This window comes from Agrobacterium sp. CMT1 (genome assembly GCF_037203725.1).
Classification (GTDB): Bacteria; Pseudomonadota; Alphaproteobacteria; order Rhizobiales; family Rhizobiaceae; genus Agrobacterium; species Agrobacterium pusense.
This window is the reverse complement of the sequence record NZ_JBBCAR010000007.1, coordinates 802,210-859,053: the sequence shown is the minus strand read 5'-3', so window position 1 is coordinate 859,053 and position 56,844 is coordinate 802,210. Positions and strand designations below refer to the sequence as shown.

Sequence of the window (56,844 nt, the reverse complement as noted above, 5' to 3'; positions counted from 1 at the left end):
GCTTCCGAGCATATGGCCCGCATCATCGCGTGCCGGCAGGATCGGCCAGGCTTTACGGCTCGAAGGGGCGCGCAGCACGGCTCCCTCGGCAAGATGGAAGGTCATGTTGCTTTTGAGGCGGACAGGGAAGGACGTCCAGAGACCGGCCCCGAGACGCAACGTGCCGCCATGCGGCACCGCAGCCACCGCCCTTTCCAGCGCCTCGGCATTGGCACGCGCGCCCTCTTCATCATCGAGCGCGACATCCGGCGTCAGGGAGAACGCCGCAGCCTCCACAAGCCCGGCGCAAGGGCTGGTTCTGAACTCCAGCGCTGCGAACCCCTCGGCCTCGAACAGATAGCAGGTATCCGGGAAGAGATCATGCAGCAGCGTCACCACGGTCGCAGTTTCGCCGCGCCGCTCGTCGCCTTCCGCCGACGACAAACGCCACTCCGTCCTCGCCGGAAGGAAATGGCGAGCGCCGGGTGCGGCGAGGCAAAGCGCTGCCGTTCGCGCTGAAGACGCGATGATAAGGGGTTCGTTCATGTTCATTTCCCGTCTTTCGTCCCTATCCGGCCAGGCCCTGGCGGACATGCCTCGCATGTTCCGGCAGCCGGTCAGTGAGCCCGCCGCCACGGACGCGGCGGCGGGAGATTGCCGTCAATCGAACTTCGCCAGAACATCATTGGTGGAATCGACGATCTGCTCGGCCGCCTCCTCCGCCGTCAGCTGGCCATAGGCATATTCTTCCAGCGTATCGATGAAGGCCGAGCGGATTTCCGGATGTTCGTTGAAGGGCGATACCACCGGCCCGGATGCGGCCATGACGATGGCATTGGCGGCTCGCACTTCCGGCTCGCCCTTGTCGCCCAGACGTGCAGCCCCAGCCTTGGATGCCGGCAACCCACGCGAGGTGCCGAGTGCGTCGATACCCTCAGGCTCGTTCAGCAGGCAGTTCAGTATCTGCGCCGCTGCTTCCGGGTTCTTCGAGTTTTTAGAGATCGAGAACACCATTGAAGGCTTGCGATAGACCCCCTCGGTCACCGCGTCTGCAAGCTTCAGCATCGGCACGGGTTTCAGAACCTGCCCCTGCTTCAGGGGATCGGCATATTTTGAATAGGTCGAATCCCATTCATAGGAGCCGGCAATGCGGCCTTCAGACCAGGACGGCTTTTCATAAAGATTGACATTGCCATCGGCCGCTTCCTCTTTCTGGGAGCGGATGGATCCGGTTTCGACCAGCTTGCCGACAAAGGAAATGCCCTCGGCCAGTTCCTCCGGCGTCCAGGCCACGCGGTTTGTCTTGGGATCGACCAGATCCTTGCCGGTTTTCTGCACAACGGCCAGCGTCACCAGAAGCTGGGCGGTCTCCTTGACGGCGTTGAAGGTATAATAGTCCTTGCCGAGCTTTTCCTTGATGGTCTTCGTCGCCGCGAAGAACTCATCCCAGGTCTTCGGAATTTCGACACCCGCCTTTTCGAAGGTCGTGGCATTGAAGAAGAAGACGCGGCCGGTGGTGGAAACGGAAAGCCCCTGCAACACGCCGTTCATCGACCCCGCCTCCAGATCGCTCTCGGCCCATTGGGAAAGATCGAGCGGCTTCAGCTGGCGCAGATCGGCAAAACCTTCGCCATTCTTGGAAAACAGCGGCAGCCACGGCCAGTTGACCTGAACGATATCAGCTTCCGTCTTGCCCGCCATCTGGGTGGTGAGTTTTTCGAGATAACCGTCGAAACCGGTGAACTCGCCCTTGATCGTGTGGCCGTATTTCTCGCCACAGGCGGCAATCGCTTTCTGGGTGGCGACATGGCGGCTCTCGCCGCCCCACCATGACATGCGCAGTTCCGCGGCACCTGCCGCAGGAGCGGTCGCCATCGCCACATAAGCGGCACCGGCAAGCATCGCCATCATTCTGGTCATCATCTTCATTGTTCTTCTCCTCCTCGAAAAATCAGGCACGCCCGTCCGCTCCTCACAGCGAAACGTTGCGCCCATCGGCCTTGTCGAAAATATGCAGCTTCTCCGGGTCCGGCTTCAGGCGCAGACGACCATCGCGGCCGAGCACCTCGAATTCCGCCGCGCCGACGACGCTGACGACCTTCTGGCCGCCGAGATCGGCGTGCAGATAGACCTCGTGGCCCATGAATTCCGCATTGGTGAGTTTCGCCTGCAGCGCCGGACCATCGGTCGCCTCCGCCAATGAGAGATGCTGCGGACGGATGCCGATGACGGCGTCCGTGGGTCTCGCCGATAGTCGCTGTTCCAGATGCGCGCCGATCGGCAGGCGCTGACCGGCGATCACGAATTCAGTACCCTCGATTGCCACATCCACGAGGTTCATTTCCGGCGTGCCGATGAAGCCGGCGACGAAGAGATTGGCCGGATGGTTGTAAAGCTCCTTCGGCGTCGCGACCTGCATGATGCGACCTGCCTGCATGACGCAGATGCGGTCACCCATGGTCATGGCCTCCGTCTGGTCATGGGTGACGTAGATAACAGTCGATGACAGGCCTTCCGCTTTCAACTGGCGGTGCAGATCGGTAATGCGAACCCGCATCGAAGCACGAAGCTTGGCGTCGAGATTGGACAGCGGCTCATCGAACAAAAACACACCCGGTTTCTTGATGAGCGCACGGCCGAGCGCCACACGCTGCGCCTGCCCGCCGGAAAGCTGCTTCGGCAGACGGTCGAGCAGCGGCTCGATCTCCAGAATGCGCGCGACATTGTCGATGGCCTTCTCGATCTCCGGCTTGGCGACACCGGCGATCTTCAGGCCGAAGGCGAGATTGCCGCGCACCTTCATATGTGGATAAAGCGCATAGTTCTGGAACACCATGGCAATGGAGCGCTTGCCGGGCGGCAGGTCGTTGACCCGCTGATCGCCGATCAGGATTTCACCGCCGGTGATTTCCTCCAGCCCCGCCACCATGCGCAACGTCGTGGATTTGGCGCAGCCCGAAGGGCCGACGAACACCATGAACTCGCCATCCTCGACGTCGAGATTGATGCCGTGCACCGCCTTGAAGCTGCCGCCATAGACTTTTTCGAGATTTTTAAGTTGAACGCTTGCCATTTTCAGCCCTTGACCCCGCCAGACGAGATCCCTTCAATGAAATACCGTTGCGCCGCGAAGAACACGATCAGCGCGGGCGCGATCGTCAGCACCGACATCGCCAGGATGCGGTTCCATTCAAAGGCTTCGGTGGTGTCGATGGAGAGTTTGAGCGCCAGGCTCACCGGATATTTGTCGACCGAGGACAGGTAGATCAGCGGCCCGAGAAAGTCGTTCATCGTCCACATGAACTGGAACAGGCAGACCGAGATCAGCGCCGGCGCCAGCATCGGTACGACGATGTAGACCAGTGTCTGCAGGCTGTTGGCGCCGTCCACCCGGGCGGCCTCTTCCATGTCCGAGGGCAGCGAGCGCAGGAACTGCACCAGCATGAAGACAAAGAAGGCATCACCGGCGAAAGCCGAGGGCACCCAGAGCGGCAGGAAACTGTCCAGCCAGCCGAGATCCCGAAACAGGATATATTGCGGAATGCGGGTGACGACATTGGGCAGCAGCAGAATGGCGATGACCGAGCCGAACAGGATCTTCTTCAGCGGAAAATCGAAGCGGGCAAAGGCATAGGCCGCCATGGTGCAGGAAATCGCCGTGCCGATGACCTTCGGCAGGATGATCAGGAACGAATTCCAGAAGAACCGGCCGAAGGTGTAGGGCGTCGAGGTTTCCCAGCCGCGGATATAGCCATCCAGCGTCGGGTTTTCCGGGATGAAACCGGCACCGGAGAAGATTTCCGAATTGGTCTTGAAGCTTGCGCCCACCAGCCAGATCAGCGGATAGAGCATGACGAGCCCGACCGCGAAGAGAAGCACGTAGCGGACCGAGGTGGAAAGCAGCCTGAGCCGCGCCCGGCGGGCCGCCTGCATGTCGTTTAGGGTTGCGATATCGGTCATGGCATCAGTTCCGCTTGTCGCCGGCGTAATAGACCCACTTCTTCGAGGACCAGAAGGCCACGAGGGTCAGCACGGTGATGATGGTGAAGAGCACCCAGGCGATTGCGGAGGCATAGCCCATGTTGAACTTCTTGAACGCCTCGTCGTAGATGTAAAGAGGCAGGAGATAGGTGGACTTCAGCGGCCCGCCCTGGGTGATGATGTAAGGACCGTTGAACTCCTGGAATGCCTGCACCATCTGCATGATGAGGTTGAAAAAGATCACCGGCGTCAGAAGCGGCAGGGTGATGAAGAAGAAGGTCCTCACCTTGCCGGCACCATCGATGGCGGCCGCTTCGTAAAGCGATTTGTCGATGGATTGCAGGGCCGCAAGGAAGATCACCATGGCCGAACCGAACTGCCAGCAGCGCAGCAGCGTGATGGTGAAAAGCGCATTGCCCGGATCTCCGAACCAGTCCACCGGCGACAGCCCCACGGCGGCAAGCGCCATATTGGCAAGGCCTTCGCTGGCGAAGATATAGCGCCACAGAACCGCAATCGCGATCGAGCCGCCGAGGATGGACGGCACGTAAAAGGCGGTGCGGAAAAAGTTGATGAATTGCAGCTTGTAATTGAGTATTGCCGCGATGAACAGCGCAAAGGCAAGCTTCAGCGGCACCGTCAGAAACACGTAGAATAGGGTGACGTTCAGGGATTTCATGAAGGTGCGGTCGCGGGTGAACAGCCGCTCGTAATTGGCAAGCCCTGCCCAGCTGGGATCGCTCATCAAGTCGTAACGGGTGAAACTGAGGTAGAGCGAGCCAAGGAACGGAATGGCCGTGAAGACCAAAAGCCCGATGATGTAAGGCGTCAGATATCCCAGCCCCAGGAAGCGCTGAGATTTCATGATGCTCCTCCCCGCGTCCCGGCGGAACGCGACTGACAGAATACAATTTCGTACAAGTGATTCTCCCGGAACGGCCAGCGGCAGGCGCAATAATGCGTATTTCCTAGCCGCGACCGATCTCCTCCCTCATTGATACGGCGCGTAAAAGCAATTTATGCGGTGACAAAACCAAATTTCAGCGCCAAGGTGAATTAACAAAGACGAGGAAAAAGATGGACGAAATCGAAGGTGGCATCCTGTCATCCGTTCCGCCTGCGGCGCTCAACCTCAACCTGACGCGCGCGACGATCAAAATGGAGCATTCGCGCACCTGGCAGATCGACAAATCCAATCCGGTGGACGATCTCATCATCTGCCTGGAGGGGCGCGGGCACTATCTCGTTGATGGCGAAGCAAGGGTACTGGAGCCCGGTGACGCCATGCTTATTTTCCGAGGGCAACGCTTTGTCGGGTGGAACGAGCAGGCAGTTACCTATCGCGGCGTGGCGCAGCATTTCACGCTCGATATTTACGGCCGCCACAACCTGATCGCGCAGATGGACCTGAAACCGAAACTGCGGCTGAGCCGCTGGTCGCTTCTGGAGCCGCTGGTGCGCCACTACCGGCAGAGCGCGCCTCCTTCCTCCGTCACTCTGGGCCAACATCATCTCTTCATGGTGCTTCTGATCGCCTTCATCGATGACGCGTTTCTGGGTTGGGTCGACCGCCCGAGTTTTCAGCCGGAGGGTACGGAAGGCCTCGACCTTGCGGTGATGAAGGCGATCACGATGATTTCCGCCAATCCGTTGGACCCCGACATTGCTGGGCGGGCCACCGATGCGGCGCCCTATAATCGCGATTATTTCCTGCGGGAATTCCAGAAGCGGGTGGGACGGACGCCGCGCAAATATCAGGAGTTCAAACGCATGGAACGCGCCATGCATTTTCTCGAGGCCGGACTTTCGGTCTCGGCAGCGGCGGCCGAGGTGGGTTATGGCGACCCCTATTATTTCTCGCGCATGTTCAAGCGGACATTGGGATTAAGCCCGCGTGACCATATGAACCGGATACGCCGCAGCCGGCACGGCAACCTGATGGCATTTGACGAGCATGAGCAGCAAAGGCTGCTTGCCGACGAAACGGAAAAGGCCCCGGCATAACGGGGCCTCCTCGTTTGAAAGCGCTGGAATTACCGGAACAGTGACGGCAACCACAGGGATAGCGACGGAATATAGGTGACAGCAAGCAGCACTGCGATGCTGGCGCCGAAGAACGGCCAGATCGTCCGCATTGCCTCCCGTATCGATATGCCGCCCACCGCGCAGCCGACGAAGAGCACCGTTCCGACCGGCGGCGTATTGAGACCGATGCCGGCGTTCAGGATCATCACCACGCCGAAATGCACGGGGTCGATGCCGAAGGCCTTTACGACAGGCAGAAGCACCGGCGTGGAAATGATGACCATCGGCGCCATGTCCATGAAGGTGCCGAGCAGCAGCAGGATGATGTTGATGACAAGCAGTACGATGATCGGGTTGTCCGAAATCGCGCTGATTGCGGCAATCATCAACGTCTGCACCTGCAGAAAGGCCATCAGCCAGCCGAAGGACGCCGCCGTGCCGATGACCAGCAGCACCATGGCCGTGGTGCGGACAGCACCCATCACCGCTTCCACGAAGCCGTCCCAGTTGAGTTCGCGATAGACCAGCATGGCGACGAGGAAGGCATAGAGCACGGCGATGCAGGAACTCTCCGTGGCGGTGAAGATGCCCGAACGCACGCCGCCGAAGATGATGCCGATCAGCAGGATGCCGGGAAACGAGGCCAGCAGATAATACATCAGCTTCGAGAAACCGGGGAAAGGCTCGGACGGATAGCCCTTGCGCCGGGCGACGATATAGGCCGTCACCATCAGCGCTGCTGCAAGCAACAGGCCCGGAATGATACCGGCGGTGAAGAGATCGGCCACAGAGACATTGCCGCCCGCCGCGATGGAATAGAGGATCATGTTGTGCGAGGGCGGGATCATCAGCGCAATGATGGCGGCGTTGACGGTGACATTGACGGCGTAATCCCTGTCGTAACCGCGTTTTGCCATCTGCGGTATCATCAGCCCGCCCACCGCAGAGGCATCGGCCACGGCCGAGCCGGAAATGCCGCCGAACAGTGTCGAAGCCACGATGTTGACCTGACCAAGACCGCCGCGCAGGTGTCCCACGAGGCCTGCCGCGAAGCGGATGAGGCGGTGGGCGATGCCGCCGCGCACCATCAGGTCACCGGCGAAGATGAAGAACGGTATCGCCATCATCGCGAAGACATTCATGCCGGAATTCATCTGCTGGAACACCACGATGGGCGGCAGGCCGAGATAAAGAACCGTGGCGAAGGACGCGATGCCGAGACAGAACGCGATCGGCGTTCCGATCAGCATCAGCAGGGTGAACACCCCGAAGAGAATGGTGTAAGCCATTTATGCGGCCTCCTGCACGATCACGTCTGCAGCGATTTCCTCGCCGATGGAAAGATCGACGAAACGTTCAGCAGCAAACAGCGCGATAAGGAAACCGCCGCCGATCAGCGGAAAGAAATCCGTCCCGCCCGGCCAGCCGAGAACAGGGATCGTCGCCGTCCATGTCCCCATGGCAAGCGAGGTGCCATACCAGGCCATGCCGGCACCGAAGAAGAAGATCAGCGCAAGGCTTGTCAGGTCCATGCCCTTCTGCACACGCGGCGGCATCATGTAGCGCAGAATATCGAGCCCCAGATGCACGCTCTCGCGCACGCCGACGGCGGCGCCAAGCATGATGAACCACGACATGAGATGCAGCGACAGCGGCTCAGACCAGCTGGGTGAATCGTTGAGAATATACCGCGCAAAGACCTGCCAGCCGACGATAAGCGTCATGGCGATCATGCCGATACCGGCAATATAAAGCGACGCGTGGCTGAGCGCGCCGAGAAAAGGGCGGATGGCCCGCATGAAGTGTCGCATTGTCTGTTCCTCCCGCATCAACGGCGACAAAAGAAAACCGGCCCTGTTTCCAAGGCCGGTTTCCCACGCGTTACTTGACCGCTTTCACCCGTTCCAGAAGGTCCTTCATCTTCGGATCGGTGACGAACTTGTCGTAGACCGGCCCCATCGCGGCAGCGAATTCCTCCTTGTTGACCTTGATGACATTGACCCCGCCAGCCCGGACCTTTTCTTCCGATGCCTTTTCGCGGGCGCTCCACAATTCGCGCATCTTGCCGACCGAATCCTTGGCCGCCTGGCGCAGCAGCTTCTGGTCTTCCGGGGAGAGCTTGTCCCAGGAGATCTTCGAAATGACGAGGATTTCCGGGTTCAGAGAATGTTCGGTCAGAGAATAGTTCTTTGCCACCTCATAATGACGGGCGGATTCGTAGGATGGCCAGTTGTTTTCGGCACCATCGACAACACCGGTTTCCAGTGAGGAATAGACCTCGCCCATCGGCATCGGCGTCGGGTTGGCGCCGAAGGCCTGCATCATCGAAATCCACAGGTCCGACTGCTGGACACGGATTTTGAGCCCCTTCAGATCCGCCAGCTTTTCGATGGGCTTTTTGGTGGTGTAGAAGGATCGGGCGCCGGAATCGTAAAAGGCGAGACCGACCAGACCGTGCGGTTCGAAAGCAGCCAGAACCTCATCACCAATCGGACCGTCGACCGTATTGTGCATGTGCTCCGTCGAGCGGAACAGGAAAGGCAGACCAAGAACGGTGGTTTCCTTGACCAGATTGTTGAAAGGCGCGGCATTGACGCGGTTCATGTCGATGACGCCGAAGCGGGTCTGCTCGATGGTGTCCTTTTCACCGCCAAGAACGGAATTGTTCATGACCTGTATCTTGATACGGCCATTGGTCCGCTCGGCCAGAAGCTCGCCCATATATTTCACGGCTTCGACCGTGGGATAACCGTCCGGATGAATATCGGCCGAACGCAGGGTGATTTCCTGCGCCATGGCGGAAACACCGGACAGCGCGATCCCCATCGCGACGCACATCATGCTTGCAATCTTTTTCATGCTTTCCTCCTCCATTGTTGAAACGGCCCAGCCCCTCCAAGGCTTGTCGGGCCGATTTTTTCACGCCCATCCGGGCCGGCATGCAAAGACCTTTCACTTGAAAAGGATGATGGGGCCTCCCTTCCCCAACCATCCCGGATGAAATTAGGCCGCCTTGACCGGCGACAGCTTGAACAGCTCTTCGGGGTTTTCGACCAGCGCCCGATGACGCGCCGCCTCATCCGGCAGCCAGCCGAGCGTCAGTTCCGCAAGGCGGGCATCATCAGGATAGGCAGCCGTCTCGCGCACGGAATTATGCGGCCAGTTGGTGCCCCAGACGATGCGTTCCGGCGCATGCGCCGCGATCACCCGCGAAAAGGCGGCGACATCCTCGTAGGGCCAGCTTTCGCGGGAGCTTTCATAAACGCCGGCGAATTTGAACCACAGATTGCCGCCGTCGATGAGTTTCAGAAGCGCCGCCATTTCCGGCCCGTCGGTTTTGATGCCCTTGAAGAACTTGCCATGATGATCGAACACCCAGCGCGAGCGGATTTTCTGAAGACGCGGCAGATGGTCGAGAAGACCGTTTCCGTCGAACTGCACCGCCACCATCCAGTCGGCCGCATGCGCCCGCTCGTCCACCGCTTCCAGTTCGGAAAGGTTCACAGCGCCACCCGGCAAATCCATGATACGCGCGCCGACCGCACCCGCGGCGGCAAGCTTCTCCATGTCCTTTTCGCTCGTGGTCGCATCGATGATGACGACCGCGCGCGCCGCCTCGCCCATCTCGGCAACACAGGTCAGCGTATTGTCATTGTCTCGCTGATGGGCATTGCCCTGCGTGATGATGACCCGGTCTATGCCGAGCCATTGCATGAGGCGACGATAATCCTCCGGTCCCGGCAGGGCGCCCGGCGGAAGGCCGGGGCCACCCGGCAAGGCGGGATATCCGGGCAGATACATGTGCATCTGCGTATCGACCGCGCCTTTCGGGAAAGCGGGTCTCGGCGCGGTGCCGCTCAGCTTTCTGACGAGTTCACTCATGGGTCTGGCATCCTGAATTCAACGAGTGCATCCCGGTTGATCTCGATGCCGAGACCGGGACCATCGGGAATGGCGACGATACCGTTCACCGCTTCGAGAGGTTCACTGAGAACCGCCTGACGGAACGGATTATGGGTGCGGTCAAATTCCATGATCGGTTCGATGGGATTGACCCGCACCGGATCAGGCGTCATCGCCGCCATGAATTGCAGCGCGGCGGCGATCTGTACGCCGGTGCCCCAGACATGCGGCACGATGCGCACGCCGTGCAGCGTGGCAAGCGTGGCAATCTTCTGCGTTTCTGAAAAACCGCCGCATCCGCAGAGATCGGGCTGGAGAATATCCACGGCACCGGCGGAAAGCGCCTGCCACATGCCGTGACGCCCGTGCCAGGTCTCGCCGCCCGCAACCGGGATCGGCTGCCCTGCCCGTACACGCTGATAGGCATCGAGCTGTTCGGGAACCACCGGCTCCTCAAACCAGTCGATGCCATAGTCGGCGGCGCGGTTGCCAAGCGTGACGGCTTCGGTGACCGTATAACCGTGATTGGCATCGATCATCAGCCGCATGTCAGGCCCGATCGCCTCTCGAACCGCGGCTATGACCCTGAGGTCCTCCTCGATGCCGAAGCCGATCTTGATCTTGCAGGCGTGGAAGCCGTCAGCGCGGCGCTCCGCCATTTCGGACGCATTGTCTGAAACGCGGTCGACACCATCACGCTTGAAGCTGCCGGTGGCATAGGCGCGTACGCTCTCGCGCCAGCGCCCGCCGAGCAGCATCGAGATGGAAGCACCGTAATGCTTGCCCTTGATGTCCCACAACGCGATATCGATGCCGGACAGGGCCGTAAGACTGAGGCCGCGCTGGCCCTGATCGCGCAGGGCATTATAAAGCACGGCCCAGATTTTTTCGGTCTGGCGAGGGTCCTGGCCGATGAGCCAGCCGGAATAGGCCTGGACCACGGCGGCGTTCGGCCGCGCCGGGCCGAGGCATTCGCCCCAGCCGACGGTCCCGTCGTCGCATTCGATTTCCACCAGAACATGGGCCCGCCGGTCGAAACGCATGGAGGCGCTTTCGAACGGCGTGTCCAGCCGGTGTTCAAGCAGATGCGTGCGCACTGCCGTGATTTTCATGGCTCCCCTCCCGTTATGCCGTGATCAGGCTTTGCGCTTGTGCGTGCCGATCAGGGCTTCGAGCATGCCGATTTCCTCATTCGTCAGGTCCTTCAGCGGCGCACGCACCGGACCGGCATCGAAGCCCTGCAGGCGGACGCCGGCCTTGATGGCGGAGACGGCATAACCCTTGGCGCGGTTGCGGATCGCCATGAATGGATAGAAGAAATCGACAAGAATGCGCTCGCAGGTGGCACGCTCGCCGGCGCGCAGCGCTGCGTAGAACTCGTTGGCAAGGCCGGGCACGAAGTTGAATACGGCCGAGGAATAGGTGGTGAAACCGGCGCCGAGATAGGCTTCGGCAAACAGTTCCGCGGTTGGCATTCCGCCGAGATACATCAGGCGGTCCCCCATCTTGGCGGTGATCTGGCGAACGAGGCCGATATCGCCGGTGCCGTCCTTGAAGCCGACAAGGTTCGGGCACTCGTCGCACAGCCGCGCCAGCGTATCGGCCTGAAGAACCGAGTTGTCACGGTTATAGACCATGACACCGATGCCGACCGACTGACACACCTTCTTGATATGGGCGTAAAGCCCTTCCTGCGGCGCATCGATGAGGTAATGCGGCAGAAGCAGGATGCCATCGGCGCCGACCTTTTCGACGGAGCGGGCGATATCGACCGCAATTTCAGTGCCGTAACCGCAGCCGGAAACGATGGCGGTTTCGCCGGCGACTTCCTTGGCGGCGGAAACGATGGTCGGAATCTCATCCGGCTTCAACGAAAAGAACTCGCCGGTGCCGCCTGCGGCAAACAGCACCGGCGCCTTGTAACCGGCAAGCCATTCGACATGGGCCCTGTAGCTGTCGGCAGCGAAACGGCCCTCGGAATCGAAATGGGTGACCGGGAAAGACAGAAGGCCGGAGCCGAGAGCCGTTTTGATTTGTTCAGGGTTCATGATCGGTATTCCTTTGAAGTTCAATGACTGAAAGTCACCTAAACCACTTGCCGTATATTTGTCAACAATTCATCATACAAGTTATATGATGAATTTTACAGGCGGGCGCTGCTCAGCGCGCCAGCCAGCCGCCATCGACATTGAGAATGGCGCCATGCACATAATCCGCCGCCGGCGAAGCAAGGAAAACCGCCGCCCCGGCTATATCGTCTGAATGACCCCAGCGGCCAGCCGGAATGCGCTCGAGAATGGCCATGTTGCGGGCCGCATCCGCGCGCAGCGCCTCTGTATTGTTTGTTTCGATGTAACCCGGCGCAATCGCATTCACATTGATGCCCTTCGCCGCCCACTCATTTGCCAGAAGCTTGGTGAGACCGGCGACGCCATGCTTTGCAGCCGTATAGGACGGCACACGAATACCCCCCTGGAACGACAGGAGCGAGGCGATATTGACGACCTTGCCGGGGCGGCCGTTCGCCAGCAGCTCCTTTGCAAAGGCCTGCGTGGTGAAAAACAGCGCCTTGAGGTTGACGTCCATCACCTCGTCCCAGTCCAGCTCGGAAAATTCAACGGAATCGGCACGGCGGATGATGCCGGCATTGTTGACGAGAATGTCGAAACCGGCACCGGCAAAACTGTCTTTTGCCGCCAGCGGATCGGCAAAGTCGATAGACAATGCGCTGGCCTTGCCGCCGTCCCTCGCGATGATGGCAAGCGTTTCATCCGGCGCACGACGGGCGGCGCAGACGACGTCCGCACCGGCAGCGGCGAGACCCACCGCAATCGCCTGGCCGAGCCCCGTATTCGCGCCGGTGACGAGCGCCTTGCGCCCCTGAAGCGAAAAGGGGTTCCTCATTTCAGGTCTCCCGGCTGAATGAAGTCCATGTCGGTATAGTCGACATTGTCGCCAGCCATGGCCCAGATGAAGGTGTAGGAGCCGATGCCCGCACCGGAATGAATGGACCAGGGCGGGGAAATCGCGCCTTCTTCATTTGAAATGAACAGGTGGCGGGTCTCCTGCGGCTCGCCCATCAGGTGCAGCACGCGCGACTTTTCATCCATGCCGAAATAGAGATAGGCCTCCATGCGGCGATCATGAATATGCGAGGGAATGGTGTTCCAGACCGAGCCGTCCTCCAGTGTCGTATATCCCAGCACCAGCTGGCAGCTTTCCATGACCAGCGGATGGATGAACTGGTTGATGGTGCGCTTGTTGGAGGTTTCGGTTGCGCCAAGCTTGACTTCCTTGCTGTTCGCCAGCGTCACCAGCTTCACCGGCAGGCTGCGATGCGCCGGGCACGAGGTGATGTAGAATCGCCCGGCGCCGTCGAAGGTCACCGCGCCGCTGCCGGCACCGAGATAAAGCACGTCACCGCGGTTCAGCGTGTAGGTTTCGCCGCCGGCGCTGACCGTGCCCGCCTCACCGATGTTGACGATGCCCATTTCACGCCGATCGAGGAGGGAAGGTGTCCTGGTTTCCTCCACCTTGTCGAGCGTCAGCGGCTTTCCGTCAGGCACGGCGCCGCCCATCACGAAGCGGTCGTAATGGGTGTAGATCAGCCTGATTTCACCGGAACGGAACATGTCGCTGGCGAGGAAATGCCGGCGGAGACCTTCGGTATCCAGCGTTTTTGCATATTCCGGGTTCACGGCCTGCCTTGTTTCGACGGTCAGCATCAAACTCATCCTTCATGATTGTTGCGTACGGCACATAATATATGTTATCCGCTTTTTGTACGATCTGTATGACAAGGTCAAGAGGCGCTGCCATATCTGAATGCGTCGGTGACGTATAATGCTGATGGAGAATTGCGATGAAACGGCTTCTTGTTACCGGTGCGGCAGGCCAGCTCGGCCGCGTCATGCGCGAACGCCTCGCACCGGTGGCCGAGATATTGCGCCTCGCCGATCTCGCTCCGCTAGACCCGGCAGGCCCGAACGAGGAATGCGTGCAGTGCGACCTGGCGGACGCAAATGCCGTTGATGCCATGGTCGCCGGTTGCGACGGGATTATCCACCTTGGCGGCATATCGGTGGAAAAGCCGTTCGAACAAATCGTTCAAGGCAACATCATCGGGCTTTATAATCTCTATGAAGCCGCCCGCGCCCATGGACAGCCGCGGATCGTTTTTGCCAGTTCCAACCACACGATCGGTTATTATCCCCAGACGGAGCGTCTTGGCCCCGACGCCCCCTTCCGACCGGACGGGCTTTACGGCGTCTCCAAGTGTTTTGGCGAAAACCTGGCCCGCATGTATTTCGAGAAGTTCGGGCAGGAGACGGCGCTTGTGCGCATCGGTTCCTGCACCCCGGAACCCACCAATTATCGCATGTTGTCCACCTGGTTCTCGCACGACGATTTCGTATCGCTGGTCGAAGCGGTATTTCGCGCACCGATCCTCGGCTGCCCTGTTGTATGGGGTGCGTCTGCCAATGACGCCGGCTGGTGGGACAATTCGCATCTCGGTTTTCTCGGATGGAAACCGAAAGACAATGCGGAGGCCTTCCGGCGGCACATTGCCGAGACAACGCCGAAACCCGACCCCGGCGATGCCATGGTGCGGTTTCAGGGCGGTGTTTTCGTCGACAACCCGATCTTCAAGGCGACGTGAAATGCGGCAGGGAACGTTCCCGGCAGGCGGTGGGATTGCAAGCCGGGCCGCGAATAACGTATCGAGGAACGGTAGACGCAACCGATATTTTTAGAACGGCGACGAAGATGACAAGAACGACGACCTCCGAACCGGCAGCGCCACAGGCCAAAACGCTTGTGGTGAAGGTTTCGGAGGAACTCCGCGGCCAGATCGCCAAGGGCCGTTACAAGACTGGCGACCGCCTGCCATCGGAAGCGCAGATGACACAGGAATTCGGCGTGAGCCGAACCGTTGTGCGCGAGGCGATTGCTTCCCTGCGCTCAGACGGTCTCGTCGAACCGCGTCAGGGCGCCGGTGTCTTCGTACTGGAGCCCGCCCCGGTCGAACGGCGGCCTTTCCATAATGTCGATCTGGCCCGCGTCTCCTCGCTGATAGAAATGTTGGAACTGCGCACCGCGGTGGAAGGCGATGCCGCGGGCCTTGCTGCGATCCGCCGTTCGCCGGCGCAGGAAGAAAAGATCATCGAGGCCTTCGACGCCTTCCGCGCCAGCGCCGCCAAGGGCAGCCCGACGGCCGAGGCCGATTTCGCCTTCCATCTGGCCGTTGCCGAAGCGACCAACAATCCCCGCTTCAGCGAGTTTCTGCAGGTGCTTGGCCCGACCGTCATTCCCCGCCGCGCCGTGGCCGAAAACGGCTCCGAGACCGTGCTTTCGCCCGCTGATCTCAGCCGTCTGGTGGGAGAGCACGAGGCGATACTGATCGCGATACAGGACGGCGACGAGGAGGCGGCGCGAAGCGCCATGCGCAACCACCTGAAAAGCAGCCAGATGCGATACCGCGCGATGTTGCGCGCACCGCGCTGAGATTGCCGCCTGAACCGCATTGACTGAGGAGAAAGATATGCAGCAGCTTCCGACCTTCCCCACTGTTTCGCCCGACGATGGCGTAGAACGCACCGTGCTTTCCGAAGCGCCAGAACTGATGGTGGTATCGTTCCGTTTCAAGACCGGCGCGGAAGGCAAGCTGCACAGCCATCCGCATGTACAATCGACCTATGTCGCCAGCGGCAGCTTCCGCTTTTACCGTGATGGCGAGGCCTACGACCTCAAGAAGGGCGATAGCCTCGTCATTCCCGGCCATATCGAGCATGGCTGCCTGTGTCTGGAAGAGGGCGAACTGATCGACTGCTTCACGCCGCGCCGCGACGATTTCCTCTGATCCGGCGATCAGTCCGCAGATAAATCCCGCAGGGTGCGTGGCAGGCTGTTCATGCACTCTGCGCCAGATGCGGTGACGAGGAACTGGTCCTCGATCATCAACGCACCCACGCCTTCCCCATAAAACGGCGCTTCGAGCGCAACGACCATGCCGGGAAGGATGACTTCCGGATTGTCGTGGGAAAAGAACGGCCATTCCTCGATACCCACGCTGCCACCAACGGAGTGGCCGAAGTGGCCGCGATAATATTCACCGAAGCCGTCCTTGCGCATCGAGGCCAGCATGGCGGCGTGCACTGCACCGAATGTATTGCCCGGGCGGAGCGCGTCCAGCCCGCGGGCGAAGGCCGCTTCCAGAGCCTTGAAGATATCGCCCGCCAAAGGCGAAACCGGCCCCCATGAAAAAGTCCGCGCGCCATCCGAAGAATAACCGTCCACCAGCGTGCCCACATCGGCCTTGATCAGCGCACCCGGCGCGACCGCTGCCGTCATATCCGACAAAGCCGGGCCGACCGAAATGTAGTCCCAATGCCCGCTCAACGAAAAACCGGATTTTGCGGCATATGCCTGCGCGCCGGATTTCCAGGCGGCAGAGAGTTGACCAAGGGCCGCCCCCGGTCGGACGGCGGCTGCCATCTCGACCAACCCCGCCTCGGCAGCGGCTGACGCCTGCCTGAGAAGTTTGATCTCGCGTTGGGATTTCACCGCCCTCAGACGTTTCAACACCGTCGAACCATCAACCCAGTTCACCTCGGGCAGCGCCTGACGCAGGGCGAAAAAATCGGCGGCGGGCATGAATTCAAGGTCGGCACCGATGCGCGCCGCGGACAGTCCGCGCTCCCGCAGCAGATCGGAGAGCAGGCCGAAGCAGGCGGTACGATCGAATGTCTCCGGCCGCGGCCCACCTGAATTGTTGCGGCGATAGGCATCATCCACCTGCGCGATGGTGTCCACACCCGAAAGATCGACCAAATCGATCCAGATGCGATGGCAGCGCAGATCGATATCAGGTGCCGCCCTCCTGATGATCGGCGCGGCATGATCACTGACGACGGCGGCCAGCCCTGCCCCGGCATCGGCAGGCACCAGCGCAATTGCGGAACCCGCTTTGCCCCACATGGTCGCAACACCGGCAGGCGCACCAACCGCATAACGAAAGGCCTCGGGCTGGAACAGTACCAGCGCATCAATCTCCGCCTCCCGCATCAGCTGCTGGGCGCGGCCTCGGTCGATATCGCTCATGGGAACTCCGGTGATTGTTTGGCGGCAGGTTTTGAACCTACGCTTTAGCAGTCACCGGGATAGGAAAGAAGGTGGAAGATGATGTCTCAACCCTGAGATTCATCAGTGTGAGCGAGCGGATGCCCCTTGTTTCTTCTCCCCGCCGGGGAGACGTCCGCGGCAGCGGGATGAGGGGGCGAGGGTCGAGATATCAGGAGAGCTTGCCCCCTCATCCGACCCTTCGGGCCACCTTCTCCCCGGCGGGGAGAAGAAATATGCCGCAACAGCTTGCCCTATCTGAAAGAGGCGGCAGATAAATCCGCAGCCTCAATCCACTCTTACGCCTCCAGCCACTTCACCTGCTCGTCCGTCAGCGCAATATCCAGCGCCGAAAGACTATCCTCCAGCTCCGCAATCGTGCGCGGCCCGATCAGCGGGATGACCGGGAAAGGCTGGGCGATGACATAAGCGAGAGCGATATGGATTGGGTAGCGCCCGAGTTTCTGCGCAAGCTCGATCGCCCGATCGCGACGGACGAAATTGCGGTCGGAATACCAAACGCGGACGATTTCCTCATCGTCATGCTTGTCCCGCCCTGCCCGCTCGGTGAAGAAACCGCGCCCCTGGCTGGACCAGGCGAAATTTGGGATTTGTCGAGATTTCAGCCATTCTTTCCATTCGTCATCCGATGCCGCCACGCAGCCTGCCCAGATGGGATCGAGCATTTCGGCAAGCGAGAAATTGTTGGAAAGTGCGCCGGGGGCCTGTTTGCCGTTCTTCTGCGCGTAAGCCGCGGCCTCATCCATCCGTTCGCGCGTCCAGTTCGAGCCACCGAAAATGCCGCGAATGCGCCCGCGCCGAACCTCGGCATCCATGGCATCAACGAACTCGCCCACCGGGACGTCGAGATTATCGCGATGCATGAAATAAACATCGACATAATCCGTCTTCAGACGCTCCAGCGACTGATCTAGCTGTTTGGCGATCATATCGGGATAGCAGAGCGGCGAATGCGCACCCTTGCCGATCAGCACGATCTCTTCGCGCGGCACGTTGCGGCTGGTGTGCCAGTCGCCGAAAATCGCCTCCGTTTTGCCGCCGCCATAGACATAGGCCGTATCGAAAAGATTGCCGCCGGCCTCGTAAAACGCATCGAGCGTCAGGGATGCGGGGGCGAAATTGGGGAAGAATTCGAAGCCGAGCGCGACTACCGAAGCGGGCTTGGCAAGGCCCGGTATCTGCCGCTTCGGGACCGTATTTCCGGATACAACCTTACCACCGGCTATATTGGCGATACGCGACGTCGCCTTTTCGACGCTGTATTCCAGCCCGACGGAAGCCCGCCACTGGTCCATGACGCGCAGGTTGCCGAGGCTGTCCGCCCAGGCCATGCCGGGTGCATCGAATTCCTTTTTACCCTGGCGAATTGCTTCGCCCGCCGCATCGACCTCGAAGGAATAAAGCCAGCGATCCTCCGACAGCTCGATGGTTTCCACCTTGTCGCCCCTGATGATATCGATCCGCCCGGTGCCGCCCTTGTGACCGGCGGCAAACCAGAAATCCCTGACCTCGATCCGGCCGTCCGAACCGATGATGCGCAGCACGTTGTCCTGCGCCGCCATGATCGAGCACGAGACTTCGGCGACGATGCCGTTTGGGAATTTCAGCACGGCCGAGGCCCATTCATCAACGCCCGACTGGCCGAGATGGGCAGCACCCGCCACTTTTTCGGGCTCCGCAAAAGGCTTTCCATCCACAGCGCCTGCGATCATCCGCACCATGGAAACCGGATAACCGCCGACATCGAGAATGCCGCCGCCGGCGGATTCATTGGCGAACAGCCGGTGATCGGCCCGGAACGAGCCCATGTTGAAGCCGAAGCTGGAGCGGATGATGCGGATATCGCCCACCGCGCGGGCTTTCACCAGTTCCAGCAGTTTCGCCGTCTGCGGATGCAGGCGATACATATAGGCTTCACCGGCAAAAACGCCGGCCTTTTTCGCCTCATGGAAAATGGCGTCGGCGTCATAAGCGGAAATCGCGATCGGCTTTTCCACCAGCACGTTTTTGCCCGCCCGGATTGCCTTGATTGCCCACTCGGCATGGCCCGTATGGGGCGTGGCGATATAGACCGCGTCGATATCGGGATCGGCAAGCAGCGCATCGTAACCCTTCACAATGCGCGCGCCGGGAAAAGCTTCGGCAAGGCCGGGCTTGTCCGGATTGCGCGTGGCGATGGCCTCCAGCCTGCCGGTGCGGGAATGGGCGATACCGTCAGCAAAGGTTCTGGCGATGGTGCCCGGGCCGATGATGCCCCAGCGGATCGGTTGTTCGGTGGTCATGAAATCCTCGTCTTTCGTATCGGTCTTGGGTGCTCGGGAAAGGGTTCAGCGCAGGCGTTCGCCCTTGCTGTCGAAAAGGAAAGCCCGGCGGGCGGAAAGGCCGACCGTCAGCCGGTCGCGATTGCCGACATCACGCGATTCCGGCCGCTCGATGATGAGCTGCTCGCCGCCTTCGGTTCTGGCATAGACATAGCTGGTATTGCCGAGATGCTCGGCGACATCGACATGCACGGAGAGATCGGCATCGCCCCCGCCCGCATCGGCAAAATGCTCCGGCCGGATGCCGAGCGAGACCCTGGCGCCCTCGTTGACGCGCTCTTTGATCGGCAAAGTCAGCCGCACCGCAGGATCGCTGTCGAGGGCGAGCGTGACGCTGTCGGCGCCGCCGCCGATGACAGTGGCGTCGAGAAAGTTCATCTTCGGCGAGCCGACAAAGCCGGCGACAAAGCGGTTGGCGGGATCATCGTAAAGATCGAGCGGCGCACCCACCTGTTCGATATTGCCCGCCCGCAGGACCACGATCTTGTCGGCCAGCGTCATCGCCTCGGTCTGGTCATGCGTCACATAGATCATCGTGGTGCCGAGTTGCTTGTGCAGGCGCGAAATTTCGACGCGCATCTGCACCCGCAGTTCCGCATCGAGGTTGGACAGAGGCTCGTCGAACAGGAAGACCTGCGGCTCGCGCACAATGGCCCGGCCGATGGCCACACGCTGCCGCTGGCCGCCGGAAAGCTGTTTCGGCCGGCGATCCATCAGTTCATTGATCTGCAGGATTTCGGCGGCGCGGTTGACCCGCTTTTCCGTATCGGCCTTTGGGTTGCCGTTCATCCTGAGGCCGAAGGAGAGGTTTTCGGCTACCGTCATGTGCGGATAAAGTGCATAGGACTGGAACACCATGGCAATGCCACGATCGGCCGGATCAGCATCACTGACCGTCTTGCCGCCAATCACGATATCGCCGCCGGAAATATCCTCCAGCCCCGCGATCATTCTGAGAAGCGTGGATTTTCCGCAGCCGGACGGGCCGACAAAAACGACGAATTCCCCGTCTTTCACCTCGAGATTGGCGCCATGGATCACCTCCAGCGCACCGTATCGCTTGACCACGTTTTTGAGCGAAAGTTCCGCCATGCGGCCTCCCCTTACTTGACTGCCCCGGCTGAAATGCCGGCGATGAAGTGACGCTGCAGGACCACGAAAACCACGAGAATGGGTGCGGTCAGCAGCACCGCGCCGGCCATGATGCCGCCCCATGACACCTTGGTGAGCCCGATAAGGGTGCCAAGCGCCACGGGTGCGGTCATCATTCCTGGGCGGGAATTGATGAGAAGCGGCCAGAGGTAATTGTTCCACGAGGCCAGGAAGAGAATGATGGAGAGCGCCGCCATGGTGGGTCGCGCCAAGGGCAAAGCAATGCGCAGAAAAATCTGCCATTCCTTGACGCCTTCCACCCGCGCGGCATCGAAAAGCTCCGTCGGCATCATCGAGAAGGATTGCCGCATGAACAGCACGCCGAGCGAGTTGAAGAGCGGCGGCACGATCAGCGCTACCCAGGTATTGGCGAGCTTGAATTCCCGCGCCACCATGATGAATTGCGGAATGACGACGACTGCAAACGGCAGGGTGATGGTGCCGAGAATGATGGCGATCACCACGCCGCGTCCCGCAAAACGGTAACGCGCCAGCGCCCAGCCCGCCATCGACGTCAGGAAGACCGAAAGGACGGTGTAAATGCAGGCGACGGTGATCGAGATGAACATGGCCCTGAGGAAATTCGTATCCGCCTGCAGGTTGTTGAAATTCTCGATGAAGTTGGTGGACGGCACCAGAACGATATCGGGGCTGAAGATGCCGTAATCCGGCATGGTCGAGAACACGAACATCATCCACAGCGGAAACAGCCAGATGACGGCAAGTGGCGTCAGCACCGCGTGCAGCGCGATCTTTTGCCAGAAAAGCGATCTCGATTTCGATCTCATTTCGGCTCCCTCCCGACCCAGAGATTAAGCAGCGAAATGGCGATGGCGAGCGCCGCCATGGTGTAGGCGATGGCCGAGGCGTACCCGAAATTGAGCGAGGTGAAGCCCTGCCGATAAAGGAAAAGTCCCAGCGTTTCCGTGCCGCCGCCCGGCCCGCCCCTGTTGGTGATGAGGAAGGGTTCGGCAAAGAGCTGCATGGTGCCGATGACCGACAGGACAACGCAGAACAGGATGATGGGCTTGAGGAGCGGCAGCGTGATATGAAAAAACTGCTGGCGCTTGCTCACCTTGTCCAGCGTCGCCGCCTCATAGACATCGCCGGGGATCGATTGCAGACCGGCGAGAATGATGATGGCGTTATACCCCGCCCAGCGCCAGGTCACCGCGATGATGACCAGCGCCATGGCCGCATTGGCATTGTCGAACCACGAGATGGGCGCAAGGCCGACTGACGTGATGAGCTTGTTGATGATGCCAAAATCGGCGCTGAACATCAGCCGGAACACCGCCGCATAGGCCACCTCGCCGACAACGACAGGCGCGAAGAAGGCAAAACGATAGAGCGGCCGCGCTTTCAGCAGCGGCGAATTCAGGAGCACCGCCATGACGGTGGCGAGCGCGATCATGACCGGCACCTGAATGACCAGAATGATCAGCGTATTGTAGAGCGCGTTATAAAATGCCGGATCGGAGACGAGCCGCCCCCAGTTCATGGAAGGTGCAAACCGCCACGGGTTAATGCGGGTATTCTGGAACGACAGCATGAACGAGCTGATGATCGGCCAGACCCAGAAGGTGGCGAAAATCAGGAGATAGGGCGCAAGGAACGCATAAGCGATCCTGTTCCTAGACGGCATGACGACCTCCAGATGCCGGACATGGACCGGATAAATGGAAAAGCTTGGAGGCCTGCCCGATTTCGAGGGCGAGACCATTGCAGGGCGGTGCGGCCTATTTCTTCTCCCCAAGGGGGAGAAGGTGGCCCGAAGGGTCGGATGAGGGGGTTAGCTCGCGATCTATCACCAACGTTGCCCCCTCATCCCGCTGCCGCGGACTTCTCCCCATCGGGGAGAAGAAGCCCGTGGCACCCGCTAGGTCCTGGCCGCCGGCTTACTGCGCGACAGGCAGCCCCGTGGCCGTTTCGATCTGCTTTGCCGCATCATCGAGCGCAGCCTTCGCATCGGGATAGCCACCTGCGAAATATTTCGTCTGCGTCGCCTTGTAGATCGCATCCGCATCGGACTGGAATGCCGTGCCGCGGCTTGGAACGATCTTCGGCAGCGTGGCGAGAATATCGGTCCAGACCGCCTGCCCGCCCCAATAGGGGTGCTTCTCCTTCACGAAGGGATCGTCGATGGCTGACAGCAGCGAGGGAACGAGGCCGAAGGATTTCAGCATCGTCACCTGGCCCTCATTCGTGGTCAGCGCGTAATCGATGTATTTCCATGCGGCTTCCTTGTGGTCGGACGTCGAACTGATCGCCAGCGAAGACCCGCCGAGATTGGCCGCATGCGGACCGTCAGGCGTGAGGCTCGGCATCAGATAGACGCCCCATTTGCCCGCGAGATCGGGCGAGCCGGAGCGGATCGTGCCCTCGTACCAGGCGCCATACATCTGGCTTGCCGCCTTGCCGGCGGTATTGGCCTGGATCTTTTCATCCCAGATCGCCGCCGTGATGATGCCGGCGTCCTTCATTTCCTTGACCTTTTCAAGGGTCGCGACACAGGCGGGCTGGTTGATGGTAATGTTCTGGCCATCGGTCGAAAAGTAACCGCATCCCTGCTCATTGGCGATCATGCGGAACCATTCGCTATCGCCGTTGAAGTCGGCCTGCGCCATGACCGTTCCGGGATTGGCAGCCATGACCTTCTTGCCGGCGGCGATGAAATCATCCCAGCTCTTGATGGTGGCCGGATCGACGCCCGCCTTTTCATAGAAGTCGCGGCGATAGAAAACCGCTACCGGGCCGGAGTCCCACGGAACCGCATAGGCGACACCGTCAACCTCCAGTTCCGTGCGCTTGAAATCAGGAAAAAGCGCCTGTTTCTCAGGCGTATAGCCAAGCTCGGTCAGATTGGCGAAACAGTCTGGGAAACGGCTCCAGAACAGTTCCGCTTCGAAATTTTCAATGGTGACGATATCAGGAAGACCATCGCCCCCGGCGGCGCACGCAGCCAGCGTCTTGTCAAAAACCTGATTGTTTCCAAGGTCTTCAACGACGATCTTGATATCCGGATTCTGCTTGTTGAAGCCCTCTACCGTGGATTTCAGCGCGGAAGCCGCGACATTCCAGCTCCAGATGGTGACGGTTTCGGTTTGCGCGAAAGCCGGGGCTGTAAGAAGCAGCACAGCTGTAGACGCGCCAAGAAATTTCAAGCACATTGAAAACCTCCCTTTTTCAATTGCCGTTCTTCAGCGAACATGGGCACATTACCGGCGGCAGGAAATCTGTCTCGTAAAAAGGGAACATCGATTTGGCGGAAAGTAAGATTGCTGAAAGAGCCTTCTACCAGCCGGGTGCAAGCAGCATCGAAGGCATGCCGACAACCCTTCAGCTTTTTCACAATCACCCGCCCATCATGCTCAGGCCACACTGGCACGCGCAGGTGGAGGTGAATTACGTGATGGCGGGATCGGTGCATTATCGCATGGGCGATCATGACCTTACGCTTAATTCCGGCCAGATGTGCATCTTCTGGGGTGGCCAGCCGCACCAGATGGACCACTCTTCCGACGATTCGTTTTACGCCGGCGCGCATCTTCCGCTCGTGCACTTTTTCCGCATGCGCCTGCCCGCTACCGTTTCCAGCCTGCTGATGGGCGGTGCGACGATGGTGAGTGCTGAGACGGACAAGGCAGACGCCGAAAATTTCGGCCGCTGGTTTCGCTATGTCACCTCCGGCGACCCGGCGAAAGCCCAGCACGCGGTGGAAGAATTGCTGCTCAGGGTCGAGCGGATGTTCCTCGAGCCATACGCCGTCATATCTTCCGCCGCCAGCGGCAAACGCAGAGAGAATGATGAGGGCATGGCGCCCTCCATCGGCGTGGTACGCATGTGCGATTTCATTGCCGCCAATTTCCTCGACGATATCGACGCAACCGACATCGCCCGCGCCGCCGCGCTTCACCCGAAATATGCGATGAACCTGTTCCGCAAATCCACCGGCATGACGCTGATCAAATATCTGACCCTGCTCCGTCTTTCGCGCGCGCAGGCCATGCTGATGACGGGCAAGGACAATATCCTGCAGATCGCCATGGAAAGCGGTTTTGGCTCGGTCAGCGCATTCAACAAGGCATTCCGCCAGATATCAGGCATGTCGCCCTCCGATTTCCGCCGCGACATGCGGGCGGCGGCGGCTTAGGGTACCCTCCTCATTCCTGTGCTCGTCACAGGGATGAGGTTGAGTGAGCACCCCAACCCTTAGCCACCCATCTCTTCAAAATCGGGAAAAGCGGCGCTGCGCTGCCGCGCCGCCTGGCGATAAGCCCGGGGCGAGCTGCCCAGCATTCGCCGGAACATCGTTGTAAAAGCGGGGATGTTTTCATAACCGGCATCCAGCGCCACGTTCGTCACGGCCTCCCCCGCCGCCAGCCGCGGCAGGGAGGCGAAGATGCAGGCCTGCTGACGCCATGTGGCGAAGCTCACCCCCAGTTCCTTGCGAAACAGACGCGTAAAGGACCGGCGGCTGATACCCATGGCCGCCGCCCAGTCATCGATCTCCACCCGCGCCACGGGCCTGTTGAGGAAATCCCGGCAAAGCGCTGCCAGCCGCTGATTGTCCGGAAATGGCAAACCCAAAGGGCGTTCCGGCAGGCGGTTCACTTCATCCAGCAAAAGTGCGCGCACGAGACCCTGCCGGTGAAAAGCAGCTGGCTGATGTTCCTCGGCCAGCAATTCGGAAATCAGGCTCGAGGCGAGATCTGTTATTTCCACGACCCTTGGAGACGTTGCCTGGAAGAGATCGGGATGGACGTAGATGGAGTGCATCTCGACATTGGAGATGACTTCGGCCTCATGTTGCAGACCGGCGGGAATGAGCAGCCCGTGACCCGGCGGTATCATCCAGCGCCCATCCGCCGTGCTGACCAGCACCACCCCCCGGCGCGCGCACCATATCTGCACGCGACTATGGTTATGGGGCGGAGTGCGATGCCCCGTCGGATAGATGCGATGGAGCGCCAGCACCGGCTCATTGGTGCCGTCGATCAATTTCAGGCTGCGCTCATGCTCCTCGAGCGTCACACCGACTGTCTGTCGCGATTTGATTTTTGCCATTTGGCCCACTCACAAAGAAACTCGTCCAGAACACAAATGCAGGCCAGACACAATATGAATAAAAGCGGGAGCAAATAAAGACATGTTTCCCGTTTCATCGGCGGGGATCTGGAGAGGATAATTTATGGCCACCGTCACCAGCACCGGGTTCAACCCGCAACGCACGGCGTTTTCAATCATCGCAGCCGCGAGCTTCTGCCACATGCTGAACGACATCATGCAATCGCTGCTGACGTCGCTTTACCCGTTGCTGAAAGCCAATTACGCGCTCGATTTCGTACAGATCGGACTGCTTACCTTCGCCTTTCAGGTCACGGCATCGCTGCTGCAGCCGGTCGTCGGCATGGTGACAGACCGTTGGCCCATGCCGTTTTCCCTGCCCGTGGCCATGCTCTCCACCTGCGCCGGCCTCATCACGCTCGCCTTTGCCCATAGTTTCGAGGTTCTGGTGATTGGCGCCTGCCTCATCGGCATCGGCTCGGCGATCTTCCATCCCGAAGCCTCGCGCGTTGCCCGCCTGGCATCCGGCGGCCGCCATGGTCTGGCGCAGTCCTTCTTCCAGGTGGGTGGGAATACCGGCACGGCCATCGGCCCGCTGCTCGCCGCCTTCATCGTCATTCCATTGGGCCAGTCGAGCCTCAGCTGGTTCTCGCTGATTGCGCTCCTCGGCTTCGGCGTGCTCTCCTGGGTCGGCGTCTGGTATACCCGCCACCGCCGCGCAACCGTCGGCAAGGCTCCGGCCAGCCGCGCCCTGCCGCTCTCACGCGGAACCGTGATGATGACGCTTCTGGTGCTGGTGGTTCTGACCGCCACCAAGAATGCCTATCTCGCCAGCCTGTCGAGCTACTTCACCTTCTACACCATCGACAGGTTCGGCCTTGGCGTGCAGGACGCGCAGGTACTGCTGTTCCTCTTCCTCGGGGCTTCGGCACTGGGCGTGTTCTTCGGCGGCCCGATCGGTGACCGTTTCGGCTCGCGCGTCGTCATCTGGTTCTCGATCCTCGGCGTCATTCCCTTCGCGTTGATGCTGCCCTATGCGAACCTGTTCTGGACAGCCGTTCTGGTCGTCGTCATCGGCTTCGTCTTCTCTTCCGCTTTCTCGGCCATCGTCGTTTTCGCGCAGGAGCTTGTGCCGGGCCGCGTCGGCCTCATCGCCGGCATGTTCTTCGGTTTCGCCTTCGGTTTCGGTGGCATCGGGGCTGCGGTTCTGGGGGTCTATGCGGATAAGGAAGGCATTGAATTCGTCTACCGCATCTGCTCCTACATGCCGCTGCTCGGCCTTTTGACGGTCTTCCTGCCGAAACTGCCGAGCCACCGCTAAAAGCCTCGCGTTCAACGCTTTTCAACACGGCGGTCACCTGTGATACTCGGGTGACCGCCGTATTCCGTTGAGCAAAGCCCTACCCATGCAAATCCCGATAAAATCGATCCTCGTTTTCCACGCCGCGGCAAGGGCGGGCAGCATTTCCCGGGCGGCGGAAGAGTTGAGCGTGACACCTTCGGCCGTTTCCCAGCAGATCCAGCTGCTGGAAGGCCAGCTCGGCACGACGCTGATGGCGCGGACGGGCCGCAAGGTGACATTGACGGAAGCGGGCGAGCGCTATTTTTCGATGATCACCGCCCAGATCGAGCAGATATCCGACGCCACCGACAGCATTCGCGGTTTCCGTTCCGTCACGGCACTGACGATCCGGGCGACGCCGACCATTTCCAACAAATGGCTTCTGCCGCGTCTCGGCTCCTTTCTGGAGGAGCATCCTGAACTGGAAGTGCGCTTGGACGGCACCAACGAGCCGACCGATTTTTCGCAGGAGATCGTCGATGTGGAGCTGCGCCACGGCGATGGTCGTTGGCCGGGCCTCTTCGTGGAAGGGCTGGTGGAAGAGGAATTCCTGCCGGTGTCCTCACCGGACTATGCCGCCACCGGAAGCCTTCAGGCCGCCGATCTGCTCGAACTGCGGCTCATTCATTCGGTGAAGGCGCAAGCGCAGTGGACGCACTGGTTCCCGATGGCGGGCGTGCATTCAGACAAAAGATGGCGGCGCGTGCTGTTCGACCGCAGCCATATGGCCATCGACGCCGCGGCCGGCGGTCTGGGCGTCGCGCTGGAAAGCACGCTGATGATGGAACGGGAACTGAGCACCGGGGCGCTTGTCTGCCCCGTCATCGACGCACCGCGCATCAAGCTCGTTACCCAATGGATCGTTTGCCCGCATTCTCACCTGCGGCAGCGAAAGGTGACGCTTTTCCTGGAGTGGATGCGAAAACAACGCGACGAGTGGCGTGACCGTCGCGTTGTCTGAGTTTTCAGGCGTACTGTTTCGGCTCAGTAGAGACCCATCAGCCGTATCGGCCCAAGCGTCAGGATCGGGAAAAGCACCAGCGCAAATATGGCGAGCGTCAGCACCGTCATCGGCGCCAGCGAACCGCGGATGACATCCTCGATCTTCATGTTCGCGACCTGGGCTGCGGCAAACAGGCAGACCCCGACTGGCGGCGTCACCAGCCCGAGCGTCAGCGTCATGACAGTCACGATCAGGAAATGGATTGGATCGATACCGAGCGCTTCGACCGGCGGCATCAATACCGGAATGAGGATGAACATGGCGGGGATCGCTTCCATGAAAATGCCGATGATCAGCAGGAACACGAAGATCACGAGCATGCCCGTCATCGGCCCGAGGTTCATCGCCCTCAAGAGTTCGGCGACCTGTTCCGGCAGGCCGTCAAAGGTGAAGACCCAGGCAGCCAGCTGCGAAGTGGCGGCGATGAACAGGATGGTTCCGGAAATGCGTGCCGTCGAGATGAGGATTTCCGGCAGTTCGCGCACCGGCAGCGTGCGGTAGACGATGACGCCGAGCACCGCGACATAAACGACCGCGATGGCAGCGGCTTCCGTCGGCGTGAACAGGCCGCTGGCGATGCCGATGATGAGGATCAGCGGGGTGAGCATCGGCAGGATGGCGCGAAGTCCGGTGATGACAACCAGACGGAAGTTGAAGGGGGTCGGCGGGTTATATCCGTAGTGCACGGAATAGAAGTGATTGAAGACCAGGAAGGCGAAGGCGATGAAGAGGCCGGGCACCAGGCCCGCGATCAGCAATGTGCCGATGGACACGTTGGCGATGGAGCCGGCAATGACGATCAGGATCGACGGCGGAATGATCGAGGAGAGCGTGGAGGTGCAAAGCGTCATGCCGACGGCATAACCCTTCGGGAAGCCATGCCGCTCCATCGCCTTGATCTCGATGGCGCCGACAGAGGCGATGTCAGCGACGGACGAGCCGGAGACACCGGAAAAAATCACCGAGGAGATGACGTTGACGTGACCGAGGCCGCCGGGCAACCAGCCCACCATGGCCTCGGCGAAATCGAAAATGCGCTCCGCCACACGCCCCCGCTCCATGACGGTGCCGACGAGGATGAACAGCGGCACGGCGACGAGCAGGAAGGAGTTCATGGACGAGAACATCGTCTGCGACAGCAGGTCCATCGGCATGGAGGTAAAGAGCCAGAGCGTGCCGACGCTGGCGAGCGCCAGCGCAATGGCAAGCGGTACACCGAGCATGCTGAGACCGAAAAAGGCGACGAGAAGAAAGACCGACATGGATCAATGTCCTGCTGAAATGGAGATGTCGGCGTGTGCGATCTCGTCCGCCGGCAGGCCAAGCTCGGGAAGCGCGATGAGCTCCCGGCGGCTGCGCAGCGATTCGACGATGGCGAGCACGGCGATGATGGCGGAAACCGGCAGAACGATGCCGATGGTCCACATCGGGATGGGAAGCGTGGCGGCGGTTTCGTTCATCATGACCTGCTGGCGCACCATGGTCAGGCCCGTCCAGCCCATCATGCCGAAGAAGAACACGGATGAACCGACGTAGATCGGCACCGCGAGCCGCCGGAAGAAGCGGTGAAACAGCACGAGAAACACCACAACACGGGCGCTTTCAACGGTGCGGAAGCCGGCGGCGAGGCCCAGAAACACCATCCAGATAAAGAGAAAGCGGGTCGCTTCCTCGGTCCAGGGGAGAGGACTGCCGATGAGGCGGCCAATGACCTGGAGGAGCACGACGATGAGAATGCCGGCGCAGGCCGCGCCTGCGGCCACATCGGCGATGAGTCTTACGATGGTGCCGAGCACCGAAGGTTTCGTATCGTTCATGACAATACCCTTCCACTGCTGAAACCGGATATCCGGTAAAACGAATGCCACCCTGCCCTCACGGCAAGACGACCCTGCCTGACATTTGGGAAGGCCGGATCGAAACCCGGCCGTCCGTTTGCGGAAAGGTCAGTTCGTCTTGAGGAACGCCTGCGTCTTGTCGAAGAAGGCCTGATCCTTCACCAGAGCGGAGAATTTCGCCGAAAGGCCGGCCGCCACGGCCACGAAAGCCTTGCGCTCGTCATCGGTCAGCGCGTTCACCTCCATGCCGTTCTTTTTCAGCGTTTCCAGTGACTTGTCGATATCGGCAGCGTCGTTCTGCGCCTTCCAGGCCTCCGTTTCCACGGCAGCCTCCTTGAGCGCGGTCTTGAAGTTCTCATCAAGACCTTCAAAACGGGCAGGATTCATGCCCAGCACCCAGGCGTCGGCGATGTGGTTGCTGATCGTCAGGTATTTCTGCACCTCGTAGAGTTTGGCGCTGACCGGCACATTGACCGGATTTTCCTGCCCGTCGACCACCTTGAGCTGGAGGGCATTATAGACTTCGGCAAAAGCCATCGGCGTCGGGGCGGCCCCCATGGCGCCGAAGAATTCAACCCAGAGCGGATTGTTCGGCACCCGCAGCTTCATGCCCTTCAAATCGGCTGGGGATTTGATCGGCGCCCTCGAATTGGTGATCTGGCGCAGCGGCCGTGACCAGAGATCGAGCCCGAGAATGCCGATCTTGCTCAGATCGCTGGAAAGCTCCTTGCCGAGATCGCTGTCGAGATAGACCCGAAGCTGGTCGATATCGCGGAACTGGTAGGGGATGGCGATAGCTGTGAATTTCGGGTTGAACGTCGCGTAGAGCGATGTCGAATTCAGGAGCATGTCAAGCGAGCCGCCGGCAAGCTGCTTGACGCCCGCCGAAGGATCGCCGCCATAAAGCGTACCGTTGGGGAATACCTTGATCTTGAGCTTGCCGTCGGTCTTTTTTGAAACCAGTTCCGCGAACTTGTTGGCGGAAAGCGTGATTTCGGAATTGTCTGCATCCGGCGTCGACAGGGTCAGCGTCTCGGCCCGTGCAATCGATGCGACCAGCATGGTGGCGGCAAGGGCCAGCCCGTAAAGTTTTGAAATTTTCATGTGTTCCTCCCTTTGTTGTGTCTTAAACAGTTTCGAGCGTTCCTCCGAACGCATTCATGCGCTTAATTTCAAGGATCACACCGCTGTGATCAAGCTCGCCCGCGCCATGCTCGACCATGGAGCGAAACAGCCGGTCAACCTCCTCGCTGACCGGTAATGTCAGGCCGCGGCTTCTGGCGAAGGCCAGTGCCGTGGACGTATCCTTGACCTGATATTTCGCCGGCCCGCCGGGGCGGAAATCGCCCTCAACCATGCGTTTTCCGTGCTGACGGAAGACGGTGGAATCGGCAAATCCGCCAAGCAGGGCGTGGCGCACCTGTGCCGGGTCCGCTCCCCCTTCTTCCGCAAGGGTGAGAGCTTCGGCAACGGCGCAGATTGTCGAGGCGACGATCAGCTGATTGGCAAGCTTGGCCAGAGAGCCGCAGCCCACCGGCCCTACGTGCGTGACGCGGCCAAGAAAACCGAGGAGCGGCCGCAGCGCATCCACATCCCGCTGTTCACCCCCGGCCATGATGGCGAGCGTTCCTTCGATCGCTCCCTTTTCACCGCCGGACACGGGCGCATCGACATATCTGACGCCGCATGCCATGGCGGCTTCAGCCTGTTCCATTGCAATTTCAACGGGAATGGAACTCATGACCAGCAGAACCGCACCGGGCTTCATGGCTGAAACGATGCCCGGCGAACCGAGCAGAACATCGTTGCAGACCGGCCCGGAACTCAGCATGCAGAGCACCACATCCGCTTCGGCCGCAGCCTCGGCAGCCGTTACAGTCGGCTGCACGCCCTTCTCTGCCAGAACCGCAGCCTTGTCGGCACTGCGGTTCCAGGCCTTGACGGAAAACCCGGCCTCTGCCAGGCGCGCCGCCATGGGTGCGCCCATGATGCCCGTACCGATAACGGCAACCTGGCGGATGTCTGCCATCGTTCCCATCCTTCAAAGCCATTGCCGGTTCAGGAAGCGCACCGGCAGTTCTTCTTCGATAAGCGCCGGAAACGCCTCGCGGAAGCGGTCGAGATGCGGTGTCTTCAGGTGGTCGTCAAAAGCCTGTTTGTCGTCATAGACCTCGTAGAACACCACATTGTTTCCCGTTTCCGGCCGCACCACGTCGAATTGCCGGCAACCCGGTTCATCACGAACCGAATGGGTGGCGTCATCACGCGCAGCGTCGAGAAAGGCCTCCATCGCGTCGGGCTTGACCCGAAATTCCGCTATCACCACGAAAGCCCCCTTCGACATGTCCTGATCCCCGCCCGTCACGCCGCAGCGTCCTTTTGCGGGCGGAAGCGGTTTTCCATGTCCTGACGCAGCTTCACCACGTCGAGATCGTTGACCAGCTCCACATCGTCGAAGCTGACGATCTGGTCTTTCCTGATGGCGCGCTTCAGCTTGACGTTATGGGCGAGGCCGATCGGCAGCGCTTTCATGTCCAGGCTGCGGGTCGCTGGAATGGCGTTCGCCCAGACCGCATAACCGCCCTCACCGTCCAGCATTTCGCCGGGCTGCATGTCCTTCTTGGCGGTGGCGACGGCATCGCCGCGGAACTCCTTCGAGCAGCCGGTTGCCTCGTTTCGCAATACGGCAGAGAGCACGCTGATCGAGGTTTCGAGTCCGATGATATGGAACGGACGCCACATGGAGGCGTACCAGCCGGACGGATCGGTCAGCAGGCCATATTGCTTGAAGCAGGCGCGGGCATATTCATTATGCGCCTTGAACGTGACGAAGACGCCGTAACGGATGTTGTTGAACACCTCGCGTCCATCCGGCTCCTGGCTCGCGGCGATATCCACCAGGCCTGAACGGGCCATGCGGCCGCCATCGGCGGCGGGACGGAAAACACGGGCGAGATCGTGCAGGCCGGCGGGCGGGAAAGCCAGACCGTCATCCGGGCAATCCAGCCCCGTACCATTGGCGACAGCCGCCATTTCGATGGCTGCCTTGGTGCCATCGGTGAAGGAATTATACATTTTCGGATTGAAGTCGCCCTTGGCCACTTCCTCGTCCGTCCAGCCGAAATAACCCCAGACCGTGTCCGGCGTCGAATAGCGGTAACGCGGCTCGAAGTTCATGCCCTTGCCGGCGGAAACGACCTCGAAGCCGGTGGCGCGCGCCCAGTCGACAAGCTCGCAGATCAACGCCGGCTGGTCGCCGTAAGCCATGGAATAGATCAGGCCCTTGGCGCGGGCCTTTTCGGCAAGGATCGGGCCGACCATGACGTCGGCTTCGACATTGACCATGACGACGTGTTTGTTGTGGTCGATGGCGCCCAACGCGTGGCGGGCACCGGCCAGCGGATGGCCGGTGGCTTCGATGACGCATTCGATCTCACCGCAGGCGAAAAGCTCGTTCACGTCGTCGGTCACATAGGTCTTGCCGCTCTTCAGCGCCTCGGCGCAGCTCTTCGCATCGTAGCGCTCCTTCGGCCAGCCGACGCGATCCAGCGATTCCTTCGCCTTTCCGACATTGAGGTCCGCAACGGCGACCATGTGGAAACCGGCGATGCGCTGCGCCTGCGCCAGCACCATGGAGCCGAACTTGCCCGCGCCGATGAGACCGACGCGGACAGGCCTGCCGCCGGCCGCACGTTCTGACAGAAGAGAATAGAGGTTCATGTTTCATCATCCTTCGCTGGGGAAATTGCTGGCGAGAATGTCCAGTCAGCCCGGCGAAAACCATGCGATACCGCGGCTGCGAGGCTCCCCTCACGGCACTGGAGACATGGCAATCTGACGTTCCTCCCGAAGCCCGGCACACCTGTGCGCCGGCTCTCGCGGTCGCCTCCCAAAGCAACCTTGAGAACAGAGTAGGAGCGTTCAAATATTAGTTCTATTTAGAAAATCACATTTTTATTTTAGTTTTTCTAACGATCCTCAGGCCGATTTCCGCAGCATCAGATCGGCGCTGAGCAGGATGCGCTCCCGCATTCGGGTGGCATCGTCTGCCTCCTCGTTCAGTTTCTGAAACAGCAGCTCGATCGACAGCCTGCCGATCTCGTTGTAGTTCTGCGCCACGGTGGTGATGGGCGGGTAGGCATAACGCGCCAGCGGATGATCGTCATGGCCAGCGACCCTCAGATCGTAATCGGCGCCGTGGCCAACCCTGATGCCCTTCTGAAAAGCTGCGGCGATGACGCCGAAGGCGATGCGGTCATGGGCGCACAGGATCGTCCGCGACGGCAGAAGCGTGCGCCGTTCCAGAAGCCGGCCTGCTTCCTCGAAAGCAAACCGTTCAAACTCCCATGTGATGTCGCCCGGGACGTTAATCACATGTGGCTCGAAGCCGAGCTGTTGCATGGCCTCTACATAGGCCGTGCGGCGCGTGGCGGCATTGGTATTGACCTGCGGCATATCGAAGAAACAGGGCGGCTCTCCCGACCGGCAGAGATAATCCACCATCAGTCCCACGCTCTGCCGGTTATCTGTGCCGACAAAGGCGGACGTCTCGTCGAGTGGCGAATCCACATAGACGATCGGGACAGTGGCCGCGAGTTGCTCCAGCGTAGCGCGATGGGATTTGACGCCAAGCGGCGCGATGATGGCACCCGCCACATTCATCGACTTGAAGGTGCGGATGGCGCGGTCTTCGATTTCGGGCTTGCCGTCCGATGAAAGCACGAAGGCGAGAAACCCGGCTTCGCTCGCAATGAGCTCGATACGGCTCGTGAGCGCCATATAAAAGGGGTCGGTGGAACTCGGGATGATGATGCCGATGATGTTGGAACGGCGGCGGTTGAGGTTGACGGCGAAAATGTTCGGCCGAAACCCAGATTTCTTCAGCGCATCCTCGATGGCATCCCGCGTCTTCTTGCGGACCGAGGCCGGGTCATTGAAGTATTTCGAAACGGTCGGGCGGGAAAGGCCGACAAACTCCGAAAACTCCTCCATCGTCCTGATAGATTTGGCCAAAGTGCTTGCCCCCATGAACGTCACAGGTGGCACTTTACATCGACGGGCCTTCGCACGAAAAGCCGGTCCGATGCGGTTATCAACGGCCAAACGATCAATCGGCCGCAAATTAGAGTTTTATAGTGGTCGGATCGGACAACTCGAAAGCTCCGGTCCGTCCCTGTCAGGGCGAAAAGTCGACGGGGGTGGACGGCCAGAACCGATGGCAAGCTCGAGCTCAGGCTCGGTCAGGCCGTTTCATCACGCCGACGACAGCAGAGCGATCCCGGCCTGAATGATACGAGCGAAATCAGGGTGGCCGAAGCCACCCTGAAACTTTTCGGCTGAACGGCGGTCTTATTGCCCGAGTACAGCGGCCGAGATGGTCTCGATATTGTGGTTGACCATGTCGATATAGGTCGCGGCCGGGCCATCGGCCGTGGAAAGCGCGTCGGAATAAAGCGTGCCGCCAACCTTCAGGCCGGTTTCGCTGGCGATCTGGTCGATCAGCCGCTTGTCGGTGATGTTTTCGACGAAGATGGCCGAAGCCTTGTCGTGTTTGACCTGGTCCACCAGCTTGGCGACATCGGCGGCAGAGGCTTCGGACTCCGTCGAGATGCCCTCCGGCGCGAGGAAATTCAGGCCATAGGCATGATCGAAATAACCGAAGGCATCATGCGAGGTGATGATGACGCGCTTCTCCGGCGGGATCGCGGCGATCTCCGTCTTCACCTTCTCGTTCAGAGTGGCAAGCTTGGCGACATAGGCGTCGGAATTCGCGGTATAGGTCGCGCAGCCGGGTTTGTCGGCCTTGCAAAAGGCGCCGGCTATGTTCTTCACGTAGATTTGGGCATTCTTGATGGACTGCCAGGCATGGGGATCGTACTCGCCATGATGGTGATGTCCTTCGTGGCCATGGTCGTGATCGTGGGCGTCAGCCGTTTCGTGCTTGTGGCCGGCTTCCCCGGTCTTGTGGTCGTGAGCCTCCTCTTCCTCGGCCTCAGGATGGGCGTGGCCGGCGGGCTCGTCGGAAAGCCTGAGCGGCTCGACACCCTTGGTCAGCTCGACAACTGGCGCCTTCGTGCCGCTCGTTTCAATCAGCCGCTTCAGAAAGCCTTCGAATTCCAGGCCGTTGACCAGCACGACATCCGCCTTGCTGACGGCGACAGCATCGGCAGGGCGCGGCTCATAGACATGGGCATCGCCATCCGGCCCGACGAGCGTGGTGACCTCCACACGATCCCCACCGACATTTTTCGCGAAGTCGGCGATGATCGAGAAGCTGGCGACGACCTTCAGTTCGGCGGCGGAAGCCTGCGCCGTCAGAACCGGTGAGAGGGAAAGAAGACTGGCGTACGTGGCTAAGCGGAAGGTTTTGAACATTGGATTCTCCTGTTTCAAAGGCTGTTTTCAGGCCGCGCGGTGGCGGCCGGAACCGAGAAGATCGATGAGCACGCCGCGCGTGCCGAAGAGGATGGAGAGCACATAGACGGCGCCCGCCGAAAGGATGATCGCCGGGCCCGATGGCAGCGACGCGTGATAGGACAGGACAAGACCGGCAAAGCAGGACACCATGCCGATGCCGATGGAAATGAAGCACATGGGCGCGACGCGGTTTGACCAGAAGCGGCTGGCGGCAGCCGGCAGCATCATCAGCCCGACTGAAAGGAGCGTCCCCAGCGCCTGAAAGCCACCCACGAGATTGAGCACGACGATGCCGAGGAAGAGGAAATGCACCGGGCTGCCCCATCTGCTGACCGAGCGCAGAAAGAGCGGATCGAGGCATTCGGCCACGAGCGCCCTCCAGAAGGTGATCATCACCGAAAGCGTAATGACACAGATGCCGCCGATCAGTCCGAGCGCCTTATTGTTCAGCGCCAGCACCGTGCCGAACAGAACGTGCATCAGGTCGACGCTGGAGCCACGCCATGAGACGAGCAGCACGCCGAGCGCCAGCGAAATCAGATAAAGCGCGGCGAGAGAGGCGTCCTCCTTCTGAACGGTGAAACGCGACACCGCGCCGGCCCCCAGCGCGACCACGAGGCCAACGACGAGCCCGCCAATCGTCATCGGCAGAATGTCCAGCCCATAAAACAGAAAGCCGACAGCAGCGCCCGGCAGGATGGCGTGCGACATGGCATCGCCCGTCAGGCTCATGCGGCGCAGCATCAGAAAAACCCCGACGGGGCCGCAGCTGACCGCGAGGATCAGCGCACCGGCAAGCGCACGCTGCATGAAGACATACTGGATGAAAGGATCGATGAAGATATCAGCCATGGCTATTCGAATTCGCGTGGAAGTGGGCGTGGGCGTGCGGCGGCGCCGCCGGATCCGGAGGGAGCGGAGGGGAAGCCGGCGCGCACCAAGGCGCATTCGCCTCCCACGCCTCATGGAAATGTCGGGCCTGGCGAAGATTCTCTGCCTGCAGGACTTCAGCCGTTGGACCAAGCCCGACCAGCCTTCGCGCCAGGAAAAGCGTCTGGGGAAAATGCTGCTGCACGAGCTGGTGATCGTGAAGTACGGCCAGAACGGTGCGCCCTTGCGCCACCCATGCCTTGATCAGCACCAGCAGGTCGGTCACCGTCCGCTCGTCGACGGCATTGAAGGGCTCATCGAGCAGAATGAGCTGCGCATCCTGCAGCATGGCCCGGGCAAAAAGGGCACGCTGCATCTGGCCACCCGAGAGGGAGTCGATATTTCGCCTTTCAAAACCGGACAGTCCGACCGCTTTCAGCGCTTGGTCGATCGCCGTCCGATCTTCGGAACGGTGTCGTCCGAGCAGGCCGCGTCTCGGCCAGAGACCAAGGGCCACAAGGTCTCGTACTTGAGCGGGAAAGGACCGGTCCAGCTCCGACTGTTGCGGCAGATAGGCGACGGAGATCGCCGGACTAACCCGACATTCGCCGCCAAGCGGCTTCAAAATGCCGGCGATGCCTTTCATCAACGTGGATTTTCCCGAGCCGTTGGCGCCGATAACGGCGGTAAGCGAGCCGCAGGCAATACTACCATTGAGATGGTGCACCGCCGCCCGGCCGGCATATCCAAGGGTCAGATTTGAGAAGATAAGGCACGGATCGTTCATCGATCCCTCCGCAAGCAGGATGTCATTCGATGCCCCTTGATATGTAATGTTATTACATTCGTCAAACGAATATGTAATGAAATAACATTTACTGGTGGAGGCGGACTGGCACGCTGTCCCCTCCGGGGCTAGGCCGTTGCTGGCAAACGGCGAATTATTCATCCACACGCGTAACCACCACGCTCATGCCGAAAGCAATTTCTCCCTCACCTGTTGACATGCCCCATATATGTAATGTTATTACGTTACATATGATAACGATGCGCGCCGGATCGTTTCCCGATGCCCCGACGTACCCGCCGAGGTCCACTCGAAACACGTTTACAGAACGAGGTCCAAATGTCGAAAAAACTACCTGTCACCGTGCTTTCCGGCTTTTTAGGCGCTGGCAAGACGACGCTTCTGAACCACATTCTCGCCAATCGCGATGGTTTGCGCGTGGCCTTGATCGTCAACGACATGAGCGAGATCAATATCGATGCGGCGCTGGTTCGTGACGGCGGGGCCAATCTCTCCCGAACCGAAGAGCAATTGGTGGAAATGACCAATGGCTGCATCTGTTGCACCCTGCGTGACGATCTTCTCAAGGAAGTGCGGGCGCTGGCGGAGCAGGACCGTTTCGACTATCTGCTGATCGAATCGACCGGCATCGCCGAGCCGCTTCCCGTCGCCGCGACGTTCGATTTCCGCGACGAGAATGGTCGCAGCCTTTCCGATGTTGCCCGGCTCGACACGATGGTGACGGTGGTGGACGCCGCCAATCTTCTCAACGATTACGGTTCGTCCGATTTTCTGGCCGACCGGGGCGAAACGGCAGGCGATGGCGACAACCGCACCATCGTCGATCTTCTGGTGGAGCAGATCGAATTTGCCGATGTCGTCGTGCTCAACAAGATCGGCACTGCAACGCCAGAGGAGCGGGATGACGCCCGCAAGATCATCATCGGGCTGAACCCCGATGCAAAACTCATCGAGGCCGATTTCGGCAAGGTGGCGCTGAAGGAGGTTCTGGGCACTGGCCGCTTCGATTTCGCCAGGGCCGAAGAACACCCTCTCTGGTTCAAGGAATTGCATGGTTTCAAGGACCACATTCCCGAAACCGAGGAATATGGCATTCGCTCTTTCGTCTATCGTGCCAAAAAGCCTTTCGACCCCGTGCCGTTCCAGCGTTTCATCGATCGCGCCTGGCCGGGGGTCGTGCGCGCCAAGGGTTTTTTCTGGCTGGCGACGCGGCCGCGTTATGTGGGAGAGATCAGCCAGGCCGGCGCCCTGGTTCGCACCGGCAAGATGGGTCTCTGGTGGTCCGCCGTGCCGAAAGAGCAATGGCCGCGCGAAAAGCAGTTCCTTGATATGATGAAGCCCTATCTCGACCCGGTCTTCGGCGACCGCCGGCAGGAAATCGTCTTCATAGGTTCCGATCCAATGAATGAAGCCCGCATCCGCGCCCAGCTCGATGCCTGCCTGATAGACACGGATGCCTTCACGCCCGATGCCTGGCGGCACCTGCCCGATCCTTTCGCCAGCTGGGACCGGCAGGCGGCTTGAGCGGTAGCTACCGATGCGGGGCAGTCGCAAACCGTCACTCCGGATCAGGTCTGTGTCCAGCGCGGTCAAGTCCTTGATCGCGAAAAACTCTTTTCACGGCGCAGACGCGCCGTGGCTGGATGCCGGATCCAGCCCGGCATGACGGAGGAGAAGCTTCATGAAAAATTCAACGTCACCAACGCGAGCACCACGTATCGCCCGACCTTCGCGATGGTGATCAGCAGCAGAAACACCGGCAGCGGCTCTTTCATGATGCCGGCCGCAACCGTTAGAGGGTCCCCGATGATCGGCGCCCAGCTGAGCAGCAGGGACCATTTGCCGTAACGCCGGTACCAGTTCTGCGCCCGTTGCAGCGCAGCCTCCCCGACCGGGAACCAACGTTCATGTCGAAAACGTTCGATGCCACGGCCAAGCAGCCAGTTGGCGAAGGACCCGGCGACATTGCCGACGCTCGCCACGACAACCAGCAGCCAGACGGGCTGGGATTTCAGAAGAATGAGCCCCGCAAGCGCCGCCTCCGACTGCATGGGCAGGATGGTCGCCGCAATGAACGCCGTCAGAAACAAACCCGCATATACAGCCAGATCGGCCATTCCGTGCCCTTCATCATCCACGAATCCCATCGCTGTCCCTGAAGTGGCGGATAAGGGCCGCGGCGGTCAAGCGGCTCTGCCGCGTGGAGGCGGGTTCTCAAGCTGAATTCGCGGCAATGGCGCGCACAATATCGTCATGATCCACCGCGAGAAGCGCCTTGTGGATGGATAATTGCCGGGTCGTACCGGAAACGGCGAGGATGACGATCACCGTTTCCCGTGGCGGGCAATCCGGCAGCGCGCAGGAAAGCTCGCTGACGGTAATACTGTCTTCCGGCTTGAGTTGCAGCAAATCGCGTGACCATTGCTTCAGAAGACGCGCGTGCGAGATGATCGCGGAGCCACTGCGTGCAAGCGGATTGTTCATGCCCTGCCCTTCCGCCTTGCCTGCGCGGCCAATGTGTCGAAAAGCTCGCGAATGGGCTTTTGCGGCATGTCCATGCCGATCAGCACGATACGTGTCGAACGATCTTGATCCGGCCAGCGCTCCAGGCGGGTAAGCGGATAAAGCCGATGCTGCACCGCGTGGGCGACAACCGGTCGCTCCGGATCATCCGTCGCCCCGAAAATTCCCTTGAGCCGCAGCAGACCGGAATGCACGTTGCTGGTGACGAGCTCGAGAAAAGTCACAATCGCCTGGGGGTCAAAAACCCCGTCAAAGGTGAGATTGAAGGCCTCGACCCCGACGCCGTGGCGGTTGATATCGTGCTGATGGGCCGCATGAAGGCTCAGCCTGTCGGCCGCAAGCCATGCAGGCGCATCCTCCGGCTTGCCACACAACGAATAATCCGATGCGTTGAACAACGACATCAGATCGAAATCGGCTGCATTGCGATCATGAAACGAGGCTGCGGGATTGAGATCGGCGAGGCTTTCGCGGTCCAGCGCCGCGTCATCGGCCAGATCGGTCTTCGTCAAAACGATGTGGTCGGCAAAGGCAAGCTGTTTCCAGCCCTCAATGAAGCTGTTGAGCATCGGCGGGCCCGAGACAACGTCGAAAGCCGTCACCACACCGGAAAGATGAAAATGCCGGGAGACGATGTGATCCCGCAGGCCCAGCGCCGGCGTGCCGCCGGCGATGAGGCTGTTGATGATCGGCGCAGGATCGGCGAGACCGGTGGTTTCGATGACAACCCGCGAGACATCAGGCATTACCCCTTCCAGAATGGCCTGATGCAGTTCGTAAAGCGAGGTGCGGATATCGCTCGTGGCGGTGCAGCAGATGCAACCCGTCGTCGTTCTGAAATATCGTTCGGACCCCGTCCGCACCAGACCGTGATCGATGGGCACCGAGCCGAATTCGTTGACGATCACGGCCGCATCCCGCATGGCCGGCTCAGCCAGAAGCGCGTTCAGCAAGGTGGTCTTGCCTGCACCGAGAAAGCCGGTAAGCAGGGTAACCGGCACCGTTCCCAAAGATGGCAGGCCAGCCGAATCGTCCCTGCGCTCAACCGCCTTTTTCCGCTTCAATCCGAACACATCCACCTCTTCGCCCGCACAAATTCACAGCAATATAATAGGTAATGTAATAACATATCAATCGCAACTATTGGATTTCGACAGGAGCGAATCCAGCGAAGACACGCGCCGGTGGCCAAGCGCATGAAAAAACCGCGGAACGAAGGAAATGGAATAATAAATCCGTTTCCTTCACTTTCGTTTTAATCGTTCCACGTTCTATTGCATTTTCGTTAGAGTTCGCTTTTAATCGGCAATGCTAATACAGAAAAGATCGCCCGCAGCCATATCGAGGAGGATAGGCTGCAATTAAGGGGCTGTATCTTTTACTGTTTTCATAATGGGAGGAATCGCCTTGAAAAAACTCAGCTACCGACTTGCTGCGGCATCCGCGCTTTCGTTTTTTGTCACATCGAATGCATATGCTGTGACTGAGATCCAGTGGTGGCACGCCATGACCGGCGCCAACAACGAAGTCGTGGATTCGCTTGCCAAGGAATTCAACGACAGCCAGAAAGACTACAAGGTCATGCCCGTCTTCAAGGGCACCTATCCCGAAACCCTGAACGCCGGCATCGCCGCCTTCCGCGCCAAGCAGGCGCCTGCCATCATTCAGGTCTTCGATGCCGGCTCCGGTGTCATGATGGGTGCTGCGGGCGCCATCAAACCGGTAGCGGACGTGCTGAAGGAAGGCGGCTACACCTTCAACAAGGATGAATATCTGGCAGGCATCGTCGCCTATTATTCCAAGCCTGACGGCACCATGCTGTCCTTCCCCTATAATTCGTCCTCGCCGATCCTCTATTACAACAAGGATATCTTCCAGAAGGCCGGCCTCGATGCCGCCAACCCGCCGAAGACCTGGCCGGAAGTTTTCGATGCCGCCAGGAAGATCAAGACCAGCGGTGCCGCGCAATGTGGTTTCACCTCCACCTGGCTGACCTGGATCCAGACCGAAAACTTCGCCGCGTGGAACAACGTCTCCTATGGCAGCAATGAAAACGGTCTCGGCGGCACCGATGTGAAGCTCGCCGTCAATGCGCCGCTCTTTGTCGAGCATTTCCAGGCGATTGCCGATCTGGCGAAAGACGGTGTCTTCCGTTATGGCGGCCGCACTTCGGAAGCCAAGCAGCTCTTCATGTCCGGCGAATGCGGTATTCTGACCGAATCCTCCGGCGGCCTTGGAGATATCATCAAGACCGGAATGAATTACGGCATCGGCCAGCTTCCCTATTATGAGGGCCATGGCCCGCAGAACACCATCCCGGGCGGCGCCAGCCTCTGGGTCTTCGGTGGCAAGAGCGATGCCGAATATAAGGGCGTAGCGGAATTCTTCCACTTCCTCTCCCAGACCAAGATCCAGTCTCGCCTGCATCAGGTCTCTGGCTATATGCCGGTCACGATCGCAGCCTATGAGGAAACCAAGAAATCCGGCTTCTACGACAAGAACCCCGGCCGTGAAACGCCGCTGCTGCAGATGATGGGCAAACCGCCGACAGAAAACTCCAAGGGTGTGCGTCTCGTGAACCTGCCGCAGGTGCGTGACATCATGAACGAGGAGTTCGAGGCGATGCTGGCCGGCAAGCAGGATGCGAAGGCAGCACTCGACAAGATAGTCCAGCGCGGCGACGCGGCCATCAAACAGGCCGCCGGCAATTAAACGATCCCCTGCCCCGCCCGCATCCTCTGACAGATGCGGGCGGCATTTCCATGTCATCAGGAGATCGCCGTGCAAAGCGTCGTATTCCCCAACAAGATCCTGCCCTATCTGCTGGTCGCCCCGCAGATCATCCTCACGGTGATCTTTTTCTTCTGGCCGGCCAGCCAGGCGCTCTATCAGTCCACCATGCGCGAGGATGCCTTCGGGCTGAACAGCAATTTCGTCGGCCTGGCGAATTTTTCCGCGGTACTTTCTGATGAAAGCTACCTCAACTCGCTGCAGGTCACCGTCGTTTTCAGCATCCTCACTGCGCTTGTCTCCATGGGGCTGGCGCTGCTGCTGGCAACGGCGGCAGACAGGGTGGTGCGCGGCAAGGGCTTTTACCGCACCATGATGATCATGCCCTATGCCGTCGCGCCGGCGGTGGCCGGCATGTTATGGCTTTTCATGTTCAATCCGGCCATGGGAACCTTCTCTTATATCCTGCGTCGCAACGGCATCATGTGGGACCCGCTGCTCAACGGCAATCAGGCCATGCTGCTCGTCGTCGCGGCGGCTGCGTGGAAACAGATCAGCTACAATTTCCTATTTTTTGTCGCGGGCTTGCAGGCAATTCCTAAATCATTGCTGGAGGCCGCCTCCATTGATGGCGCGCGCGGTTCGCGGCGCTTCTGGACCATCGTTTTCCCTCTGCTTGCGCCGACCACCTTCTTCCTTCTGGTCGTCAACACGGTCTACGCCTTCTTCGACACCTTCGGCATCATCCATGCGGTGACCGGCGGCGGCCCCGCAAAGGCGACGGAAACGCTGGTTTACAAGGTCTATAATGATGGCTTCGTGAACCTCAATCTCGGCTCATCCGCCGCGCAATCCGTGATCCTGATGGTGATCGTCATCGCGCTCACCGCCTTCCAGTTCCGCTTCGTCGAGAAGCGCGTGCATTACGGCTGAGGACGTCCTGATGATTGAAAATCGCCCCATCGCACGCGTGATTGCCCATCTGATGCTGGTGCTCGGCATCATCATCGTGGCCTTTCCGATCTACTACACCTTCATCGCTTCCTCGATGACGTCGAACGACATCATCCGGCCGCCCATGTCGCTGCTGCCAGGCGGCCATCTCGGAGAAAACTATACCGACGCCATGGTTGGCGGCGTGGAAAGGGTCGTCGGCGTCAGCCTCGAACGGCTGCTGTTCAACAGCTTCGTCGTGGCGCTGGCCATCGCCATCGGCAAGATCATCATCTCGTTCCTGTCCGCCTTCGCCATCGTTTTCTTCCGCTTTCCCTTCCGCATGGGCTTTTTCTGGATGATCTTCATCACGCTCATGCTGCCGGTGGAAGTACGCATCCTGCCCACCTACAAGGTCATCGTCGATCTGGGCCTGATCGACACCTATGCGGGGCTCACCCTGCCGCTGATGGCTTCAGCCACGGCGACCTTTCTCTTCCGGCAATTCTTTCTGACAATTCCCGGTGAAATGGTGGAAGCGGCGCGCATCGACAATGCGGGTCCGTTCCGCTTCATGCGCGATATCCTGCTGCCGCTGTCGAAGACCAATATCGCGGCACTTTTCGTGATCCTCTTCATCTACGGCTGGACGCAATATCTCTGGCCGCTGCTCGTGACCAACGACGCAAAGATGAACACGATCATCATCGGCCTCAAGCGCATGGTGGATTTTACCGATGCCTCGACGCCCTGGAATTATGTGATGGTGACGGCGATCCTCGCCATCATCCCCCCTGTTATCGTTGTGGTGCTGATGCAGCGCTGGTTCGTCAAAGGTTTGGTGGAGACCGAGAAGTAATGGCAAAAATTGCGCTGAAAGACGTCCGCAAGGTTTATGGCGGCAATGTCGAAGCCATCAAGGGCGTATCGATGGACATCGCCGATGGCGAAATGATCGTGCTCGTCGGTCCCTCCGGCTGCGGAAAATCCACCCTGCTGCGCATGATCGCCGGTCTGGAAGGCATTTCCGGCGGCCAGATCGTCATCGGCGACCGCGTCGTCAACGATCTGGAACCCTCAGACCGCGACATTGCCATGGTGTTCCAGAACTACGCGCTCTACCCGCATATGACGGTGCGCCAGAACCTTGCCTATGGCCTGAAGAACCGCAACACGCCGAAGGAGGAGATCGAGCGGCGTATCACGGAGGCGGCCAAGGCTCTCGAAATCGAACAATTCCTGGAGCGCAAGCCGCGTCAGCTTTCCGGCGGCCAGCGCCAGCGTGTGGCCATGGGCCGCGCCATCGTGCGCAAGCCCGCGGCATTCCTGTTCGACGAGCCGCTTTCCAACCTCGACGCCAAGCTGCGCGTGCAGATGCGCGTCGAAATCCGCCGCCTGCAGCGCTCTCTCGCCACGACAAGCGTTTACGTGACCCACGACCAGATGGAAGCCATGACGCTCGCCGACCGGCTGGTGGTGCTGAATGCCGGCCGCATCGAGCAGATGGGCACGCCGATCGAGCTTTACGAAAAACCGGCCACGACCTTTGTCGCCACCTTCATCGGCTCGCCCTCGATGAACCTGCTGAACCACGGGACGGCGACGGCCAACGGCTCTTCCGGTTGGTCGGTGATGGAAAGCACCGCACTGCCGCAGGGTGCTGCCACGCTCGGCATCCGCCCGGAAGACATCACCCTTGCCAGTGAGGCCCCCACCGACGCTGCATTTACCGGCACCGTGCAGGTGGACGCCGTGGAACTGGTGGGTGCGGAAAGTTACGTGCACGGCTCCTTCGCCGACGGCACCACCATCGTCTTCCGCGTCCACGGCCGCTCACAACTGCGCATCGGCGAAACGCTGAAAATCGCCGCCCAGGCAAAGGATTTCCATCTGTTCGATTCGGCGGGGAAGCGGATTTAAGCCACTGCGGGATGCCATTACTGCGACGTCCAGCATCTAAGTAATGGCGTCCCGTCGTGTTAGCCGCCCTTTCTCGCCGTGAAATGAAAGGTGAGGACATCACCTTGATAATGCTCGGAAAGCAAAACGTCCTTCATTCCGTTCCGACTGAACACCGCGAGGATGGCGATAGGATCATATTCCGACATTCGCATTGAAAGTGTATTCCAGCCTTTTCCACGCAGGAATCTATATGTTGCCGCCAGCACTGGCACATTGTGGCGCAGGTGATAGCGTAGGCGGTCTGACAAGCGGCGTTCAGGCCGTTTGACGCTCGCCTGGAGAATGGCGACACCGCTGGGGCCGACCTTAGACAGCAACTTGTCGATCAGCATCACACCCCTCCTGGCGTCTACATGCTGGAGAACGATGTAGCTGAGGACGAGGTCAAATTCGCCCGAAGCGTGACTTAAATCGTCGTCTGAAGGGACCATTTCGACATTTTTGACATTGTATAACTGGCAATTCTTAACGGCTTCGGCACGCATGTCTGGAGATAGTTCAACGCCGATTACGGTTTCAAAACGGGACGCAAGCGGTATGCTCATTCGAGCCACCCCGGCACCGAACTCAAGAACACGCCCTTTACCCAACGGCCCGCAATACTGTTCCGCACGACCCAGCATCCAAGAGACATTAGCTTCCCCGGTTGCGAAGAATTCCCCCTTCGTTGCCTCGATATTTGAAGTGTGAAATCGGTCTTCGGAATACACGCCGTAATATGGGTTTTTCCTGCCCCATTCCAGCCACTGCGTATCGCTCATAAAATCCCTCAAACATAAGCAGACAATAATATTTATATATGCACTCAATACAATAACAGATATTACTTTGCAAAACAAATATATCTACAATAAATTCTATTAATAACACACAAGCACAACCAAAAGATATATTACATATACTCGGACGAGCACTGACGTGTATTAAGGGGGTGATGCGGAAAGACGCGGTGAAGCAAACATCGCAAATTTCGACTGAACCCCCTTTCAGTTTTCAAATGAAAAGGGGTTCAAAAGCCTGAAATCCCGTGCTTCGCCTCCATGAACGGCGACCAATCAAGGGAGCGCCAACCTACCAGACGAGTTCCACCTGCGGCCGGCCATTGGAAGTTTTCTCAAGGGTGCGGCCGGAGGTATCGACATTGCAATGAACGCGCTGGCGGAAAGCGGAGAAGCTTTCGAAGGTCACGACATCCACGGGATCATCGAGATGCAGGGTCAGCCGGTAACGTTCGGGATCCCCGCCGAGCGCCTGCACGCCCAGAACGGAGGCCACGAAAGGCTGCCCGAGGTAAAAACCTTCCACCCTGGAACCCAGAAGATAGGGATTGAAGGCGGGACGATTTCCCGCGGCGGCATGTAGTGTATTCCAGTCGCGGAAGCCATATTGCGCAGCGATGAGTTCCAACGCCTTTGAATGGGTGATTGACTGCCCCTCATCCTCAAGAGCGGCACGCAGGCGCTTTGCCTGTTCTTTCAGCCCCTCAAGTGCGGGAAGCGGTTTGGACACGTTCATAACGGTTCTCCAACATGTGCATGCCGAATGTTCCGAAGGGGGTCCGCGTTGCCATCGACGACATGCAAAACATGGGATGACCGTTATCAAGAAAAGAGCTTCACCAGGGGCGCAAACGCGCCTGCGGACGGCCGGGGCTCTTGCCCGTGGCCGTCCCTATAGCCCAGAAAGCGCCGCCCGTCAAAGGCCGCGCTTCATGGATCTACCGTCAGAAACGATAGGTGATACCCGCGCCAATCAGCCACGGATCCAGCTTGGCCTTGCCGCTGATCGGCGTGCCACCGAGTTCCGCCGTCCAGTCGGTCTTGAGGAAGATCTTCTTCACGTCGAAGTTCACACCCCAATGCTCATCCAGCATATAGTCGAAACCGACCTGCACCGCGGCGCCCAGCTTGTTCTTGACGTCGAGATTGCTGAAACCGGGCTTTTCCGTCTGGTTGTAGAACAGCGAATAGTTCACGCCCGCGCCGATATAGGGCTTGAAAGCGCCGAAGTCGGTGAAGTGATATTGCAGCGTCAGTGTCGGCGGCAGCAGCCAGGTCTTGCCGACCGGCGTGCCGGCCAGCACGCCCTCGCCATTGATTTTGGCATAGGTGGTGCCGAGAATGAGTTCGGCGGCGAAGTTATCGGTGAAGAAATAGCTGATGTCGAGTTCCGGGATTACGGTATCCGAATAGGACAGGCCAGCCCCTGGCACACCGTCGACGCTCCCGCTGTCGTTGGTGATGACGCCGAGGCCGCGCACGCGCAGCATCCACGGGCTTGCCGCCGCAATCGCTTCCTCCGCAGTCGGAGCCGGCGCCGCCTGGGTCATATCAGCGGCTATCGCATCGGCGGAACCGAGCATGGCGGCAACGCCAATCGCAACACTGGCAAGCAAGGCGTTGTTTCTGTTTCTATTCGTCATTCCATCTCTCCTATAGCGCACCGCAGCCGGGCAAGTCCCCGGAACCGGCTGATGACGGCGGGCCTTGCGAATCTTCGCCTGCCGCAACCGCTTGGGAGCCACTATGACGAAGGGTGACGCAGGCCGATTGAGATGGATCAAACCGGGATGCCCTTCATGTATGGAAGCGATGAACCGGCAAGCATTGTGACAATTACGCAACAATGCCGTCGGGCGACCCGCCTACGGAAGTCGGAATACGGAGAAGGCCACATGCGCAGGCCTCCCCCATGCATATCACGCCGTCTGCGGCGTCAGGGTCGCGGAGCCCGGCTTTCGCAGCAGCAAGACCGAGACGGCGGCAATCATGCACATCAGACCGGCAATCTGCAGAGCGGGCATATAGGTATCGAAGTCGCTCTTGAAGAAACCGGCGCCAAAGGCGGCGGTGGCTGCCCCCAGCTGATGACCGGCAAAGACCCAGCCGAAAACAAGACCGGCCTTTTCACGGCCGAAGTTTTCCGCGGCAAGCTTCACCGTCGGCGGCACGGTCGCTACCCAGTCCAGCCCGTAGAAGACGGCAAAGACCGAAAGCTCCACGAAGCTGAAGCCTGAGAATGAGAGGTAAAGCAAGGACAGACCGCGCAGACCGTAGAACCAGAACAACAGGAAGCGATTGTCGAACCGGTCGGAAAGCCAACCGGCGAAGATCGTGCCGAAGAAGTCGAAAATGCCGATCACCGCCAGCGTTCCCGCCGCTGTTACCGCAGCCATGCCGAAATCGCCGCAGATCGAGATCCAGTGTGTCTGGATGAGACCGTTGGTCGAAAGTCCGCAGACGAAAAACGTGCCGAACAGCACCCAGAAGACGGGGTTGCCCGAGACGCTTTTCAGCGTCACCAGCGGCGATGCCAGCGTTGCGAGGAGATTGTGGTCCTGCTTGACCGGCTTTGTCACCACCGTCTCGCCATAGGCCGGCAAACCGACGTCGGCGGGGTGGTCACGCATCAAAAGCAGGACGAGGACCATGGCGGTGGCAATCACAGCAACGGACAGGGTCAAGGCGGTTCGCCAGCCATAGGCTTCCGTCAGCGCCGCCAGCAGCGGCAGGAAAACCAGCTGGCCGGTGGCGTTGCTTGCCGTCATCAGGCCGATCACCAGTCCCCGACGCTTGGAAAACCAGCGTGTCGCCACGGTGGCGCCCAGCACCAGGGCAGTCATGCCGGTGCCGACGCCGATCACCACGCCCCAGAGCAGCAGCAATTGCCACACCTCAGTCATGAAAAACGAGGCGACAATGCCGCCCATGATCAGGGCAAGCGCGGTGGAGACCACCTGCCGGATGCCGAAATGGTTCATGAAAGCGGCGGCAAAGGGCCCAAGCAGACCGAACAGCACAAGCCTGACGGCCATGGCCGAAGAAATATCGGCTATATCCCAACCAAATTCCTGATGCAGCGGCTGGATCATCACCCCCGCAGACCCCATCGCACCGGCGGTGGCCAGCATGGTGAGAAAGGTGGTCGCGGCGACGAGCCAGCCATAGTGCAGATTTCTGCCGGCCATCCAGCTGGCGAGGCGTGTGGAGAGCATGTTCGAATTCCCTTTCCGGCGGCCGCGGCCGATATTTTACGGGTATATACCGACATTGCGCGCAGATAACCGCATAAGCCCAAAAAACTACAGGGCTGCGAGCAGTTCCTGCAATTGTGCTGTCTTCTCGGGCCCAAGCCGGGCCTCGATTTCATCCTGCACCCCATCCCAGAGCGGTGCGCCCGCTTTGAGGATCGCGTGCCCTTCCTCCGTTACGGTCAGCATCGCTTCCCGCTGATCCTCGCCGTGACCAATAGCGACCAGACCCATCCGCGCCAGCACCTTGGCATTGCGGCCAACGGTGGAGCGATCCAGTTCCACCCTTGCAGCCAGGTCGGTCAGCGAGACCGGCGCAACGCGGTTGATGTTCCGCAGCAGGCTGAACTGACCGATGTTGACACCAAGCGGCGCCAGCGCCTCGTCATAATAGGACGAGACCTTGCGGGATGCTTTGCGCAACAGGATACAGTGGCAGCTATCGTTTGGCATTTGTCTCGGGTATATACCCGCAAATTCCCGGGCGCAAGAGGGTATGGAACGCAAAGATGCGACAAAACGGCCGGAGATCGCCATGCGGTAGGGTTCAGAAGCGCAGTCGGAAGAAGCCATAGGCGGCAAGAACCGCACAGACAGAGGCGCCAACCAGATAAGGCATATGCAGCGCCGCGGTGCGGCCGATCTCCGGTTCGGCCAAACTGACCATTATCCCGGCGGCAAAGGCGCCGAACGACATCGCGCCCCAACCGAAAAACCGATAGACGGAATTGACGCGTCCAAGCAGCTCATCTGGAATGAGCCTCTGCCTGTAGCTGACGGTGACCACATTCCACAACATGCCGGCTGCGGCCTCGAAAAACAGGCCGGCCGCCACCAGCGGCAAGGACGCCGACAGGCCAAGCACCAGATTGAACAGTGCAAATGTGCAAAGCGCCAGAAAGACGCTTGCCCTCGCCCCCAACCGGCGGGCAAGCCAGGGTGAGACCAGCCCGCCAAGAACGCCGCCAGCTGCGCCACAGGTCAACAGTACGCCATAGGCGGCCGAGGAGAGATTGAGCACCTCCTGCGCATAGAGAACGAGGACTGTCATTCCCCCGACAAATACGGCGTTGATTGCGCCCAGCATGATAGCGAGCCGTAGCACCATGGGGTTGCACCACATCCAGCCAAGGCCTTCCTGCAATGCCGGCCAGAATGAAGCCGGACCGGAGGATTTGCGCGGCGGCAGCACGATGAGCCAGATCAACACCGCCGAGACCGCGTAAAAGCCGGCATCAAGGCCGAAGGGAATGGCAATGCCCGCCGCGATCAACAGGCCGGCCAGCGGCGGGCCGATGAACTGGCCGGTCACCTGTTCGGCGCTCCACATCTGGCCATTGGCACGTTCAAGATCACCCGGCGCGACAAGCGAAGGCAGGATCGTCTGCGCCGCATTGTCCCGAACGACCTCGGCGCAGCCGAACAGGAAGGCTATTACCGCGAGTGAAAAAATCGCCGTCGAACCCGATTGAACCGGTAATGGCAGGTCTGCAGTGGCGGAGATCATGGCGACTGCGCATATCATCAGCGCCAGCCGTACCATGTCTGCCCGCACCATCAGCAAACGCCGGTCGCTTCGATCGGTCCAAACCCCCACCGGCAGCGCAAAAAGCAGCCATGGCAACCGTTGCGCCACCGCGATCATGGATATCAACAGCGGATCGCTGGTCAGCAACGTGCCGAGCCATGGTATCGCCACCATCGAAATACCATCGGCAAGATTGGATACGGCGCTCGCGGAGAATAACAGGCGGTAATCACGATTGGTTCGGAGTAGAGCTGCCTGCATGCCTGATCCCCTGCCGCTGAAATCATGCCGGAGCAGACATAAACTGTCACAATGGCCAAAGAGGCTATTGCGACCTATCGCCGCCGAACCGGTATCGCATCCGATTCCGCAGCCTCGCATGAAAGAATATTTTGCAGCAATACAATTTCGCTGGATCGGCCCCGGCCACTCGGCCGGAGCACGAAATCAACGGTTGACGGTCTCAGGCAGAGAGCCTCCGGCCGCTTGCCACCAGCAGGCCGGCAGCACCTTCCAGCCAGCCAGCTTTCAGCTCCAGCGCCAGGAAACGGCTACGCTCGAACGGGCCGGGCATGATGAGATGCTGGGCCTTGTCGGCGAAAAAGCCGAAACGCTCGTAATAGGGCGCGTCGCCAACCAGAAGAATGGCGCCATGGCCCCGCCTGGTGGCCTCGGTAATGGCGGCGCGCATCAGCGCCGAGCCGATGCCCTTGCCCTCATGGGCGGCATCGACGGCAAGCGGGCCGAGCAGCAGCGCTTCGACGGCGCGGCCTTCGCGGGAGATACCGGCTTCGACGTTCCACAGGCGCACCGTGCCGATGACATGGCCGTCCTCATCTCGGGCGACGAGCGCCAGGCCTTCGGCGGGAACGCGGCCGGCGCGCAGCTTTTCGGAAGACTTGCGGCGGCGTCCGGCGCCCATGGCGCGGTCCAGCAGGTTTTCACGGGCAACGACATCGCCCGGATTTTCCTGATCGACATGAAATGTCTGCGGTGTGAAAAATGCCCGTACCGAATTCAAAAGAGCGGCCATCCTTGGCCTCCCGTCACACAACCGCCCACACGCGGCCCTTGATGAAAATTGGTGGAGCCGTTCCGGCCCGCCGACACGCTTTCCTCGGCTGGAAGAGGTGCAGCAAGCAGGGATTTGCGCAACAGCACAATCGGCAGGGCCGGAACGGAAGCTTGGTCGAGACGCCGCCCTTTCAGCGGACGGCGCTCGGATCAGATGACGTAGGCCTTCAGCGGCTCGAAACCGTTGAACGCGACCGCCGAATAGGTGGTCGTGTAAGCGCCCGTGCCTTCGATCAGAACTTCATCGCCGATGGTCAGCGAGACCGGCAGCGGATACATGTTCTTTTCATACAGCACGTCGGCGCTGTCGCAGGTCGGGCCGGCCAGAACGCAGGGCTCCATCTCGTCCTGATCGCGCTCGGTGCGGATCGGGTAACGGATCGCCTCATCCATCGTCTCGGCGAGACCGCCGAACTTGCCGATGTCGAGGAACACCCAGCGGTGGTTGTCATTGTCGGACTTGCGCGACACGAGAACGACTTCCGCCTTGATGACGCCGGCATTGCCTACCATGCCGCGGCCCGGTTCGATGATGGTCTTCGGGATCTGGTTGCCGAAGTGCTTGCGCAGCGCCGTGTCGATGGCCTGGCCGTATTCTTCGGCAGCCGGAACGTTGCGCAGGTACTTGGTCGGGAAACCGCCGCCCATATTGACCATCTGCAGGTGGATGCCCTGTTTGGCAAGCGAAGCGAAAACGCGCTTGGCATCGGCCAGTGCCGCATCCCATGCGTCAAGGTTCATCATCTGCGAACCGACATGGAAGGATACGCCGTAGGACTCGAGACCGAGCTGATGGGCGTAAACCAGAACGTCGACAGCCATCTGCGGTACGCAGCCGAACTTGCGCGACAGCGGCCATTCCGCACCTTCGCCATCCGTCAGAACGCGGCAGAACACGCGCGCGCCGGGAGCTGCACGGGCAACCTTCTCAACTTCCTCATGGCTGTCCACGGCGAAGAGATCGATGCCGAGCGCATGGGCGCGCGCAACATCGCGTTCCTTCTTGATGGTGTTGCCGAAGGAGATACGGTCGGAAGTCGCACCCGCATCGAGCGCCATCTGGATTTCAGCCACGGAGGCGCAATCGAAGTTGGAGCCGAGCGAAGCAAGCAGCTTCAGGATTTCGGGAGCCGGGTTTGCCTTCACGGCATAATAGATCGCGCTGTTCGGCAGGGAGTGCCGGAACGCGTTGAAATTGTCGCGCACGACGTCGAGATCAACCACGAGGCAAGGGCCTTCGGGACGTCGGGTCTTGATGAAGTCGAGAATGCGTGCAGTCGTCATCGATGTATTCCCTGTTAAACCGGCTCCGGAAAAATCCGGAGGACAAAGGACGCTCGAGATATGCATTCGAATCAGCCGGTGGAGGCGCAGAATCGATAGCATACGCTCGAGGCGCGAATGTGAACGACGCCCTGCCAGAGCATCATTCGGCTTTGTCTGCCATGGATTGGAGGGAATGACCCGACCGCACTTCAGGCAATGATGGTGTGCCTCTTTAGTACCCCGGCTGATGGAGAGCCGGCAGAGAACCAGAAAGGCCCGCACCGTCGTTGCTTCGTATGTCCTCGCATTTTCCGGTTGGCCGGAATAGCGACTGGAGGGGTTAGTTCCAGGTACCTTACCTAAATCCTCACCACATCGAGGAATCGGCGGACACACATGGGCACGTGCGACTTTGGGCAGCACGGGAGATAAGAATATTCGCCGTCATAATCAAGAGGATTTTTTCACCATATAGCGGAATTTTTCAGCAGCGATTTTAAGGTTGAACAGTCAGGGCGCGGTGTTCAATTATATGGAACAAACTGGAGGGTTTTCATGGACACGCTGACGCGCATCCGCGCCTTTATCGATGTTGTCGAAGCGGAGGGGTTTTCCGCTGCGGCGCGCAAGACCGGGCGCTCCAAGGCGCTTCTGTCCAAATATGTGCGGGAACTGGAGGACGATCTCGGAGCGCTTCTCTTAAACCGAACCACGCGGCAGTTTTCGCTGACGGAAGCCGGGCACACCTATTACCGCACAGCGTCCGACATTCTGAAGGAGATCGACAATCTCGCCGACCTTGTTCGGGAAAAGAATGCCGATCTGAAAGGAAAACTGCGGATCTCCGTTCCACGCACTTTCATCGACGCGGAGGTCGGCCAGAGCCTCATCGACTTCGCCAAGGAAAATCCGGAACTGTCGCTCGAGATCGTCGCGGAAGACCGATTCGTCGACCTGATCGAAGAAGGCTTCGATCTCGCGATCCGGATCACCCGGCTGGAGGATTCGGGCCTGATCGCCCGCAAGCTTTCCGATTTCCGGGTCTATGCGGTGGCGACGGCGGATTTCGTCGCGCAACACGGACCGCTCGATGGTCCGCAGGATTTCTCCCGCGTTCCCTTCATCATCGACACCAATACGCGTTTTCATAATACGGTGCGGTATCTGGAGCCGGATGGCGGCTCAAATTCGGTCGCCATCAGCGGACCCATCGAGGTCAACAGCCCACAGGCGACCCTGCGCGCGGCGCGTGCCGGCCTCGGAATCGCCATGGTGCCTGACTTTATCGCCCGGCCCTATATCCAGTCCGGAGAACTGGTGACGCTGTTCGACGATTACATTTCCAAGGATCGCGGCATTTATGCGGTCTATCCGCATCGTCGCTACCTGCCCGCCAAGGTGCGCAGCTTCGTGGATTATCTCTCGGCGTGGTTCAGGAAGAACGGGTGAAGGGCCGGGCGGCATTCGCCGAGCGCCCTTCCGTCATGCCGGACTTGATCCGGCATCCAGCCACGGCGCGTCTGCGCCGTGAAGGACTCTCCCGCGATCAAGGACTTGATCGTCCTGGACCCCGGATCAAGTCCGGGGTGACGGAGTGGGGATGCAGCCGTCTCGTCAAATCCAAACCTCGGCAAAACTTTTAGCAGCATCGACGCCCGCCTTGCAGCGGGCGTCGCATGGCAGAAGCCAGCTCGTCAGAACGGCGAATCCGGGAAGTAGAACTGCTCGGCATTGTCCTTGGTGATCAGCGTCGCATCGAGGATGTACTCACCCGCGACCGGCACCTGATCGTAGAAATGCCCGGCCGTCAGCTGCATGGCGGTCGCCACCATCGCCGGCGGATAGAGCACGTCGACCGGCACAAGCTTGTCGCCGTCCATGACCTTCTTGATCATGTCCTTGGACCCGGCGCCCGCGACGATATACTGGATATCGGTGCGTTTGGCCTGGTGGATGGCTTCCAGCACGCCGATCGCCATATCGTCATCCTGACACCAGACCACGTCGATCTTCTTGTACTTGGTCAGATAGTCCTGCATCACACGGAAGGCGTCGTCGCGGTTCCAGTTGCCGTACTGGCGGTCGAGAACCTTGACATTCGAGCCGGCGATACCCTTGTCGAAGCCATCCTGGCGCTGCTGGTCGATCGGGATCGGCAGGCCGCGAATGACCACGACTTCGGCATCCGGCGTCGTCTTCTTGATGTATTCGCCGGCCACCTGGCCGAGCGCCGGGTTGTTGCCGGCCACATAGAGATCGCGGATCGAATTGTCGTTGACACTCGGCGCGCGGTCGACGAGCGCGACGAAGGTACCCTTGTCCTTGATCTCCTTGATGGCGTTGACAAGCGGATCGGGATCGGACGGCAGGACGACCAGCGCGTCGAGCCCCTGCACGGCCAGATCCTGCAGCGCATTGGCCTGGTTTGCGGCGTCCGGCGATGTCTTGACGATGACGTTGAGACCCGGATGCTCCTTCATCAGAAGCTTCGCCACACGTTCGGCATGGTAGACCACGCCCGCCGTCCAGCCATGGTCGGCCGCCGGAATGGACACGCCGATCGTGACCTTTTTGTCCTGCGCATGGGCCGACCCCGCCAGCACCGTTGCCAGCGCGGCAAAGGCCACGCCGATGAATTTATTACGCATAGTCTCTTTCCTCCCAAGACCGGGGCGTTCCTCCTCCAACCGCGCCTGCCCCACATGGCGCGGCGTGATACCTTACCTGCGGCTGAGCGAGCGCTGCACCAGCATGGCGATGATGATGATGGCCCCCTGAATGGCGCCGATCAGATATTCGCTGACGAAGTTCGACAGGATCATGATGTTGCCGACGATCTCCAGAATGAAGGCGCCGCAGATCGTGCCCCAGATGCGACCTACCCCGCCGCGCAGCGCCGTACCGCCGACGACGACGGCCGTAATCGCCTGCAGCTCCCACAACATGCCTGTC

Annotated in this window: 56 protein-coding genes (2 of these 56 cut by a window edge); 13 read left to right on the top strand and 43 right to left on the bottom strand. The window is 60.0% G+C overall.

The features are described from left to right. From pglA to WA845_RS12495, 5 genes are all read right to left on the bottom strand, one after another. On the bottom strand, positions 1-525 hold the 5' portion of the coding sequence (gene pglA / locus WA845_RS12515) for a polygalacturonase PglA (RefSeq protein WP_337322348.1). The gene continues 1,029 nt to the left of window position 1, outside the view; only the first 525 of its 1,554 coding nucleotides appear in the window; the start codon lies at positions 523-525; its stop codon lies off the left edge, out of view. A gap of 114 nt (positions 526-639) precedes the next feature. After that, positions 640-1,908 (bottom strand): ABC transporter substrate-binding protein, encoded by a 1,269-nt coding sequence (locus WA845_RS12510; protein ID WP_337322347.1) that lies wholly within the window; start codon positions 1,906-1,908, stop codon positions 640-642. 43 nt (positions 1,909-1,951) lie between these two features. Beyond that, complete coding sequence (locus WA845_RS12505) at positions 1,952-3,052, bottom strand: ABC transporter ATP-binding protein (protein WP_107327285.1); 1,101 nt, start codon at positions 3,050-3,052, stop codon at positions 1,952-1,954. A gap of 2 nt (positions 3,053-3,054) precedes the next feature. Further along, a complete protein-coding gene (locus tag WA845_RS12500) occupies positions 3,055-3,939 on the bottom strand; it encodes a carbohydrate ABC transporter permease (protein ID WP_004444975.1) in 885 nt (294 codons plus the stop codon). 4 nt (positions 3,940-3,943) lie between these two features. Further along, complete coding sequence (locus WA845_RS12495; RefSeq protein WP_004444977.1) at positions 3,944-4,825, bottom strand: carbohydrate ABC transporter permease; 882 nt, start codon at positions 4,823-4,825, stop codon at positions 3,944-3,946. 212 nt (positions 4,826-5,037) lie between these two features. On the opposite strand from WA845_RS12495, the gene WA845_RS12490 reads away from it, so the two are divergent. Further along, positions 5,038-5,964, top strand: coding sequence for a helix-turn-helix domain-containing protein (locus tag WA845_RS12490; protein ID WP_004444978.1), 927 nt, complete (start codon positions 5,038-5,040; stop codon positions 5,962-5,964). Positions 5,965-5,993: 29 nt separating this feature from the next. On the opposite strand, the gene WA845_RS12485 is transcribed toward WA845_RS12490, so the two are convergent. The 8 genes from WA845_RS12485 to kduI all read right to left on the bottom strand — a co-directional run bounded on the left by WA845_RS12485 (position 5,994) and on the right by kduI (position 13,613). After that, the gene (locus tag WA845_RS12485) at positions 5,994-7,274 is read right to left on the bottom strand and encodes a TRAP transporter large permease (RefSeq protein ID WP_004444979.1); all 1,281 of its coding nucleotides are present in this window, start codon (positions 7,272-7,274) and stop codon (positions 5,994-5,996) included. Further along, on the bottom strand, positions 7,275-7,796 hold the full coding sequence (locus tag WA845_RS12480) for a TRAP transporter small permease (RefSeq protein WP_022562649.1): 522 nt from the start codon (positions 7,794-7,796) through the stop codon (positions 7,275-7,277). Positions 7,797-7,866: 70 nt separating this feature from the next. Beyond that, positions 7,867-8,844: a TRAP transporter substrate-binding protein gene (locus WA845_RS12475; RefSeq protein ID WP_004444981.1), complete on the bottom strand. Its 978-nt coding sequence runs from the start codon at positions 8,842-8,844 to the stop codon at positions 7,867-7,869. Positions 8,845-8,988: 144 nt separating this feature from the next. Further along, entirely contained in the window at positions 8,989-9,867 is an 879-nt protein-coding gene (locus WA845_RS12470; RefSeq protein ID WP_081859419.1) for a D-galactarolactone isomerase, read from the bottom strand. Further along, positions 9,864-11,000 (bottom strand): D-galactarolactone cycloisomerase, encoded by a 1,137-nt coding sequence (locus tag WA845_RS12465; RefSeq protein ID WP_004444983.1) that lies wholly within the window; start codon positions 10,998-11,000, stop codon positions 9,864-9,866. The genes WA845_RS12470 and WA845_RS12465 overlap by 4 nt, the downstream gene beginning before the upstream one ends. Positions 11,001-11,024: 24 nt before the next feature. Next, complete coding sequence (gene kdgD, locus WA845_RS12460) at positions 11,025-11,936, bottom strand: 5-dehydro-4-deoxyglucarate dehydratase (protein WP_004444985.1); 912 nt, start codon at positions 11,934-11,936, stop codon at positions 11,025-11,027. Between the two features lie 112 nt (positions 11,937-12,048). Further along, a complete protein-coding gene (kduD, locus tag WA845_RS12455; protein ID WP_112554161.1) occupies positions 12,049-12,792 on the bottom strand; it encodes a 2-dehydro-3-deoxy-D-gluconate 5-dehydrogenase KduD in 744 nt (247 codons plus the stop codon). Continuing rightward, complete coding sequence (gene kduI / locus WA845_RS12450) at positions 12,789-13,613, bottom strand: 5-dehydro-4-deoxy-D-glucuronate isomerase (RefSeq protein ID WP_337322346.1); 825 nt, start codon at positions 13,611-13,613, stop codon at positions 12,789-12,791. Before kduI ends, kduD begins: the two co-directional genes overlap by 4 nt. Positions 13,614-13,750: 137 nt before the next feature. Between kduI and WA845_RS12445 the strand changes: the two genes are divergently transcribed. From WA845_RS12445 to WA845_RS12435, 3 genes are all read left to right on the top strand, one after another. After that, a complete protein-coding gene (locus tag WA845_RS12445; protein ID WP_112554157.1) occupies positions 13,751-14,548 on the top strand; it encodes an NAD-dependent epimerase/dehydratase family protein in 798 nt (265 codons plus the stop codon). A gap of 107 nt (positions 14,549-14,655) precedes the next feature. Next, complete coding sequence (locus WA845_RS12440; RefSeq protein ID WP_022562656.1) at positions 14,656-15,393, top strand: FadR/GntR family transcriptional regulator; 738 nt, start codon at positions 14,656-14,658, stop codon at positions 15,391-15,393. A 37-nt stretch (positions 15,394-15,430) separates the two neighbouring features. Continuing rightward, complete coding sequence (locus WA845_RS12435; protein WP_006700391.1) at positions 15,431-15,748, top strand: cupin domain-containing protein; 318 nt, start codon at positions 15,431-15,433, stop codon at positions 15,746-15,748. An 8-nt stretch (positions 15,749-15,756) separates the two neighbouring features. Here the strand turns inward: WA845_RS12435 and WA845_RS12430 are convergent, their stop codons facing one another. The 6 genes from WA845_RS12430 to WA845_RS12405 form a co-directional block, all read right to left on the bottom strand. Continuing rightward, the gene (locus WA845_RS12430; RefSeq protein WP_064263402.1) at positions 15,757-16,989 is read right to left on the bottom strand and encodes a M24 family metallopeptidase; all 1,233 of its coding nucleotides are present in this window, start codon (positions 16,987-16,989) and stop codon (positions 15,757-15,759) included. A 317-nt stretch (positions 16,990-17,306) separates the two neighbouring features. Beyond that, on the bottom strand, positions 17,307-19,310 hold the full coding sequence (locus WA845_RS12425) for an aldo/keto reductase (protein WP_112557384.1): 2,004 nt from the start codon (positions 19,308-19,310) through the stop codon (positions 17,307-17,309). A gap of 45 nt (positions 19,311-19,355) precedes the next feature. After that, on the bottom strand, positions 19,356-20,441 hold the full coding sequence (locus tag WA845_RS12420; RefSeq protein ID WP_064263405.1) for an ABC transporter ATP-binding protein: 1,086 nt from the start codon (positions 20,439-20,441) through the stop codon (positions 19,356-19,358). An 11-nt stretch (positions 20,442-20,452) separates the two neighbouring features. Beyond that, complete coding sequence (locus WA845_RS12415; RefSeq protein ID WP_035210329.1) at positions 20,453-21,289, bottom strand: carbohydrate ABC transporter permease; 837 nt, start codon at positions 21,287-21,289, stop codon at positions 20,453-20,455. Further along, positions 21,286-22,146, bottom strand: coding sequence for a carbohydrate ABC transporter permease (locus WA845_RS12410; RefSeq protein ID WP_022562661.1), 861 nt, complete (start codon positions 22,144-22,146; stop codon positions 21,286-21,288). The genes WA845_RS12415 and WA845_RS12410 overlap by 4 nt, the downstream gene beginning before the upstream one ends. A gap of 253 nt (positions 22,147-22,399) precedes the next feature. Further along, positions 22,400-23,671 (bottom strand): ABC transporter substrate-binding protein, encoded by a 1,272-nt coding sequence (locus WA845_RS12405; RefSeq protein ID WP_337322345.1) that lies wholly within the window; start codon positions 23,669-23,671, stop codon positions 22,400-22,402. Between the two features lie 92 nt (positions 23,672-23,763). Between WA845_RS12405 and WA845_RS12400 the strand changes: the two genes are divergently transcribed. After that, positions 23,764-24,654 (top strand): helix-turn-helix domain-containing protein, encoded by an 891-nt coding sequence (locus WA845_RS12400; protein WP_034496639.1) that lies wholly within the window; start codon positions 23,764-23,766, stop codon positions 24,652-24,654. A gap of 59 nt (positions 24,655-24,713) precedes the next feature. On the opposite strand, the gene WA845_RS12395 is transcribed toward WA845_RS12400, so the two are convergent. Then, positions 24,714-25,568 carry an AraC family transcriptional regulator gene (locus tag WA845_RS12395; RefSeq protein WP_004445008.1) on the bottom strand — a complete coding sequence of 285 codons (855 nt, stop codon included), beginning with the start codon at positions 25,566-25,568 and terminating at the stop codon, positions 24,714-24,716. 124 nt (positions 25,569-25,692) lie between these two features. Here WA845_RS12395 and WA845_RS12390 point away from each other — a divergent pair, with 124 nt between their 5' ends. Continuing rightward, entirely contained in the window at positions 25,693-26,889 is a 1,197-nt protein-coding gene (locus WA845_RS12390) for an MFS transporter (RefSeq protein WP_004445010.1), read from the top strand. A gap of 85 nt (positions 26,890-26,974) precedes the next feature. Next, complete coding sequence (locus WA845_RS12385) at positions 26,975-27,871, top strand: LysR substrate-binding domain-containing protein (RefSeq protein ID WP_337322344.1); 897 nt, start codon at positions 26,975-26,977, stop codon at positions 27,869-27,871. Between the two features lie 23 nt (positions 27,872-27,894). Here the strand turns inward: WA845_RS12385 and WA845_RS12380 are convergent, their stop codons facing one another. The 10 genes from WA845_RS12380 to aztA form a co-directional block, all read right to left on the bottom strand. Then, positions 27,895-29,175, bottom strand: a complete 1,281-nt coding sequence (locus WA845_RS12380) for a TRAP transporter large permease (RefSeq protein ID WP_337322343.1) — start codon at positions 29,173-29,175, stop codon at positions 27,895-27,897. Between the two features lie 3 nt (positions 29,176-29,178). Then, positions 29,179-29,730: a TRAP transporter small permease gene (locus tag WA845_RS12375; RefSeq protein ID WP_004445019.1), complete on the bottom strand. Its 552-nt coding sequence runs from the start codon at positions 29,728-29,730 to the stop codon at positions 29,179-29,181. Positions 29,731-29,859: 129 nt separating this feature from the next. After that, positions 29,860-30,855, bottom strand: a complete 996-nt coding sequence (locus WA845_RS12370; protein WP_035210337.1) for a DctP family TRAP transporter solute-binding subunit — start codon at positions 30,853-30,855, stop codon at positions 29,860-29,862. 22 nt (positions 30,856-30,877) lie between these two features. Further along, a complete protein-coding gene (locus WA845_RS12365) occupies positions 30,878-31,780 on the bottom strand; it encodes an NAD(P)-dependent oxidoreductase (protein ID WP_107327274.1) in 903 nt (300 codons plus the stop codon). Between the two features lie 12 nt (positions 31,781-31,792). Further along, positions 31,793-32,095: a putative quinol monooxygenase gene (locus WA845_RS12360; RefSeq protein WP_034497555.1), complete on the bottom strand. Its 303-nt coding sequence runs from the start codon at positions 32,093-32,095 to the stop codon at positions 31,793-31,795. A gap of 17 nt (positions 32,096-32,112) precedes the next feature. Next, complete coding sequence (locus WA845_RS12355; protein ID WP_006700383.1) at positions 32,113-33,471, bottom strand: NAD(P)H-dependent oxidoreductase; 1,359 nt, start codon at positions 33,469-33,471, stop codon at positions 32,113-32,115. A 258-nt stretch (positions 33,472-33,729) separates the two neighbouring features. Continuing rightward, positions 33,730-34,743 carry a LacI family DNA-binding transcriptional regulator gene (locus WA845_RS12350; RefSeq protein ID WP_337322375.1) on the bottom strand — a complete coding sequence of 338 codons (1,014 nt, stop codon included), beginning with the start codon at positions 34,741-34,743 and terminating at the stop codon, positions 33,730-33,732. 357 nt (positions 34,744-35,100) lie between these two features. Continuing rightward, positions 35,101-36,126 (bottom strand): zinc ABC transporter substrate-binding protein AztC, encoded by a 1,026-nt coding sequence (gene aztC / locus WA845_RS12345; protein WP_337322342.1) that lies wholly within the window; start codon positions 36,124-36,126, stop codon positions 35,101-35,103. Between the two features lie 27 nt (positions 36,127-36,153). Continuing rightward, entirely contained in the window at positions 36,154-37,020 is an 867-nt protein-coding gene (aztB, locus tag WA845_RS12340) for a zinc ABC transporter permease AztB (RefSeq protein WP_337322341.1), read from the bottom strand. Then, on the bottom strand, positions 37,013-37,825 hold the full coding sequence (gene aztA, locus WA845_RS12335; protein ID WP_004445037.1) for a zinc ABC transporter ATP-binding protein AztA: 813 nt from the start codon (positions 37,823-37,825) through the stop codon (positions 37,013-37,015). The genes aztB and aztA overlap by 8 nt, the downstream gene beginning before the upstream one ends. 339 nt (positions 37,826-38,164) lie before the next feature. Between aztA and zigA the strand changes: the two genes are divergently transcribed. After that, positions 38,165-39,370 (top strand): zinc metallochaperone GTPase ZigA, encoded by a 1,206-nt coding sequence (gene zigA, locus WA845_RS12330; protein ID WP_337322340.1) that lies wholly within the window; start codon positions 38,165-38,167, stop codon positions 39,368-39,370. 155 nt (positions 39,371-39,525) lie between these two features. Here zigA and WA845_RS12325 read toward each other — a convergent pair whose 3' ends face one another. The 3 genes from WA845_RS12325 to WA845_RS12315 all read right to left on the bottom strand — a co-directional run bounded on the left by WA845_RS12325 (position 39,526) and on the right by WA845_RS12315 (position 41,442). Beyond that, complete coding sequence (locus WA845_RS12325) at positions 39,526-39,963, bottom strand: VTT domain-containing protein (RefSeq protein WP_184286937.1); 438 nt, start codon at positions 39,961-39,963, stop codon at positions 39,526-39,528. A gap of 97 nt (positions 39,964-40,060) precedes the next feature. Further along, entirely contained in the window at positions 40,061-40,330 is a 270-nt protein-coding gene (locus tag WA845_RS12320) for a hypothetical protein (RefSeq protein WP_006700378.1), read from the bottom strand. After that, positions 40,327-41,442: a GTP-binding protein gene (locus WA845_RS12315; protein WP_184286934.1), complete on the bottom strand. Its 1,116-nt coding sequence runs from the start codon at positions 41,440-41,442 to the stop codon at positions 40,327-40,329. The genes WA845_RS12320 and WA845_RS12315 overlap by 4 nt, the downstream gene beginning before the upstream one ends. 328 nt (positions 41,443-41,770) lie before the next feature. On the opposite strand from WA845_RS12315, the gene ugpB reads away from it, so the two are divergent. From ugpB to WA845_RS12295, 4 genes are all read left to right on the top strand, one after another. Further along, entirely contained in the window at positions 41,771-43,081 is a 1,311-nt protein-coding gene (gene ugpB, locus WA845_RS12310) for a sn-glycerol-3-phosphate ABC transporter substrate-binding protein UgpB (protein ID WP_169692189.1), read from the top strand. 69 nt (positions 43,082-43,150) lie between these two features. Then, positions 43,151-44,032 carry a sn-glycerol-3-phosphate ABC transporter permease UgpA gene (ugpA, locus tag WA845_RS12305; RefSeq protein WP_004445049.1) on the top strand — a complete coding sequence of 294 codons (882 nt, stop codon included), beginning with the start codon at positions 43,151-43,153 and terminating at the stop codon, positions 44,030-44,032. A 10-nt stretch (positions 44,033-44,042) separates the two neighbouring features. Further along, the gene (gene ugpE, locus WA845_RS12300; protein WP_004445050.1) at positions 44,043-44,891 is read left to right on the top strand and encodes a sn-glycerol-3-phosphate ABC transporter permease UgpE; all 849 of its coding nucleotides are present in this window, start codon (positions 44,043-44,045) and stop codon (positions 44,889-44,891) included. Continuing rightward, a complete protein-coding gene (locus WA845_RS12295) occupies positions 44,891-45,952 on the top strand; it encodes a sn-glycerol-3-phosphate import ATP-binding protein UgpC (protein ID WP_004445053.1) in 1,062 nt (353 codons plus the stop codon). Before ugpE ends, WA845_RS12295 begins: the two co-directional genes overlap by 1 nt. A gap of 59 nt (positions 45,953-46,011) precedes the next feature. Here the strand turns inward: WA845_RS12295 and WA845_RS12290 are convergent, their stop codons facing one another. From WA845_RS12290 to odc2, 8 genes are all read right to left on the bottom strand, one after another. Next, complete coding sequence (locus WA845_RS12290; RefSeq protein WP_004445056.1) at positions 46,012-46,755, bottom strand: class I SAM-dependent methyltransferase; 744 nt, start codon at positions 46,753-46,755, stop codon at positions 46,012-46,014. Between the two features lie 310 nt (positions 46,756-47,065). Continuing rightward, the gene (locus tag WA845_RS12285) at positions 47,066-47,509 is read right to left on the bottom strand and encodes a glyoxalase superfamily protein (protein ID WP_004445058.1); all 444 of its coding nucleotides are present in this window, start codon (positions 47,507-47,509) and stop codon (positions 47,066-47,068) included. Between the two features lie 208 nt (positions 47,510-47,717). Beyond that, entirely contained in the window at positions 47,718-48,416 is a 699-nt protein-coding gene (locus WA845_RS12280; protein ID WP_004445064.1) for an OmpW/AlkL family protein, read from the bottom strand. 276 nt (positions 48,417-48,692) lie between these two features. Further along, positions 48,693-49,988: an MFS transporter gene (locus WA845_RS12275; RefSeq protein WP_034496672.1), complete on the bottom strand. Its 1,296-nt coding sequence runs from the start codon at positions 49,986-49,988 to the stop codon at positions 48,693-48,695. Between the two features lie 87 nt (positions 49,989-50,075). Next, complete coding sequence (locus tag WA845_RS12270) at positions 50,076-50,477, bottom strand: MarR family winged helix-turn-helix transcriptional regulator (protein WP_004445069.1); 402 nt, start codon at positions 50,475-50,477, stop codon at positions 50,076-50,078. A 94-nt stretch (positions 50,478-50,571) separates the two neighbouring features. Continuing rightward, entirely contained in the window at positions 50,572-51,813 is a 1,242-nt protein-coding gene (locus tag WA845_RS12265) for an MFS transporter (RefSeq protein ID WP_337322339.1), read from the bottom strand. 202 nt (positions 51,814-52,015) lie between these two features. Then, complete coding sequence (locus WA845_RS12260; protein ID WP_006700372.1) at positions 52,016-52,585, bottom strand: GNAT family N-acetyltransferase; 570 nt, start codon at positions 52,583-52,585, stop codon at positions 52,016-52,018. A gap of 191 nt (positions 52,586-52,776) precedes the next feature. Then, complete coding sequence (odc2, locus tag WA845_RS12255) at positions 52,777-53,910, bottom strand: ornithine/lysine decarboxylase (RefSeq protein ID WP_112557000.1); 1,134 nt, start codon at positions 53,908-53,910, stop codon at positions 52,777-52,779. Positions 53,911-54,447: 537 nt separating this feature from the next. Here odc2 and WA845_RS12250 point away from each other — a divergent pair. Beyond that, positions 54,448-55,341 (top strand): LysR family transcriptional regulator, encoded by an 894-nt coding sequence (locus tag WA845_RS12250; RefSeq protein ID WP_004445076.1) that lies wholly within the window; start codon positions 54,448-54,450, stop codon positions 55,339-55,341. A 245-nt stretch (positions 55,342-55,586) separates the two neighbouring features. On the opposite strand, the gene WA845_RS12245 is transcribed toward WA845_RS12250, so the two are convergent. Together WA845_RS12245 and WA845_RS12240 are read right to left on the bottom strand one after the other, a co-directional pair. After that, entirely contained in the window at positions 55,587-56,540 is a 954-nt protein-coding gene (locus WA845_RS12245) for a substrate-binding domain-containing protein (protein WP_112557002.1), read from the bottom strand. Positions 56,541-56,612: 72 nt separating this feature from the next. Beyond that, positions 56,613-56,844, bottom strand: partial view of an ABC transporter permease gene (locus WA845_RS12240; protein ID WP_045531660.1) — the 3' end only. 770 nt of this gene lie beyond the right edge of the window; the window shows 232 of its 1,002 coding nt (coding positions 771-1,002); its start codon lies beyond the right edge, outside the window; its stop codon occupies positions 56,613-56,615.

Excerpts from the sequence above, each read along its gene's own strand:
- WA845_RS12510 (WP_337322347.1), bottom strand. The coding sequence starts at position 1,908 with ATGAAGATGATGACCAGAATGATGGCGATGCTTGCCGGTGCCGCTTAT.
- WA845_RS12505 (WP_107327285.1), bottom strand. The coding sequence starts at position 3,052 with ATGGCAAGCGTTCAACTTAAAAATCTCGAAAAAGTCTATGGCGGCAGC.
- WA845_RS12500 (WP_004444975.1), bottom strand. The coding sequence starts at position 3,939 with ATGACCGATATCGCAACCCTAAACGACATGCAGGCGGCCCGCCGGGCG.
- WA845_RS12495 (WP_004444977.1), bottom strand. The coding sequence starts at position 4,825 with ATGAAATCTCAGCGCTTCCTGGGGCTGGGATATCTGACGCCTTACATC.
- WA845_RS12490 (WP_004444978.1), top strand. The coding sequence starts at position 5,038 with ATGGACGAAATCGAAGGTGGCATCCTGTCATCCGTTCCGCCTGCGGCG.
- WA845_RS12485 (WP_004444979.1), bottom strand. The coding sequence starts at position 7,274 with ATGGCTTACACCATTCTCTTCGGGGTGTTCACCCTGCTGATGCTGATC.
- WA845_RS12480 (WP_022562649.1), bottom strand. The coding sequence starts at position 7,796 with ATGCGACACTTCATGCGGGCCATCCGCCCTTTTCTCGGCGCGCTCAGC.
- WA845_RS12475 (WP_004444981.1), bottom strand. The coding sequence starts at position 8,844 with ATGAAAAAGATTGCAAGCATGATGTGCGTCGCGATGGGGATCGCGCTG.
- WA845_RS12470 (WP_081859419.1), bottom strand. The coding sequence starts at position 9,867 with ATGAGTGAACTCGTCAGAAAGCTGAGCGGCACCGCGCCGAGACCCGCT.
- WA845_RS12465 (WP_004444983.1), bottom strand. The coding sequence starts at position 11,000 with ATGAAAATCACGGCAGTGCGCACGCATCTGCTTGAACACCGGCTGGAC.
- kdgD (WP_004444985.1), bottom strand. The coding sequence starts at position 11,936 with ATGAACCCTGAACAAATCAAAACGGCTCTCGGCTCCGGCCTTCTGTCT.
- kduD (WP_112554161.1), bottom strand. The coding sequence starts at position 12,792 with ATGAGGAACCCCTTTTCGCTTCAGGGGCGCAAGGCGCTCGTCACCGGC.
- kduI (WP_337322346.1), bottom strand. The coding sequence starts at position 13,613 with ATGCTGACCGTCGAAACAAGGCAGGCCGTGAACCCGGAATATGCAAAA.
- WA845_RS12445 (WP_112554157.1), top strand. The coding sequence starts at position 13,751 with ATGAAACGGCTTCTTGTTACCGGTGCGGCAGGCCAGCTCGGCCGCGTC.
- WA845_RS12440 (WP_022562656.1), top strand. The coding sequence starts at position 14,656 with ATGACAAGAACGACGACCTCCGAACCGGCAGCGCCACAGGCCAAAACG.
- WA845_RS12435 (WP_006700391.1), top strand. The coding sequence starts at position 15,431 with ATGCAGCAGCTTCCGACCTTCCCCACTGTTTCGCCCGACGATGGCGTA.
- WA845_RS12430 (WP_064263402.1), bottom strand. The coding sequence starts at position 16,989 with ATGAGCGATATCGACCGAGGCCGCGCCCAGCAGCTGATGCGGGAGGCG.
- WA845_RS12425 (WP_112557384.1), bottom strand. The coding sequence starts at position 19,310 with ATGACCACCGAACAACCGATCCGCTGGGGCATCATCGGCCCGGGCACC.
- WA845_RS12420 (WP_064263405.1), bottom strand. The coding sequence starts at position 20,441 with ATGGCGGAACTTTCGCTCAAAAACGTGGTCAAGCGATACGGTGCGCTG.
- WA845_RS12415 (WP_035210329.1), bottom strand. The coding sequence starts at position 21,289 with ATGAGATCGAAATCGAGATCGCTTTTCTGGCAAAAGATCGCGCTGCAC.
- WA845_RS12410 (WP_022562661.1), bottom strand. The coding sequence starts at position 22,146 with ATGCCGTCTAGGAACAGGATCGCTTATGCGTTCCTTGCGCCCTATCTC.
- WA845_RS12405 (WP_337322345.1), bottom strand. The coding sequence starts at position 23,671 with ATGTGCTTGAAATTTCTTGGCGCGTCTACAGCTGTGCTGCTTCTTACA.
- WA845_RS12395 (WP_004445008.1), bottom strand. The coding sequence starts at position 25,568 with ATGGCAAAAATCAAATCGCGACAGACAGTCGGTGTGACGCTCGAGGAG.
- WA845_RS12390 (WP_004445010.1), top strand. The coding sequence starts at position 25,693 with ATGGCCACCGTCACCAGCACCGGGTTCAACCCGCAACGCACGGCGTTT.
- WA845_RS12385 (WP_337322344.1), top strand. The coding sequence starts at position 26,975 with ATGCAAATCCCGATAAAATCGATCCTCGTTTTCCACGCCGCGGCAAGG.
- WA845_RS12380 (WP_337322343.1), bottom strand. The coding sequence starts at position 29,175 with ATGTCGGTCTTTCTTCTCGTCGCCTTTTTCGGTCTCAGCATGCTCGGT.
- WA845_RS12375 (WP_004445019.1), bottom strand. The coding sequence starts at position 29,730 with ATGAACGATACGAAACCTTCGGTGCTCGGCACCATCGTAAGACTCATC.
- WA845_RS12370 (WP_035210337.1), bottom strand. The coding sequence starts at position 30,855 with ATGAAAATTTCAAAACTTTACGGGCTGGCCCTTGCCGCCACCATGCTG.
- WA845_RS12365 (WP_107327274.1), bottom strand. The coding sequence starts at position 31,780 with ATGGCAGACATCCGCCAGGTTGCCGTTATCGGTACGGGCATCATGGGC.
- WA845_RS12360 (WP_034497555.1), bottom strand. The coding sequence starts at position 32,095 with ATGTCGAAGGGGGCTTTCGTGGTGATAGCGGAATTTCGGGTCAAGCCC.
- WA845_RS12355 (WP_006700383.1), bottom strand. The coding sequence starts at position 33,471 with ATGAACCTCTATTCTCTTCTGTCAGAACGTGCGGCCGGCGGCAGGCCT.
- WA845_RS12350 (WP_337322375.1), bottom strand. The coding sequence starts at position 34,743 with ATGGAGGAGTTTTCGGAGTTTGTCGGCCTTTCCCGCCCGACCGTTTCG.
- aztC (WP_337322342.1), bottom strand. The coding sequence starts at position 36,126 with ATGTTCAAAACCTTCCGCTTAGCCACGTACGCCAGTCTTCTTTCCCTC.
- aztB (WP_337322341.1), bottom strand. The coding sequence starts at position 37,020 with ATGGCTGATATCTTCATCGATCCTTTCATCCAGTATGTCTTCATGCAG.
- aztA (WP_004445037.1), bottom strand. The coding sequence starts at position 37,825 with ATGAACGATCCGTGCCTTATCTTCTCAAATCTGACCCTTGGATATGCC.
- zigA (WP_337322340.1), top strand. The coding sequence starts at position 38,165 with ATGTCGAAAAAACTACCTGTCACCGTGCTTTCCGGCTTTTTAGGCGCT.
- WA845_RS12325 (WP_184286937.1), bottom strand. The coding sequence starts at position 39,963 with ATGGCCGATCTGGCTGTATATGCGGGTTTGTTTCTGACGGCGTTCATT.
- WA845_RS12320 (WP_006700378.1), bottom strand. The coding sequence starts at position 40,330 with ATGAACAATCCGCTTGCACGCAGTGGCTCCGCGATCATCTCGCACGCG.
- ugpE (WP_004445050.1), top strand. The coding sequence starts at position 44,043 with ATGATTGAAAATCGCCCCATCGCACGCGTGATTGCCCATCTGATGCTG.
- WA845_RS12295 (WP_004445053.1), top strand. The coding sequence starts at position 44,891 with ATGGCAAAAATTGCGCTGAAAGACGTCCGCAAGGTTTATGGCGGCAAT.
- WA845_RS12290 (WP_004445056.1), bottom strand. The coding sequence starts at position 46,755 with ATGAGCGATACGCAGTGGCTGGAATGGGGCAGGAAAAACCCATATTAC.
- WA845_RS12285 (WP_004445058.1), bottom strand. The coding sequence starts at position 47,509 with ATGAACGTGTCCAAACCGCTTCCCGCACTTGAGGGGCTGAAAGAACAG.
- WA845_RS12280 (WP_004445064.1), bottom strand. The coding sequence starts at position 48,416 with ATGACGAATAGAAACAGAAACAACGCCTTGCTTGCCAGTGTTGCGATT.
- WA845_RS12275 (WP_034496672.1), bottom strand. The coding sequence starts at position 49,988 with ATGCTCTCCACACGCCTCGCCAGCTGGATGGCCGGCAGAAATCTGCAC.
- WA845_RS12270 (WP_004445069.1), bottom strand. The coding sequence starts at position 50,477 with ATGCCAAACGATAGCTGCCACTGTATCCTGTTGCGCAAAGCATCCCGC.
- WA845_RS12265 (WP_337322339.1), bottom strand. The coding sequence starts at position 51,813 with ATGCAGGCAGCTCTACTCCGAACCAATCGTGATTACCGCCTGTTATTC.
- WA845_RS12260 (WP_006700372.1), bottom strand. The coding sequence starts at position 52,585 with ATGGCCGCTCTTTTGAATTCGGTACGGGCATTTTTCACACCGCAGACA.
- odc2 (WP_112557000.1), bottom strand. The coding sequence starts at position 53,910 with ATGACGACTGCACGCATTCTCGACTTCATCAAGACCCGACGTCCCGAA.
- WA845_RS12250 (WP_004445076.1), top strand. The coding sequence starts at position 54,448 with ATGGACACGCTGACGCGCATCCGCGCCTTTATCGATGTTGTCGAAGCG.
- WA845_RS12245 (WP_112557002.1), bottom strand. The coding sequence starts at position 56,540 with ATGCGTAATAAATTCATCGGCGTGGCCTTTGCCGCGCTGGCAACGGTG.